Genomic DNA, 55217 nt, shown 5'->3' with positions numbered 1-55217 from the left:
GATGAAACCCGGCCGCTGCTGCAGGGTGGCCGTCTGACCGCTTGGGAACTGGGCGAGTTGGGCATCCCTTATCGACTGATTTGCGACTCCATGGCCGCCAGCCTGATGGCTCAGGGCCAGGTCGACGCCGTATGGGTGGGTGCCGACCGCATCGCCGCCAACGGTGACGTCGCCAACAAGATTGGCACATACAGCCTGGCGGTGTTGGCGCATTACCACCGCATTCCATTTTACGTCGCCGCACCACACACCACGCATGATCCACACTGTCCGAACGGCGCAGCCATCCCTATAGAGCAGCGCGCGGCCACTGAAGTGACCGGTGTGTCCGGCAGTTTTGGCTCATGCCAATGGGCGCCAAACGATGCGCAGGTTTACAACCCGGCATTTGACGTCACGCCGGCAAAACTTATCAGCGGTTGGGTGTTTGACAGCGGCGTGATCACGCCACAGCAGGTCGATGAAGGGATTTTTAAGCGGGCGCTAGGTTAACGCCCGCGCAGCATCAGTCGAGACGCGGATAAGCATCGGCGATTTTATCGCCGGTGAAATGCGCCACCCAACCTTCCGGGTTATCGAACACGCGGATCGCCGTGAAATTCGGCGCCGACCCCATATCGAACCAATGGCGGGTGTCTGCCGGTACGGAAATCAGATCGTTCTTCTCGCACAGGATCTGGTAGATCTTGCCGTTCAGGTGCAGGCAGAACAGCCCCGCCCCTTCGACAAAGAACCGCACTTCATCTTCGCCGTGGGTGTGTTCGGAAAGAAACTTGTCGCGCAGCACTTCGCGCTGGGCGTTGTCTGGACGCATGCTGATCACGTCCCAACTCTGGTACCCCTTTTCCGCGACCAAGCGGTCAATCTCATGTTGGTAAGCGGCGATCACGGCCGCCGGTTCCGGGTTGTCACCCAGATCGCGATCGGCCTGCCAACGTTCAAAACGCACGCCGATTTGTGCCAGTTGCTGTTGAATGGCTTCGGCATCGCGGCTCTGCCACAGCGGCTGCTGCGGCTCTTTATCGCTGAAAATGGTCAATCCACTCATGAGGCAAACTCCCCTAAATCGATGTGATCAAAACGGTTAACCTGCGGATGCAGGCTCTGTGGATCGGCGTCGTCACGGATCAACTGACAGGTGTGCCAGCCAGCGGCGCGAGCGGCATCCAGCTCCTGATGAATATCGGAGAGGAACAATAACTCGTCGGCAGAAATGCCGATTTCTGCGGCGATATTGCGGTACGAGGCCGTTTCACGCTTGGCGCCGACGTGCGTATCGAAATACCCGCTGAACAGCGGCTGCAGATCGCCGGCATCGCTGTAGCCGAACAGCAGTTTTTGCGCTTCCACCGAGCCGGAAGAATAGACGTACAGCTTCAGCCCCTGCTGCTGCCAGGCGGCTAACTGCCTGGCGACCTCGGGATATAAATGCCCGCGAAAATCGCCGTTCTGGTAGCCGCTGCGCCAGATGATGCCTTGCAGTGCCTTTAGCGCCGTAGATTTGCGATCTTCATCCATAAAACGGTACAGCGCGGCAATCAGTTGCTCAATGTCTGCCTGCGGTTGATCAAGCTCGTGGCGCAAAGCAGTCAGCGGCGCGGCCACTTCAGCATCGGCCTCGTGCTGTCGGAGAAACGTCGCCAAACGTTCGCGGGCATAGGGGAACAGCACCTGATGAACGAAACGGATATCGCTGGTAGTGCCTTCAATGTCGGTGACGATGGCGCGGATCATTTTGCCTCCAGTAATCGGCGTTGCAGTTCACACTGGAACAGGAATTCCAGCCCTTCAAGGTGACGACGAGCCTCCGCGACCTGACGACCCCAGCAATACAGGCCGTGGCCCCGCACCAGAAAACCGTACTGCAGCGGCGTCACTTCGGCAAAGGCTGCCACGCGTGCGGCTAATCGCGGAATGTCCTGATCGTTGTCGAAAATGGGGATGACCACGCTATCCAAATGAGAGCTCTGCCCGGCGAGCGATTTTTGCATCTCATACCCTTGCAACACCAGGCCCTCGCTGCGTTCAACGCGCGACAGCACGGTCGCATTCACCGAATGCGTATGCAGCACCGCCCCAATCTGCGGGTACAACCGGTAAAGCAAGGTATGCAAGCCGGTTTCCGCCGACGGCGTGCGACCACTTGGCACATGGTTGGTGGCGGTTTCTACCAACAGGAAGTCCGTTTCGGTCAGGCTGCCTTTATCCTTGCCGGATTCGGTCACCAGACAGTGCTGATCGTCGAGGCGCAGCGACATGTTACCGCCGGTCGCCGGGCACCAGCCCTTTTCGCCAATCCAGTGGCAGGCAGACAATAGCGCTGTAAGTTGCGGATTTTCGGTCATTATCGTTTCCCGGTCTGTAAGGTCGTTTGGCAGGTGAAGCTTAGAAGGGTTTAACTCATCGTTAGATTTTTTCTTCATTTAGCCATCTAAGCGTCTTGATTGCCAAATACTAACATCGTGTTATATTGACAGCAACATAAGCGCCAGGAGTATTAGCCTGCTATGAGCACTTCAGCATTGATTCCCGAAAGCAAACTGCCCGCTCTGGGCACCACCATTTTCACCCAGATGAGCGCACTGGCGGCGCAGCATCAGGCGATCAACCTGTCGCAGGGCTTCCCCGATTTCGATGGTCCGGATTACCTGAAAGAGCGTCTGGCCTGGCATGTCAGCCAGGGCGCCAACCAATATGCTCCGATGACCGGCGTCGCGCCACTGCGTGAGGCCATCGCCGACAAAACGGCGGCCCTGTACGGTTGGCTGCCGGATGCCACCAGCGAAGTCACCGTTACGGCGGGCGCCACCGAAGCCCTGTTCGCCGCCATCAGCGCGCTGGTACGTCCCGGCGACGAAGTCATTTGCTTTGATCCCAGCTATGACAGCTATGCGCCGGCGGTCGCCTTGTCCGGCGGTACGTTGAAACGCATTGCGCTGCAGCCTCCAACCTTCAGCGTCGACTGGCGACAGTTCGAAGCACTGCTGTCGCCGCGCACCCGTCTGGTGATCCTCAATACGCCACACAATCCTTCCGCCACCGCCTGGCAGGCGGAGGATATGCAGCAACTGTGGCACACCATTAGCGAGCGTGAAATCTATGTGCTGAGCGATGAAGTCTACGAGCACATTTGCTTCGCCAAAGGCGGCCACACCAGCGTGCTGGCCCATCCGCAACTGCGTCAACGCGCTATCGCGGTGTCGTCTTTCGGCAAAACCTTCCATATGACCGGCTGGAAAGTGGGTTATTGCGTCGCCCCGGCAGCTCTGAGTGCGGAAGTGCGCAAGGTGCACCAATACCTGACCTTCTCGGTCAACACCCCGGCGCAGTTGGCGCTGGCGGATATGCTGCGCAGCGAACCGGAACACTGGCAGCAATTATCGGCGTTTTACCGCGCCAAACGCGATCGTTTCGTGCAGGCGCTGTCCAACAGCCGACTGGAAATTTTGCCCTGTGAAGGCACATACTTCTTACTGGCAGATTACAGCGCCGTCTCCGATCTGGACGACGTGGCGTTCTGCCATTGGTTAACCGAGCACGTTGGCGTGGCGGCGATCCCGCTGTCGGTCTTCTGTGCCGATCCTTTCCCTCATAAATTGATCCGGCTGTGCTTCGCTAAACAGGATGCCACGCTGGATGCGGCTGCGGAGCGGTTATGTCGACTTTAAAAATTACCCTGTTGCAGCAACCGCTGGTTTGGCGTGATGGCGAAGCCAATCTGCATCATTTTGACGCACTGTTGGCGTCGTTGAGCGGCCGCGATCTGATCGTGTTGCCGGAGATGTTCACAACCGGCTTTGCCATGGATGCTGGGGAAAGCGCGCTACCGGAACAGCAGGTGATCGACTGGCTGCACGGCTGGGCGAATAAAAGCAACGCCCTGGTTGGCGGCAGCGTGGCGTTAAAAACCGCCGAGGGGGCGGTTAACCGCTTCCTGCTGGTGGAGCCCAACGGCCGGGTACATGCCTACGATAAGCGCCACCTGTTCCGCATGGCGGGCGAACACCTGCATTATCAGGCGGGCAAACGGCGTGAAATTTTCGAATGGCGCGGCTGGCGCATCCTGCCGCAAATCTGTTACGACCTGCGCTTCCCGGTCTGGTCCCGCTATCAGCAGGATTACGATCTGGCGCTGTACGTCGCCAACTGGCCGGCACCGCGCAGCAAACACTGGCAAACGCTGTTGGCGGCACGTGCCATTGAGAACCAGGTGTACGTGGCCGGTTGCAACCGCGTTGGCGAAGACGGCAACGGTCTGAACTACAGCGGTGACAGCCTGATCCTCAGTCCGCAGGGCGAAACGCTGGCACAGGTTGAACCCGGCCTCGCGGCACGGCTGGACGCTGAACTGTCGCTGGAAACCCTGCAAAGCTATCGCAGTGCCTTCCCGGCCTGGCGCGATGCCGACAGTTTCCTGCGCCACGATTAATCATTTCGGGCGCGGTCCGCTGCGCCCGTTGCTTCAGGAAAGCTCCTCCTTCCCCGCTTTTTCTGCCGCCCCCTCAATGCGGTTAAACAACAGGTTCAGCAGCAATGCCACCAGGCACGAGGCGCTGATGCCGGAATGCAGCAAAGTGCGCACCCAGTTCGGGAATTGATCGTAGAAAGTCGGCATCACGATAGGGATCATGCCAAAAGCAATCGCCGTCGCCACCACCACCAGATTCATATTGTCCTTATACTCGACCTTTGCCAGGGTGCGAATGCCGCTGGCGGCTACCGAGCCGAACAGCACCACGCCCGCGCCCCCCAGCACCGGCAGCGGAATGCAGGCCACCCACCGCCCCAAGACCGGCAGCAGCCCCAGTAACACCAAAATCGCCCCGCCGGCGCTGACCACAAAGCGGCTTTTTACACCGGTGATCGCCACCAGCCCGATATTCTGGGCAAACGAGCTTTGCGGAAACGAGTTGAAGACCGGCGATAGCGCGCTGGACAGCATATCGGCACGCAGCCCATTGGCAATGCGGCGTGCATCCACCGACGAACCGACAATCTCACCGACGGCCATCAACCCTGCGGTGGTTTCCGTCAGCAATACCAGCACGATCAACAGCATGGACAAGATCGCGCTCAGTTCGAAGGTCGGCCAGCCGTAAGCGAAAGGCTCGGGAAATGCCAGCCAGGGTCCGTGACCCACCGCGGTAAAGCTCACCTTCCCCACCAGCGCCGCCACCACACAGCCGACGGCCATCGCCAGCAGCACCGACAGCCGTTTTAACGCCGGGGAGCCGACCTTATTCAGCAATAGAATTACCGCCAGCGTGAAAGCCGCCAGACCAATATTGCCGGTCGATCCCCAATCCGCCGCACTGGCATTGCCGCCCATAGCCCAGCGCACCGCGACCGGCATCAGCGACAGCCCAATCACCGTCACTACGGTGCCGGTCACCACCGGCGGGAAGAAGCGGATAATCTGCGAGAAAAACGGCGCGATCAGCAGCCCGACCAACGAAGCGGCCATCACCGCGCCAAACACCGCAGGCAAACCGCCGTCACCGGTAACGATGGTCACCATCGTCGCCACGCCGGCAAAGGAAACCCCCTGAACCAACGGCAAACGAGAACCGAAACCCGGTACGCCAAGGGTCTGCAACAGCGTCGCCAGCCCGCTGACAAACAGCGCCGCCGTCACCAGCATACCAATCTGCGGCGTGCCCAATCCCGCAGCAGAACCGATGATCAGCGGCGGCGCGATGATCCCACCGTACATGGTCAGAATATGTTGCAGGCCGTAGGCAAAGGTTTTTGCCAGCGGCAGTTTTTCATCTTCCGGGCAGCACGAAGCCGCGCCCTTATCCTGAGACAGAGCCATAGGTACCTCGTCAATGCGGGTTAACCGCTAAGGGCGTTTAGCTGCCCCGGTAGGTTGAATAGGAATACGGGCTGATAAGCAGCGGTAAATGGTAATGCTGCGCCGTTTCCTTGATGACAAAATCGATGATCGCCGTGGCATACAGCGTTTCTCGCTGGTCGGCCTTAAAGTAACCGCCCACGTCGGCATGCAGGCGGTAGTGCCCGGCGGGCAGCTCCTCCGGCGTTAGCTCACGGGCGCGGCCATCGGCATCGGTGGCGCTTTCGCCTACCGCCAGCCACTGTCCCTGATGCTCTCGCTCCAGCCAGACCCGCACCTTTGCCGCCGGTTTGCCCAGAGAGGTATCCAAAATATGGGTGCTGATATTACTCATCGTTCAGTAACTCCTTAAAACGCAGCATCACGATTTCACGCAGCTGTTCGGCGGTTTCCTGCCGTTCCTGCTCCGCCCCGTTGTTCAAGCGTCGTTCCAGCTCACTCAGAATGGCGCGCCCATCTCGACCGGCGGCACGGATCAAAAACACCTGACCAAATTGCTGTTCATAACGTCGGTTTCCTGCCAGCAGCGCCTCGGCCAATTCGAGATCCTGAGCATTGACCGCCGCCTGTTCGCGCGCGGAAAATTGCGCCTCTTGCCCCTGGCCTTTGGCTCGTTCGCCGATGCGCGGATGCTGCGCCAATGCCTGACTGATCTCTTCAGGTTGCCAGCGCTGCGCCGCCTGCCAGGCCACGGCTAACGCGGTGTCGCGGCAGCTGAAGGGCCGTGCCGCCACCACCGCGGCGATCCAGGCCGCGATGTCCACACAGGGCTGCAGCAACCGTTCGGCTTCCGCCACGGATAATTGATTAAACTGTTGCAGATTCATCAGAGCGCACCCCAACTGGCTACCGTCTGGCAGTAAGCCTGGATGGCCAGCGCCACGTCAGCCTGGCTTACGGCTTCGGCCGGATGGTGACTGATGCCACGCTCACAACGAACAAACAGCATGCCCACCGGCCAGCAAGCCGCCACGGCAATCGCGTCATGCCCGGCACCGCTGGGTAAAGCCATGCTGCGCTCTTGCACCGCATTCACGCCCCGCTGCCAACGTTGCTGCAAATCTGCATCACATTCCGTTGCATTTATGCGATAAAACTCCTCGCTGGCAAACCCTAACCCACGACGATCGCAGATCGCCTGCGCCCGTTCCAACAACTGCGAGAGTAACGCCGCCAGCGGGCCGTCTTGCGGACCGCGCACGTCGAGCGACAGCGTGACCTCACCGGGGATCACGTTGACCGCCCCCGGCAGGCTTGCAATCCGCCCAACGGTCGCCACCAAATGCCCATCGCCGGCGCAGGTTATCGCCTCAACCGCCACCATCCATTCCGCCGCGGCCGCCAAGGCGTCTTTGCGTTGCCCCATCGGCACGGTACCGGCATGGCCCGCTTCGCCGCGAAAAGTGCAGTTCAGTCGACGCGCGCCGTTAATCGCCGTCACCACGCCCAAAGCCAGATCGGCAGCCTCCAGGCAAGGGCCTTGCTCGATATGCAATTCCAGATAGGCGCAGATATCACTTTGCGCCCGCCGCGCCTCACCGACTGCCGCCGGATCCAGGCCAAACTCGCTCAGCGCCTGCGCCACGCTGATACCGTCGGCATCGGTGCGTTCCAGCCAGTCGGCCGGCCACTGACCGGTAATGCCCCGGCTGCCCAGCAGGGCAACGCTAAAGCGTGTGCCTTCTTCATCGGCAAAGCCAATCACCTCAACGGCCACCGGCAAACGCCGCTGCTGCTGATGCAAATGCGCCACCACTTCCAACGCCGTCAATACGCCGAGCATGCCGTCATAACGCCCGGCGTTGCGCACCGTATCCAAGTGCGAACCGAGCAGCAACGCGGGCGCACCTGGCGTTTGGCCTTCGTAACGGCCGCAAACGTTGCCGACAGCGTCCTGCCAGACCGTCATACCGACAGTACGCATCCAGTCGCCCACCAACAGATTGGCACGCCGATGCTCCGGTGACAGATAAACCCGCGTCAGTTGGCCCGGCGTGGCGCTGATCGCCGCCAGCGCATCGCAACGCGCCATCACCCGTGCCGCCGCCTGCTCCGCCTCCTGGGCGGTTAACAGCGCCGTCATCAGCGGCCTCCGTCGTCATAGGTGTTCCAGGCCGCCTGCAGCGCTTCGCCCTGCTTGCTGGTAAAGCCCAGCCGGTTCAGCACCGCTTCCAGCGCGGCCAGGGTCTGCAGTACGCAATCTTTACGCGCGTTGTATCCCATGGTGCCAATGCGCCAAATCTTGCCCTGTAATGGACCGAACGAGGTGCCAATCTCAATGGCGAAATCGTTAAGCATCATCTGGCGCACCTGTTCGCCATGCACCTGCGGCGGGATCACCACGCCCAGCACGTTGTTCATGCGGTTGTCGAGATCGCCGAACACCTCAAGCCCCATGCCCTGAATACCGGCCAGCATGGCCGCGCCGTGCCGCTGGTGGCGGGCGATGGTGTTATCCAGCCCTTCCTCCAGGATCACCCGGGCGCATTCGCGCGCAGCGAACAGCATGCTGGTGGCTTCGGTATGGTGATTCAACCGCTCTGGGCCCCAGTAATCCATGATCATGCCGAGATCGAAATAGTTGGAGTAGATCATTTCGTCGTCACCGTCGGCGTGATCGGCGGTGCGGATCCCCTGCTCCACGCACTTACGGCGACGAATAATCTCTTCGAACTGCGGGCTTAGAGTGACCGGCGAACTGCCGGACGGGCCGCCCAGGCATTTCTGCAGACCGGCGGACACCGCGTCCAGTCCCCAGGCATCGGTTTCCAACGGGTTGCCGGCAAAGGACGCAGTCGCATCGGTATAGAACAATACGCCGTGGCGGCGGCAGATATCCCCCAGTTGCTCCAGCGGTTGCAGCATGGTGGTTGAAGTATCGCCCTGCACCGTCAACAGCAGGCGCGGACGCACCTTTTTGATCGCGTCTTCAATCTGATCGGCGCTGAACACTTCCCCCCACGGCACCTCAATGGTGTGCACTTCGGCACGGCAGCGGCGGGCAATTTCACACAATAAATGGCCAAAGCGGCCAAACACCGGCACCAGCACTTTGTCGCCGGGGCGGATGGATGAAACCAGCATCGCTTCGATACCGGAGCGGGAGGTGCCGTCGATCAGCATCGTCCAGCGGTTTTCGGTGCGAAACAGCGCGCGGTACAGCTCCATCACCTGATTCATGTAGCCGGTCATCGCCGGATCATACTGCCCGATCAACTGGCTAGACATGGCGCGCAGCACGCGCGGGTCGGCGTTGATCGGCCCTGGCCCCATCAGCAAACGGGCGGGCGGGTTAATTTGATCGAACTGGGTAATATCCAACATGTTCATTCCTTACCAGCTTAATAACTCAATAAATTCAGTGCAGCAGGCCTGGCGTATCAGTGCTCTGACAGGCCCCGCACTGAAGCAATAAACTGTTTTAATTCCTGCGTTTGTGGGTTGGCAAACAGCGTGCGGCTGTCGCCCTGTTCCCACACTTTGCCCTGGTGCATAAACACCACCCGGTCACCGACTTCGCGGGCAAAGTTCATTTCATGGGTGACCAGAATCAGCGTCATGCCCTCTTTGGCCAGCTGCTCCAGCACCTTCAGCACCTCGCCCACCAACTCCGGATCCAGCGCCGACGTGATTTCGTCGCACAGCAACACTTTCGGGTTCATCGCCAGCGCCCGGGCAATCGCCACCCGCTGCTGCTGCCCACCGGAAAGGTTAGCCGGGGAATAGTGCATCCGCTCGCCCAGCCCGACCTTGTTCAGCATCTCTTCCGCCAGCTCGCGGCATTCCGCCGGGCTTTTCTTCAACACCCGGCGTGGCGCCAACATCACGTTTTCCAGCGCGGTCATGTGCGGGAACAAATTGAAGTTCTGGAACACCATGCCAATGGAGCGACTGATTTCACGCGCCTGCGAATCACGATCGGTGATTGTCATGCCGCCCAGTTTGATGCTGCCTTCCTGATAGCCTTCCAGCCCGTTAATGCAGCGTAACAACGTGCTTTTGCCGGAGCCGCTACGGCCGATAATCGAAATCACCTGGCCCATGTCGATATCCAGATCCACGCCCTTTAGCACATGGTTCTGACCGTAGTATTTTTGAACCTGATTAATGGTGATGAGCGGCATGGAACTTCTTCTCCAGATAATGGCTGTAACGCGACAGCGGGTAACACATCAGGAAATAGCCCAGCGCAACCAGGCCGAAAACTTTAAAGGGTTGATAAGTCACATTGTTCAGCATGGTGCCCGCCTTGGTCAGTTCGACAAAACCAATGATCGACGCCAGTGCGGTGCCCTTGATCACCTGAACCGAAAAACCGACGGTGGGCGCAATGGCGATGCGCACCGCCTGTGGCACCACCACCCGCATCAGGGTCTGACCAAAGCTCAGCCCAAGGCAACGCGACGCTTCCCACTGGCCTTTAGGCAACGCCGCGATGCTGCCGGACCAGATATCCACCAGAAAGGCGCTGGTAAACAACGTCAACGCCAGCGCGGCAGCGGTCCAGGGGCTGACATCAATGCCGAACAGCGCCAGGCCAAAGAACGCCAGGAACAACTGCATCAGTAGCGGCGTACCTTGAAACAGCTCGGAATAACAACGCACAAAACGCAGCGCCCACTGACGCTTGCTCAGGCGCAACAATAACAAGGGCAGCGTCACCAGCGTGCCGCCCAAGAACGCCGTCAGCGACAATAACAGCGTCCAGCGCGCTGCCAGCAGCAGGTTGCGCACAATGTCCCAGTCGGTAAAAGTCAGCATCAGTTCGGGCTCCCTAAAAAGCGGCGGCCGGCGGCCAGCAACAGCTGGCGCATCAGGATCGACAGCAGCAGGTAGAACAGCGCCGTCACTAAATACACTTCAAAACTGAGGAAGGTGCGCGACTGGATCAGGTTGGCGGCAAAGGTCAATTCTTCGAACGACACCTGCGATACCACCGATGAGCCCAGCATGACGATAATGCACTGGCTGACCAACGCCGGATAAATACGCTGCAGCGAAGGCGGTAACACGATGCGCAAAAATGTCTGGCTGCGGCTAAAACCCAGCACCCGCCCGGCTTCCCACTGCCCTTTCGGAGTCACCTGAATGCCGGCGCGAATAATTTCGGTACTGTAGGCGCCCAAATTAATCACCATCGCCAGCAGCGCCGCCTGCCCTGCGGTCAGTTTCCAACCGAGGCTCGGCAGACCGAAGACTATGAAGAACAGCTGCACCACAAACGGCGTGTTGCGCACCACTTCTACGTAAATTCCCCACAGGCGGCTAAGCATGTTGGTTTTGCCGCTGCGGATCGCCGCGCCACAAATCCCCAGCGCAACGCCCATCAGGGTGGCCAGCGCCGTCAACTCAATGGTGGTCAGCAAACCGGCCAGCAACTCAGGCAGGTAGGGCCACAGAGCGGGAAAATTTAGCTGATAGGTCATCAGGCGCTCCCGTTATGCACCAAGATTGGCGGGCAGCGGCGCTTTCAGCCATTTTTCCGACAGCCCGTTCAGGGTGTTGTCTTTCAGCGCTTGTTCAATCAACTGATCCACTTTGGCTTTCAGCGCCGGTTCGCCCAGACGCAGGCCGACGAAGCACGGCGAGTCTTTCAACATAAATTTGGCGACCGGCGCTTTGGTCGGGTTCTGCCGCGCCAGGGCGCTCACCACCAGATTACCAGTGGCGATGTATTGCACCTGTCCGGATAGGTAAGCCGACAGCGTGGTGTTGTTGTCTTCGTAGCGTTTGATCTGCGCCCCCTTCGGCGCAGTATCGCTCAGCACCATGTCTTCCACCGCGCCACGCGTCACGCCCACGGTTTTGCCGTCCAACTGAGCAGCCTCGCCCAACGCCGTGTCTTTCGGGCCAAACACCCCAAGGAAGAACGGCGCATAGGCACGGCTGAAGGCGATGGCCTTTTCACGCTCAGGGTTTTTGCCCAGGCTGGAAATCACCAGATCCACTTTATTGGTCTGCAGATAGGGCACGCGGTTGGCGCTGGTGACCGGCACCAACTGCAACTTAAGTTTCATCTTGTCAGCCAAATACTGCGCCATATCGATGTCATAACCCTGCGGCTGCAGATCGGTGCCGACCGAGCCAAACGGCGGGAAGTCTTGAGGTACCGCCACCCGCAACACGCCGCGTTGCTGGATTTCTTGCAGCTGATCGGCCATCGCCGAAGTGGCCTGCGCCATCAACAACACCGCACCTAACGCCGCTACCCCGATTTTCTTGAAGTTCATAGATTATCCCCGATGGTGAAATGATGAAACAAAAGATTCTTTGATTATCACTCTGCAACTAATGTGCCAATCGAGAGCGAGAACAGCGTTCGGCTTTACTGCCCGTGAGTTAGGGCGTTAGGGAGGAAATTCCCCCGCCATGGCGGGGGCGGGGTGAAGAGATAAAACGGGGAAACAAGCGCACCATGAAAGTGCAAAAGCACCAAAATAGCGCCGGGCTCAGCGCTGCTCCAACTCATCCAGATCGCCATACAGGTCAGCAATCTGATGGATCCGTTGACGCCCTTGCGCCAGCGTCTCATGCAGTAACGCATTGCTCAGCAGGTTGGCCAGACTCATGGCGGCGGAATAGCTGTCAAAGGCGGAAACGCTGTCGAGCGGCGCCGCCAGATGCCAGTTCGCCAGTGGGATCAGCGCCTGCGCCTGCGGTTCACATACCAACAACGTCGGCACCTGCTGAACCTGCAACTGCGTCAACAGCGCCCGCAATTGGCGCGGTCGGCGGCGAAAGGCCACCACCACCGCCACGTCCCGGTGATCCAGATCGACCAGTTCTTCCGCCAGCGTCTGCCCCGGTTGCGGCATCAACAACACCTGTTCACGCACCTGCATCAACTGCTGGCGCAGGTGCATCGCGACCGGATAGCTGTTGCGAAACCCCATCAGCACCACCCGCCGCGCCTGCACCAGGGCCGCGATCACCGCATTGAACTGCCCGGCGTCAATATGGTTCACCCACTGGGTGAGATTGGCCATTTCCTGCTTGTAATGCCGTGCCAACAGGGTGTTGCCCTGCACCGCATCTCGGTTATCGGTCAGTGGCATGCCGCTCTGACGCAGGGTTCGCAGCTCGTCGCGCATCGCGCGGTAACTGGAGTAACCCAAACGTTTGAACAGGCGGCTGACGGTGGCTTTGGACACCCCGCTCAGGCGCGCCAGCTCTGCGCTGTTGTAGCTGATCAGGTCATCAAAGTGATCGAAAATAAAATCGGCCACCCGCTGCTCCTGCGGTGTGAGCTGCGGATATTCCCCGCGCAGGCGTTCATCGATCTGCTTCATTGCTGCTCCTGCTTGTAACCTTTGTTTCAGCGGAACATAGCACGGCCAATCCACCCGCTGGCAAGCGATTATTGCCGATGAAGAAAACATGGAACGCCTCTTGCTTGTGTTTGAGGCAGACGCTGACCTCAAACAAGGGCCAATAAATGATTAACAGCAACACCGCGCCATTGGGCATGGCCGTCACGCCACACCACCTCGCCAGCGAAAGCGCACTGGCGGTTCTGCGCGAGGGGGGGAACGCCATCGAAGCCATGGTCGCCGCCGCCGCCACTATCGCCGTGGTCTATCCGCACATGAATGGCCTGGGCGGTGACGGCTTTTGGCTGATTGTTCCTCCCCAGGGCGATCCAGTGGCGATCGACGCCAGCGGTGCCGCCGGATCTTTGGCCACGCTGGATTTTTACGCAGGTGAAAGCCATATTCCGCACCGCGGGCCAAAGGCGGCGCTGACCGTTGCCGGCACCGTGGGCGGCTGGCGCGAAGCGCTGGACTATTCCCTCGAGCTTGGCGGCGAACAACTGCCGCTGCCGCGCCTGCTGGCCGATGCCATTCGCTATGCCGCAGACGGCATTCCGGTCACCGCCTCGCAGGAGGCCGCCACGCGCAGCAAGTATCACGAACTGGCGGCGTTCGACCATTTTGCCCGCACCTACCTGCCGCACGGAGAAATTCCGCATGCCGGGCAGCGTTTCTGCCAACCCCAGTTGGCGGAGACCCTGATTACCCTGGCGGAAGCGGGATTGGACAGCTTTTATCGCGGCCCCCTGGCGCAAAGTATGGCGACCGATATGGCTCGATTGGGCATGCCGCTCACCGCGCAGGATTTGGCGGAGTATCGACCTCGTCGCCGCACCCCATTGCGGCTGGAACACCAGAAAGGCGAAGTCTTCAACCTGACGCCGCCGACTCAGGGCCTGGTGTCGTTAGCTATCCTCGGCTTGACCGATCGCCTGCCGCTGGCCAGCCGAAGCGAAGGTGCGGTGGTGCATGACATCGTCGAGGCCACCAAGCTGGCTTTCGGTCTGCGTGACCAGTTCATCACCGACCCGCGCCAAATGACCCAGGATCCGCAGGCGCTGCTGACGGCCGAGCACCTGGATGCCCTGGCCAAACGCATCGATACTGAACAGGCTGCCGCCTGGGGCAAAGGTAAGGGACCGGGCGATACCGTCTGGATGGGCGTGATGGACAGCAGCGGCCTGGCGGTGTCCTTTATCCAAAGTATTTATCATGAGTTCGGCAGCGGCGTGGTGCTGCCACAAAGTGGCGTGCTGTGGCAAAACCGCGGTGCGTCCTTCAGCCTCGATGCCGCCCATCTGCTGGCACTGGCGCCGGGCAAGCAACCTTTCCACACCCTGAACCCGGCCGCCGCCCGCCTGTACGACGGACGAACCCTGGTGTACGGCTCCATGGGGGGCGACGGTCAGCCGCAAACCCAGGCCGCGGTGTTTGTCCGCCATGTGGTGCAGGGCCTGCCGCTGCAGCAGGCGATCAGCGCACCGCGCTGGCTACTCGGCCGCACCTGGGGCGAAAGCTCGGACTCACTGAAACTGGAAGGTCGTTTCAGCGCGGAAACCGTTGAATACCTGCGCCAACGAGGGCACGACGTGGAGATGCTGGCGGATTTCAGCGAAGCGGTCGGTCACGCCGGTGCCATTGTTCGCCATACTAACGGCATGCTTGAAGGGGCTTTTGACCCGCGCAGCAACGGCAGTGCCGCTGGCTTCTAGCCGCCATTTTTTGTTGGGGGAAATAAAATGAATCATCAACCGACCGTCGACTGGACGGCCTATATCAGCCAAATGGAAGCCCTACTGGCGTTGGAAATGGACGACCAGCGTCGTCAGGAATTGCTGACCCAGTTCAATCGCATCGCCTCACTGGCGGAACCGTTAATGGCCTTTCCGCTCGATCCACGCCTGGAGATAGCAGGAGTGTACCGCGCATGAATCCGTTAAGTGCCCTATCGATCGCCGAGATCCGCGCGGCCCTCAAGCAAGGTGCGATTTCCGCTCGTGAAATCGCCCAGCAAACTTTAGAGAATATCGACAGGCTGAACCCGGCTCTTAATGCCTATACCCACATCACCCGTGAACGCATGCTGAGTGAAGCCGATCACCTCGACCGCGCGCGAGCCAAGGGGCAAACGCTGCCGAGTCTGGCGGCGATCCCCTATGCCGTTAAAAACCTGTTCGACGTGACCGGTGAAACCACCCTGGCGGGCGCCAGCCTGTTCAGCGATAACCCGCCTGCGAAACAAGACGCCTGGGCGATTGGTAAACTGGCCGGGCAAGGCGCGCTGCTCTCCGGCATGCTGAATATGGACGCCTACGCCTACGGCTTCACCACCGAAAACAGCCACTACGGCGCGACACACAACCCACACGACACCACGCGTATTGCCGGAGGATCTTCCGGGGGCTCGGCGGCGGCAGTCGCAGCCGGATTGGTGACGTTTTCCCTCGGCAGCGACACCAATGGGTCGATCCGCGTACCCGCGTCGCTGTGTGGCATCTTCGGGTTGAAACCGACCTTTGGCCGCCTGTCGCGCAGCGGCAGCCAGCCCTTCGTCGCCAGCCTGGATCACGTTGGCCCCTTTGCCCGCCGGGTGCGCGACCTGGCAACGGTGTACGACGTGATGCAGGGGACCGATATTGAAGACCGTTTCCAGGCGGATAAACCGGTCACGCAAACCGAATCACTGTTGCCTCGCGGCCAACAAGGTCTGCGCTGCGCGGTGCTGGGAGGCTATTTTCAGCAGTGGTGCAGCGATGAGGCTAAAACCGCAGTACAGCAGGTCGCTCAGGCACTCGAAGCCTGTGCGGAAGTCGAATTTCCGCAGGCTGAATTGGCCCGTTCTGCCGCGTTTATTCTCAGTGCCGCCGAGGGGGGCAACCAGTATCTGCCCCTGTTGCGTAGCCAGCCGGCACGTTTTGAGCCGTTGTCGCGCGAACGCCTGTTGGCCGGCGCCATGTTGCCCGCAGCCTGGTATGTGCAGGCTCAGCGTTTTCGTACCCATTTCCAACAGCAGGTGCTGCCGCTGTTCGAACACTGGGACATTCTCATCGCGCCGGCGACGCCTTGCAGCGCCACGCCGCTCGGCCAGGAAACCATGCGCATCAACGGTGCCGATCTGCCGATCCGCGCCAGTATGGGCATGCTGACACAACCTGTCTCTTTCCTTGGTCTGCCGGTGGTGACGGTGCCGCTGAAAACCGCCTCGGGCCTGCCGATTGGCCTGCAACTGATCGCTCCGCCGTGGCGTGAGGATCTGGCGCTTCGCGCCGCCTATGCGCTGGAGCAACGGGGTGTGGCGGTATGTGCTTTACCGGAAAACAGGATTAACGAATGAAAAGTGAGTATATCGACCGCCCAGCGGTACTGGCTGAGGTAAACGCCGCCTTTTATCGTTACGAGCAGGCGCTGATTGGCAACGACATTGAAGTGCTGGATGAGCTGTTTTGGCACGATGGGCGTACCGTTCGTTACGGTGCGACGGAGAATTTATACGGCATCGATCAGATCCGCGACTTCCGCCAACAACGTCCCTCAAAAGGGCTGGATCGCGTATTGGAAAACACCGTCATCACCACCTACGGCGATGATATGGCCGTCGCCAGCACCGAATTTCGCCGACCGGGCAGCGAAAGTATCGGCCGCCAGATGCAAACCTGGGTCAAGTTGCCCTGCGGCTGGCGCATCGTGGCCGCGCATGTGAGTTTGATGGCGAGTTAAAGCGCAGCGCACAAAAATTGGACAGCATGGCATTCTGGTCTTATAGTCGCCAAAGGTATTACCTTTCGCTAACTGAGGCTACTTATGACTACGGCGACATCGATAAAAATTGATGATGAGCTAAAACAACGGGTGCAGCAAATCGCAGCCGCGCATCAGCGTAGTGCGCACTGGATTATGCGTGAGGCGATCCGTGAATACGTCGAGCGAGAAGAAAAGCGCGAAGCGCTACGCAAAGATGCATTGCAGGCATGGGAAACGTATCAGACCAATGGTAAACACCTAAGTCAAGACGAGGCTGACCGTTGGCTCGCAGACCTGGAAAAAGGTGACGATACGGAGATACCGGAGTGCCACAACTGATATGGACGCCCGCAGCACTGCTCGATATTCAGCGATTGTACCGATTTTTGGCGGCAAAAGATCGCCACGCTGCCCAGCGGGCCGTGGCAACCATCCGTAGCAACGTCAATATTCTGGCCCATCACCCGCAGGCAGGTCGGCCGGTTGAACAGATGGAGATTGAATTCAGGGAATGGCCGATCGATTTCGGCAACAGCGGTTATCTTGCTCTGTATCATTTTGATGGTCGCACCGCGGTACTGCTGGCGGTACGCCACCAAAGTGAAGCCGGCTATTAATGGGTTAACTCAGCACCAGTACGCCATAAAGTTAACGGTGGAGCGGTCCAGATCGCGTTCGCCAATCAGGTAACGGCGCAACGCCTTCACCGCTGAGGACTCTGCCGCAACCCAGGCGTAAAAGCTTTTCGCCCCTTCTGCACGTTCCCACAGCAAGTCACCGCCCAGGCTGTTTTCCGCCAACGACTGCGCTTGCGTCCGCGCCGACTCAGGAATATTCACCCGCTGGCGTACCGACTCCACCAACAGTGTGCCGTGCATCTGCTGATGCCCGACATCACGCGGCAACCAATACACTTCGGCAAACGGGAAACGCTCCATGTTCAGGCAGTCGCCTGCCACCGGAACCTCGAAGAATGCCTGCACCCGCGGCGGATTAGCCCGCTGTGCCAACTGTTCCAGAATGCCCACCGCCGCCGGGACCGCTGTCTCATCGGCGATCAGCAGGGCCTGTTGCAACTCGCTTGGCGGCACCCATTCATAACCGCCGCTGTCGCCGTCAAAGTCGGCATTGGGTGCGACGGTCTGGATGACATCTCCCGGTTTGGCATGCGTCGCCCAGGCGGAAGCCGGTCCGTTCACACCATGCAGGACAAACTCGACGTCCATCTGGTTCTGTTCGCGGCGTAGCGCGCGCAACGTATAGGTGCGCATTACCGGGCGCTGTTCTTTCGGTATCGCCATGTAGTCACGATACCAATCGTCGCTGTTTTCCAGCCTCAGGAACTCTCCTTCTTCGGCCGGGAACAACAGTTTGATGCGCTGATCCGGCGCCTCCAGCTTCATGCGATGGACATCCGGTCCCTCGAAAACGCAGCGCAGTAAGGAGGGCGATACGTTTTCTTTTATTTTCAGGGTGATATCAAAAATTCTGTAGCTTGATGCGCCGGACATATTTGTTACTCTCCCGCAGGATCGACACTGATGCGGTGCTGGCGCCACAGCCAGCCGCTGATACCGCCCAGCAGAACCGCCATCGTCAGAGCCGCCGCGATCAGCTGCGACTCACCATAAAACTTCGCCACCACCGGCACCATCAGCGCACTCAGGCCGTAACCCAGCGTATGGCTGGTGGCAATCGCTCCCGATCCTTTGCCGGTGGACAATTTATCGTTCAGCATCAGCTGATAACCCGGTGTCGCCATGGCTGCACCGAAAGAGGCCAGCGCACAACCGACATAGAACAGCGCCAAGGGTTGGGCACACATCAGGCCCAACCCTGCCACCATCAACACCGCCGCCAGCAGCAACAGTTGCGGCGCGCTAAAGCGCTGTGGGCGAACCACCAGGAACTGTGCCAACAGCGTGCAGGCCGCCGCAACGCTCAACAACACCGCCACATGATGACTGACGGTCGTGGCCGAATGGCTGAACAAACGGGCCAAATGCGGTGCCAGCCCCAGTTGCATCAAACTGACCGACGCGGCCAACAGCAGCGCGCACAATAGATAAGGTGCCATATTGAGACGGAGCCGGTTTTGCTGATGCGCGACCGGCGGCAGCGGCGGATCATTGTGCTGGCGGCATACCACCAGCAAGGCGATCAAGGGGGCAATAGCCATCAACCACAGCGGTGCCATCGGGTGAATCGACAGTGCCAGCGCGGCGCACAGCGGCCCCAGCAATCGCCCGCAGCTCAGCCCTGAGCTGATGGTTGCCAGAGCCGACATGCGCTGTTCATAACCGGCACGCTGTAAGGCCCAGGTCTGGCTGGCAGGTACCATACCTGACACCGTCAGCCCATAGATAATGCGCGCCACGATCAGGCCGCCCAACCCCAGCGTGGGTGAAAGCCAACCCGCCGCCAACCCCCACACCGCCAGTGCCAGTAAAGCAAAACTGAACAAATACCCTGTTAACGCCAGGGTTACCACGAACTTGCAGCCGCGAATTTCAGACTGCCGGCCCCACCACGGAGAGCCAACCAGAAACAGCATCGAACCGAGCGTCAATAGCCCGGCCCAGACCGAAAGCGACAGTTGGGTCATGCTGACCAGCACCGGCAACGCCACCAGCAGGCCATTTTGCCCGATGCCCAACAACCCGGCGCACAAGGCGAGCGGCCAGTTTGAAGGAGACGTATTCCCAATTGTCGGTGATTTAGGGGGGGAAGAAATATGCATCAAACGTAAATTTACCGTTAATAAAATTATAAGGTTATGTTCAATTCATTGAAAAATTGTATCATACGATGATTGATAACAATAAATATTATTGATATAAGAATCATTCTCAATTGATTCGACAGTGAAATGGGATCATGACAATCCAGTTTGAAACCGCGACGACCGACGTGGCTGCGCAATGTTTTCTCAACGCATTGATGCGTGAAACCCGGGACTGGCAAATCGTTCCGGCGGGCAACAACCAACAGCATCCGCAGCTCCATATTCCCCTTTCGCCTTCTCAGGCTATCCGCATCGCTTTACGTCATACCTCGCCCACCCAACATCATCAATATCTGTTCCCCGCCCGCTTGCATCAGCAAGACGACGGTGCAGGCGTTGCGTTGAGTGTGGAACAGCTTATCTCCTTGATGTTGGAAAAACCGGCGGTGAAAGGTGAACTGTCGGATGAAGTCGTCGCCCGGTTCCGCCAGCGAGTGCTGGAGAGTCATGATAATACCCAACAGGCGATCGATATTCGTCTGGACTGGCCTGCCCTGCGCGACAAGCCACTGAACTTCGCCCAGGCAGAACAGGGGTTGTTGGTGGGTCACGCCTTCCACCCGGCGCCAAAATCCCATGAACCCTTCGACGAACAGCAGGCGCGTCGCTACCTGCCGGACTTTGGCGCTCGCTTCCCGCTGCGCTGGTTTGCCGTCGATAAACGCCACCTGTGCGGCGACAGCCTGAACCTGACGTTGCAGCAACGCCTGCAGCGTTTTGCCGCTGAAAGCGCCCCACACCTGCTGGCGCACTTTACCGATGACGTTTGGCTGCTGCCGATGCACCCGTGGCAGGCCGACCATTTACTGACACAGGCCTGGTGCCGGGAGCTGGTGACCCAAGGGTTGTTGAGCGATCTGGGCGAAGCCGGTGAACGCTGGCTGCCAACCAGTTCTTCCCGCTCGCTGTACAGCGCCAGCAACCGCGACATGATCAAATTCTCCCTCAGCGTGCGCCTGACCAATTCCGTGCGCACCCTGTCGGTCAAAGAAGTGAAGCGCGGCATCCGCCTGGCCCGTCTGGCGCAAACACCACGCTGGCAGCAACTGCAGGCCCGCTACCCCACCTTCCGCGTGATGCAGGAGGACGGCTGGGCCGGTCTGCGCTCTGCGGACGGAACGATTCAGGAAGAAAGCCTGATGGCACTGCGCGATAACCTGCTGTTCGATCAGCCGGAAAGCCAGACCAACGTGCTGGTGACCCTGACCCAGGCCGCACCGGACGGCGGCGACAGCCTGCTGGCTGCGGCAGTGCGCCGTTTGGCCGCCCGCCTGAACCTGCCGTTGCAACAGGCCGCTCACACCTGGCTGGACGCTTATTGCCAACAGGTGTTGCTGCCGCTGTTCAGCACCGAAGCCGATTACGGGCTGGTGCTGCTGGCCCACCAGCAAAATATTCTGGTGGAGATGCAGCAAGATCTGCCGATTGGCATGCTGTACCGCGACTGTCAGGGCAGCGGCTTTACCCGCGACGCCGGGCCATGGCTGGAAGAAATTGGCGAGGCCGATGCCGAAAACCGCTTCAGCGAACAGCAGTTGCTGCGTTACTTCCCTTATTACCTGCTGGTGAACTCCAGCCTGGCCGTCACGGCGGCATTGGCCGCGGCCGGTTTCGACAGTGAAGAGCGGTTGATGGCCCGGGTGCGCGATGCGCTAAACGGCCTGCGTGCCAGCGCCAAAAACACGCTGTGTCTGGACTACGTGCTCGACAGCAGTCACTGGAACTGCAAAGGCAACTTCTTCTGTTACCTGCACGACCATAACGAAAACACCATCGTCGATCCGGCGGTGATTTACTTCGACTTCGTCAACCCGCTGCGCCAGGGAGCCGCTCAATGATGCCGCACGCCAAGCTGATGCATGCCGGCAGCGGCTTTTGCTGTGAGCGGCTGGGGCAGGAGCTGCAACTCGGTTTGGGTCTGGACGGCAGTGCCGTTCTGCACAATCCGGGGCCGCTGCCGCAGGACTGGCTGGTGCAAGCGCTCGATCAGCTGTTGGCGGCCGCACCGCAGCTCAGCGGTGTCACCCTGCCCTATGCGCAATGGTGTGAAGAGCCACAGGCGCAGGCGCTGTTCGCATTGGCCAGCAGCGACTATCTGGCGCGCGAAACCTTCTACCAATTGCCACTGTGGCTCGGTGCCGGACGCCACCCTGCGTCCGGAAAAATGCAGTATGACGCCGAGCGCAGCCTGTGGTTCCCGCAGCGCCCGGCCCGCCCCAGCGGCGAGGTCTATCGCCGTTACGATCCGCAGCTCAAGCGAACCCTGAGTTTCCGCCTGCCGGAAGTGGAACGCGATGCCGAACAGTTCACCCGCTGGATGAATTCACCGCGCGTGGACGCCTTCTGGGAAATGAGCGGCCCGCTCGAAACCCAGGCCGCCTACCTGCAGCGCCAACTGGACTCCAGCTATTGTTATCCGCTACTGGGTTGTTTTGACGATCGCCCGTTCGGCTATTTCGAAGTCTATTGGGCCCCCGAAGACCGCATCGGTCGCCATTACCGCTGGCAACCGTTCGACCGTGGGCTGCATATGCTGGTCGGTGAAGAAGACTGCCGCGGCGCACAGTTCATCCGCAGTTGGCTGCGCGGCCTGACGCATTACCTGTATCTGGATGAGCCGCGTACCACGCGCGTGGTCGCCGAACCGCGCGCGGATAACCAGCGGCTGTTCCGTCACCTGGCGACCGCCGGCTACCACACAGTCAAAGAGTTCGATTTCCCGCATAAGCGCTCGCGTTTGATAGTGAATCAACGTGATGAATTCTTCCGGGGGGCCTCAGTATGAACACCGTAGATTACGCCGACTGGCAACGGGTAAACCGCCAGATGATCGCCAAGATCCTCGCCGAACTGGAATATGAACGCACGCTGCATGCCGAACCACACAACGGCCAGTGGCGCATTCTGCTGGGCGACGCTCAGTATAGCTTCAGTGCCGAACGCGGTATCTGGGGCTGGCTGCACATCGATCCGGCTACGCTGACCTGCGAGCAATCGCCGTTAGCCGCCGATCAAACGCTGCGCCAGTTGGCGCAGGTGCTGAAAATGGACGATGCGCAGGTCGCCGAGCATCTGGAAGATTTGTACGCCACACTGCGCGGCGATATGCAACTGCTGTCCGCCCGCCACGGCATGAGCGCACAGGATTTGATTGCGCTGGACGCCGACGCGCTGCAGTGCCTGCTGGCCGGACACCCCAAGTTTATCTTCAACAAAGGCCGTCGTGGTTGGGGACTGACCGCGCTGCAGCAGTATGCGCCTGAATACCAGGGGCAGTTCCAACTGCACTGGGTAGCGGCCAAACGCGGCAGTTTCGTCTGGTGTGCCGACGAAGAATATTCGCTGGAAAACCTGCTTAACAGCGCGATGGACAAGGCCGAACGCCAACGCTTTGACCGCCGCTGGCGCGAGCTGAAACTGACCCATGACTGGATCCCGGTGCCGCTGCATCCGTGGCAGTGGCAGCAAAAAATCGCGCTGCATTTCTTGCCGCAACTGGCCGAAGGAGAACTGGTGGAACTGGGCGAATTCGGCGACAGCTATCTGGCACAGCAATCGCTGCGTACCCTGACCAACATCAGCCGCCGTTCCGCGTTCGACATCAAGCTGCCGCTGACCATTTACAACACTTCGTGCTATCGCGGTATTCCGGGCAAGTACATCAGCGCCGGGCCGGCCGCTTCCCGCTGGCTGCAGCAAATTTTTGCCGAAGACGGCACGCTGCGCGCCAGCGGTGCCGAGATCCTTGGCGAACCGGCGGCGGGTTATATGACCCACCCAACCTATGCCTCGCTAACCAAAGCGCCTTACCGCTATCAGGAAATGCTGGGGGTGATCTGGCGTGAGAATCCTTCTTGCTACCTGCAGGAGGGCGAGCAGGCCATTTTGATGGCGACACTGATGGAAACCGACAATCAGGGCCAGCCCTTGATCGCCGCCTACATTGCCCGTTCAGGTCTGAGCGCCGAAGCCTGGTTGCAGCAGATGTTCAGCGTGGTAGTGCTGCCGATGTACCACCTGATGTGCCGCTACGGCGTGGCGCTGATCGCCCACGGCCAGAACATCACGCTGGTGATGAAAGATCACGTACCGCAGCGCGTGTTGCTCAAAGACTTCCAGGGCGATATGCGCCTGGTGGACCAGGACTTCCCCGAAGCGGCGTCGCTGCCGAAAGTGGTGAAAGACGTCACCGTACGCCTGTCCGCCGACTATTTGATCCATGATTTGCAAACCGGACATTTCGTCACCGTGCTGCGCTTTATCTCGCCGCTGATGCAGACCTGCGGCGTCAGCGAAACCCGTTTCTATCAACTGCTGGCGAAGGTGTTGAAAGGCTATATGGCGCAACACCCGGACATGGCGGAACGCTTTGCCCTGTTTGATCTGTTCAAACCACAAATTATTCGCGTGGTGCTCAACCCGGTAAAACTCACCTACTCGGAACAGGATGGCGGCAGCCGCATGTTGCCAAACTATCTGCAGGATCTGGATAACCCTCTTTACTTGGTCACCAAGGAGTCTGCCCAATGAATCAGCCCCTGGATTTCATCGGCATAGGCATAGGTCCGTTCAACCTCAGCATTGCCGCACTCGGCAGCGAAGTTGCCGGTTTTAACACTAAGTTCCTCGAGCGCAAACCGCACTTTTCCTGGCACCCCGGCATGATGGTGCCGGATTGCCACATGCAGACCAGCTTCCTGAAAGATCTGGTCAGCGCGGTATCGCCGACCAACCCGTACAGCTTTCTGAACTATCTGGTGAAAAGGAAGAAATTCTACCGATTCCTGACCACCGAACTGCGAACCGTGTCGCGCGAAGAGTTCGCCGACTACCTCGACTGGGCCGCTAACGGGCTCAAGTCGCTAGAGTTCAGTCAGGATATTCAGAGCGTGGATTTTGACGACCGGCAACGCCAATTCGTCGTCACCACCCAGCGTGCGACCTACCGGGCACGCCACGTCTGCCTGGGGATCGGCAAACGCATCAAACTGCCGGACTGCGTCACCGAGCAAAACGACCGCTGCTTCCACGCCAGCGAGATGACGATGCGCAACCCGGACCTGACCGGCAAGCGCGTCACGATCGTCGGTGGCGGCCAGAGCGGTGCGGACCTGTTCCTGAACATCTTCCGCGCCGAATGGGGCCAGCCTGCGCAGTTGAACTGGATCTCGCGTCGCAACAACTATAACGCGTTGGATGAAGCCGCCTTCGCCAATGAATACTTCACGCCGGACTACGTTGACAGTTTCTATGGTCTGAACGACGGCGCCAAACAGCGCATGCTGACCGAGCAGAAGATGACCTCCGACGGCATCACCAGCGACTCGCTGTTGGCTATCTATCGTGCGATGTATCACCAGTTTGAAGTGCTGCGCGAAAAGCCCTGGGCGCACCTGCTGCCAAGCCGTTCTCTGGCGGCAATCCAGGCCACGGGCAACGGCTGGCAGTTGGTCACCCATCACCATCTCGATCAGGGCAAAGAAACCTTCGATACCGACGTGGTGATCTTCGCCACCGGCTATCAGCAGGATCGCCCGGCCTTCCTCGAACCGCTGGCGGACCGTCTGCTGACCACCGCCGATGACCAGTTCCGCGTGGCCCCCGACTTCAGCCTGGAGTGGGAAGGCCCCAGGGAAAACTGCCTGTTTGCCGTTAATGCCGGCATGCACAGCCACGGTATCGCCGAACCCCAGCTCAGCCTGATGGCCTGGCGTTCGGCCCGTATTCTCAACCGGGTTTTAGGACGCGACCAGTTCGATTTAACGTCCACCCCGGCTGTGATCCAATGGCGTAGTCGGCAACCGGGCACCCCAGCCCGTGCCGAACACGTCATGCTCAATTACACCGAGTTTTAACGACACACCAATACGGGAAACACAGGTCAATAACGATGAAACGCAAACACCTCTGGGTATTAAATCCTTGCCTGCTGGCGATGCTCGCACCGGCAGCCTGGGCAGAAGAACAAAAAAGCGAAGAGCAGATGGTGGTATCCGCCAGCCGCGCACACCGCACCGTGGCAGAAATGGCGCAGACCACCTGGGTGATTGAGAGCCAGGAAATTGAGCAGCAAGTACAGGGCGGCAAAGAGATCAAGGACATGCTGGCGCAGCTGATCCCGGGCATGGACGTCAGCGGTCAGGGCCGTACCAACTACGGCATGAACCTGCGCGGCCGTTCGATGATGGTGATGATCGACGGTGTGCGTTTGAACTCTTCGCGCAGCGACAGCCGCCAGTTGGACTCGATCGATCCTTTTAATATCGATCACATTGAAGTGATTTCCGGCGCCACCTCGCTGTACGGCGGCGGCAGCACCGGTGGCCTGATCAATATCGTCACCAAAAAAGGCCAGAAAGAGCCGCAGGTTGAACTGCAGATCGGCGGCAAAACCGGCTTTGGCGGCCATAACGACCACGACGAGAACGTGGCGGCAGCGGTCAGCGGCGGCAACGACAACGCTTCGGGCCGCTTGTCGGTCTCCTACCAGCGTTACGGCGGCTGGTACGACGGCAAGGGTAACGAAGTTCTGATTGATAATACCCAGACGGGCCTGCAGTATTCCGATCGCCTCGACGTGATGGGTTCCGGCACCATCAATATCGATGACCACCAGCAGCTGCAACTGACCACTCAGTATTACAAAAGCCAGTCCGATGGCGACCACGGTCTGTTCCTCGGGGAAAATTTCGCCGCGGTGACCGGCAACGCCAAGGCGTACAACAGCGGCAACCTCAATTCGGATCGTATTCCGGGAACCGAGCGCCATCTGATCAACCTGCAGTACTCCAACACCGACTTCCTCGGTCAGGATCTGGTGGCGCAGGTTTATTATCGCGATGAGTCGCTGACCTTTTACCCGTTCCCAACGCTGGCGGGTAAAGCCCCGGATTATTACGTCAGCAGCATCGGCGCCTCACAGCAGAAGACCGACTTTTACGGCGGTAAGCTGACACTGAACAGCAAACCGATCGATGCCCTGACGTTGACCTACGGCATCGACGCCGAGCATGAAACGTTCAATTCCAACCAGCAGTTCTTCGATCTGGCGAAAGCGCAGCAGTCCGGCGGCATGGATCTGCAAAACGCGTATAACACCGGGCGTTACCCTGGCTATACCACGACCAACCTGGCCTCCTTCCTGCAGGCCAGTTACGACATCAACCCAATCTTTACCCTGAGCGGCGGCGTGCGTTACCAGTACACCGAAAACAAGATTGATGACTTCGTCGGTTATAACCAGCAGCAAGCTATCGCCACCGGGGCTGCCACCTCAGCGGATGCTATCCCAGGCGGGAAAACCGATTACAACAACGCCCTGTTCAACGCCGGCCTGTTGGCACACCTGACCGAACGCCAGCAGACCTGGATCAACTTCTCGCAGGGTTACGAGATCCCGGATCCGGGCAAGTATTACGGTAACGGTACCTATGCGCTGAACAACGGCCATTATCAGTTGAACAAAAGCGTTAACGTCGGCGACTCCAAGCTGGAAGGCATCAAGGTTAACTCTTACGAGCTGGGCTGGCGCTATACCGGCGATAACCTGCGTACGCAGATCGCCGGCTACTATTCCCTGTCCGATAAGAGTATTTCGATCAACAAAACCGACATGACCATTAACGTCAATTCGGACAAGCGCCGCATCTACGGGATGGAAGGCGCGGTCGATTACTTCTTCGAAGACAGCGACTGGAGCGCGGGCACCAACTTCAACTTCATCCGCTCCGAGACCAAGGTCAACGGCGAGTGGAAAAAGTTGCTGGTGGATACTGCCAGCCCATCGAAAGTCACCGCCTATGTCGGCTGGGCACCGGGCGACTGGAACCTGCGTCTGCAATCACAGCAGACCTTCGACGTGTCGGATGACGGCGATTACACCAAGGCGGGTTCTACTCAGGGACGTAAAATCGATGGCTACAACACCATCGACTTCCTCGGTAGCTACGCGTTGCCGGTAGGTAAACTCAGTTTCAGCGTGGAAAACCTGCTGGACAAGGAATACACCACCGTTTGGGGTCAGCGCGCCCCCATCCTTTATAGCCCAACCTATGGCTCACCAGAGCTTTACAGCTATAAAGGCCGCGGCCGTACCTTTGGTCTGAACTACTCCGTACTGTTCTGATCCTTACCTGAGCACGCCATTGCATTCACACAAAACGAAAAGGGCCAAATTGGCCCTTTTTTATTTCTTAAATGGATGCTGTGCCACCCAGTGGTCGGCAATATCCTGACGTCGACACACCCAAACCCGGTCATATTGTTCGATATAGTCCAGAAAACGCTGTAGCGCGCGGAACTTGCCCGGCCGCCCCAGTAAGCGGCAATGCATGCCGATCGACAGCATCTTCGGCGACTCCGCCCCTTCGGCATACAGCACGTCAAAACTGTCTTTCAGATAGGTAAAGAACTGCTCGCCGGTGTTAAAGCCCTGTGGCGAGGCGAAGCGCATATCATTGGCCTCCAGGGTATAGGGTATGATCAGGTGCGGTTTTGTTTCACCGTTGGCGCACTGCACTTCAGTCCAGAACGGCAAATCGTCACCGTAATAGTCGCTGTCGTACTGTAAGCCACCGTGTTCCACCACCAACCGGCGGGTATTCGGGCTGTCACGGCCGGTATACCAACCGAGCGGCGCCTTGCCGAACAAATCGCGCAATACCGTCATCGCCTGCTGCATATGCTGCCGTTCGGTCACTTCATCCATGTGCTGGTAGTGGATCCAACGCCAGCCGTGGCTGACCACGTCGTAGTCGGCATTTTTAATCGCTTCGACCACCAGCGGGTTACGCGCCAACGCCATCGCCACGCCAAACACCGTCAATGGCAAGCCACGGCGCTGGAACTCGTCATGGATCCGCCAAAAACCGGCGCGTGAACCATATTCGTAAAGGGAATCCATCGACATATGCCGCTCAGGGTAGCTGGCCGCGCCGATAATATCGGAAAGAAACTGTTCAGATCCGGCGTCGCCGTGCAGCACGTTATTTTCCGCCCCCTCCTCGTAATTGAGGACAAATTGCACCGCGATGCGTGCCTGACCAGGCCAACCCGCCTGCGGCGGACGGCCACCGTAGCCGATCAAATCACGGGGGTAATCTTTATTGAACTCGAAATCACTCATCGTTGTTTCCCTTTACTGATCACCCGTTAAAATGGTCAAACATACCGGACAAGGCTTTTGCCTGCGGAAAGTCCAGATCGCCGTGCTTGCTGGTGCTCAGACCGAGCGCATTGAGCGACTCGATCATTTTCACCGCAGCGCTGACACCGTCGATCACCGGGATCCCCAATTCCAGCGTCAGCTCTCGCGCCAAATCGGCCATGCCGCCGCAGCCGAGAACAATCGCACCGCTGCCGTCCTGTTGCTTTGCCCGGAGGCATTGTTCACGCACTTTTTGCTGAGCCAGGCCGCTGCCATCCTCCAGTGCCAACACCGGCAGATCAATCGCGTGCAGTGCGGCACAGTGCCGCTCAAAACCGTATTGATGCAGCAAATGCCTCGCAATCACCAGCGTGCGCGGCAGCGTGGTGACAATGGAGAAACGCGTCGCCACCAGCGTCGCCATATGCATTGCCGCCTCGGCAATACCGACCACGGGCCTGTCTGCCAATTCACGCGCCGCCAGCAGACCCGGGTCGCCAAAACAGGCGATGACGTGCCCGCTCACCCCCGCCTCTCGCCCTAATTTCACCTGCTGCAATACGCCAATGGCGGCGATGGCTTCGTCAAAATGCCCCTCTATCGATGGCGCCCCTTCTTGCGGACAGACCGCCAGGATTTCGGTACCCGGCGCAGCCACCGCACGTGCTGCATCGGCAATGGTTTCGGTCATTGCCAGGCTGGTATTCGGATTGATGACCTGAATAATGCAGCGAGTTGTCATAGCGGCCCCCGCGGTTCGGTTTCAGCAAAAATATGGGCGAAATCCGGCGTTTCATTGGCACCCTGGTTAAACCGCAAATGAGCCACAATATCGTCAAAATGGCGGGACATATGATGCGCCAACGCGGCGCAGTCTTTACCCCGCAGCAAGGTCAGCAAATCGCGGTGATCGTGGCAACGGCACCCCTGCTGCCAGGGCGAACCGTAAACAGCAATCACCAGCGACGATCGCAGCGTGAGCAGGGACACCATTTCGGTTAACACCTGATTGCCGGCGATAGCCTGCAACTGCACGTGAAACGCGGCGGACAGACGGATCGCCGCTGCACCGTCCTGATCGCGGTGCGCCTGCTGCTCCTGTGCCACTATCTGTTCCATCGCCAACAGGTGTTCTTCACGGCAGTGAGCAATCACCTGCGGCAGGTTGGCGCACTCCAACATCTTGCGCGTCTGGAAAACCTGGGTTGCCTCATCCTGCCCCGGCGTAGCCACCTGTGCACCACGCTTGGGCAACTGAGTCACAAGCTGCACTGCCGCAAGGCGCTGCAGCACCCGACGGATTCCGGTCCGGCTAACGCCGAAGGTCTCTGCCAGCGCTTCTTCCGGTAATTTGCTGCCGGGCAGCAAACGATGTTCGACGATGGCTTTCACCAGCGAGTTGTATATATGATCGTCTTTATCTTCAATGAAATAAGTGGCCTGTTGCCCATGCCACGCGGCGTTGGTGCCGATCGTCGTGCCGACCATCTCTCTGCTCCCCGTCCCCTTGGATAATCAAATCGTATACAACAAGCAGATATTTTGTATACAAAAAAGAACAGTCTGGCCTGGATCCTGCAAAAGCCCTCTCAGCAATCTTTGCCAAAAAACAGATAGCAACATCCGGGTGACGTTCTTGAGAGGAGCACGATTTATGCCAAACCCTAATGAAAACTACAGTCCCAAGCTGTGTAACGAAGACCTGGCGCCAACGCGTGACCAGAACTGGAGCTGGTACAACATCTTTTCTTTCTGGATGTCGGATGTACACAGCATGGGAGGCTACGTGGTGGCCGCCAGCTTCTTCGCCCTCGGCCTGTCGAGCTGGCAGGTATTGATTTGCTTGTTAGTGGGGATTTGTATCGTGCAGTTCTGCGCCAACCTGGTGGCTAAACCCAGTCAGCTCGGCGGCGTGCCTTACGCCGTATTAAGCCGTCAGGCGTTTGGCGTGTTTGGCGCCAATATTCCGGCGGTGATCCGCGGCATGATCGCCTTCGCCTGGTACGGTATCCAGACCTATTTGGCTTCCAACGCGCTGATGCTGACGCTGCTGAAATTCTTCCCGTCGCTGGAAACGATGACCCAGCCGCATTTTCTTGGCCTGTCGCAGCTTGGTTGGGTTTGTTACATCACCATGTGGCTGTTGCAAGCGATGGTGTTTTGGCATGGTATGCAGGCGATTAAGCGTTTTATCGATATCGCCGGGCCGGCGGTTTACGTGGTGATGTTCGCGCTGGCCGGTTGGATTGTCTATCGCGTCGGTTTTTCCAATCTCTCGCTTACCCTGTCGAGTAAAAACCTGAGTGCCGGTGAACAAGGCTGGCTGATGCTGACCGCCACTGCGCTGGTGGTGTCTTATTTCTCCGGTCCGCTGCTTAATTTTGGCGACTTTACCCGCTACGGCAAAAGCTTTGCCGAGGTGCAGCGCGGCAACCGCTGGGGTTTGCCGTTCAACTATCTGCTGTTTTCACTGGTGACCGTGGTGATCGTTTCCGGCACCCTGCCGCTGTTCGGGCAACTGATCACCGATCCGATCGAAACCGTCACCCGCCTCGACAGCGATATCGCCGTCGCCCTTGGGCTGCTGACGATGATCGTGGCCACCATCGGCATCAATATCGTCGCCAACTTTGTCTCACCGGCGTTCGATTTTTCCAACTGTTCACCGCAGAAGATCAGCTTCCGTACCGGCGGAATGATAGCCGCCGTCGGCTCGTTCCTGCTGACTCCCTGGAACCTGTTCCAGTCACCCGAGTTGATTCATTACACTCTGGACGTGCTGGCCGCCTTTATCGGCCCGTTGTTCGGCATTCTGTTGGTGGATTTTTACATCATCAAGCGCGGTGAACTGCACGTCGACGATTTGTACAACGCCACGCCAAACGGGCGTTACTGGTATAAAAACGGGTTCAATCCGAATGCGATTTGGGCGCTGGTGCCGTCGGTCATTATCGGGTTGGCGATCAGCTTCACGCCGAGCCTGCATCAGGTGGCTAACTTCAGTTGGTTTATCGGTGCGGCGCTGGGTGGGGGATGCTATCGGATCATTGCTCGCCGGGAATGGGCAGCCAATCAGGCGGTAACCTTCGCCAAAACGCAATTGAGCAAAGATTAAAAACAACGAAGCCCTGAGTTATTGCTAACTCAGGGCTTCTTAATGTTGGCGGAACGGACGGGGCTCGAACCCGCGACCCCCTGCGTGACAGGCAGGTATTCTAACCAACTGAACTACCGCTCCGCGCCGTTCTTCTCTTGCGAGAGGAACGAGGCGCATATTACGGTTGTGCCTCTATGCCGTCAATGCCTTTCTCTTACCAAATGAACCGTTTGCACAGTTTTTCAGCTAACGGAACACAAAGGCGAGACTGCCGTATTTATTTACGCTGAAAATACCGTTATTCCGCTTCCGTGCGCCACAGGCAACTGCCGCCCTTTTTCGCCACCAGATCCAGTCGCGCCTCATGGGCCACCACTTCTTCATCGCTGGCGTAGACCACTTTCATTGCCGTGGCCGGACGCACAATGCGCTGAATGTCCTGCGCTGAATTGTTATTTTGCGTATCGCCTTCCATCTGGAATGCCATCGACGTCTGACCGCCGGTCATCGCCAGATAAACTTCCGCCAGGATCTCGGCATCGAGCAATGCGCCGTGCAGCGTACGCTTGCTGTTGTCTATCTCATAACGGCTACACAGCGCGTCGAGGTTGTTGCGCTTGCCCGGGAACAGGCGGCGCGCCATTAACAGGCTGTCGGTAATGGTGCAGAAGGTATCGGTCTTCGGAATGCCTTGCTGCAGCATGCGGAATTCGTGATCCATAAAGCCGATGTCGAACGCCGCGTTATGGATGACTAACTCACCGCCGCGGATAAAGTCGATAAACTCATCGGCAATTTGGTCGAACGTCGGTTTATCCGCCAGGAACTCATCGCTGATGCCGTGAACCCCATAGGCTTCCGGATCCACCAGCCGGTCCGGCTTGACATAGACGTGGTAGTGACGGCCGGTCGGGCGCCGGTTAATGACCTCTACCGCACCAATTTCAATGATGCGATGGCCTTCGTAATGCACCCCGAGCTTGTTCATACCGGTGGTTTCGGTATCGAGGACAATCTGTCTGGTGGTTGTAGTGCTCATATTGCAGTGCTCACAGCGTTCGTTTATGTCAGACTTGGCTTTTATAAAACTGATAGGAAGAGTCTACCAGAGATGCTTAAACAGGTAGAGATTTTCACCGACGGCTCCTGCCTTGGCAATCCGGGTCCCGGTGGTTATGGCGCCATACTGCGCTATAAGCAGACTGAAAAAACCTTCAGCGCGGGCTTCCGCCTGACCACCAACAATCGCATGGAGATGATGGCGGCGATTGTCGCATTGGAAGCGCTGACCACGCCCTGCGAAGTGGTTCTCAGCACCGACAGCCAATATGTGCGCCAGGGCATTACCAGTTGGATCCATAACTGGAAAAAGCGCGGTTGGAAGACCGCCGACAAAAAGCCGGTCAAGAATGTCGATCTTTGGCAGCGCCTGGATCTGACCATTCAGCGCCATACCGTCAAATGGGAATGGGTCAAGGGCCACGCCGGCCACCCGGAAAACGAACGCTGCGACGTGCTGGCACGCGATGCGGCCGGCAATCCAACGCAGGACGACGTGGGTTATAAACCGGAAAATTAAGGCTGTTTGCGATAACTCTTGGTCGCGCCGACGGCGCGGCTGAGAGAGGGTTTTCTCGCCCCAAACTTCATCGGCGTTGGCGTCAGTGGCAAAGTACGCTTACGCGCCACAATCACGCTCATGCACCCCAGCGCCGGTAAATGGGTGCACAAAAACTTCCCACCTTTACGCTGCCACGGCAGCACGTGAAAGCGCGATTGATGCAACACTTCGTAATTCAACAGGCTCAGCCAATCCAACAGACGCATCTGGGTGAACATCCGGCTGACATAGGGCTGGCGACGACGTAGCCCAGGCACCAATTTTCCTAACCCCAATAAACTGAAAGGATTGAAGCTGCTGATGACTAACCAGCCGTCGTCGATCAACACACGATCGACCTCACGCAGCATCCGGTGCGGATCGTCAGCATAAGACAATGTATGCGCCAGCAGGCAGGCATCTACCGATTTGGCGGCGAATGGCAGTTGGTAAGCATCTGCGACCACCTGCAGGTTGTCGCCTTCCAGACTCACGTTGACCTGGTGAGAGATGGCGCATTTGTCCGTCGCCAGGCTGGCGCTGAGGTTACCGAGCTTCAACAGGTGGAAACCAAACAGCTTCGACCACCAGGGTTGCAACTGCCGCTCGAGCGCCTCACGATAGTATTCCCCCCACGGCAACTCCGCCCAGGACTGTGGGCTGGTGAGCTTTTGTAGAGTATGGGCTGGTTTCATGATTTATTATCTTCTTTCAAGCCGTTGCCAACGAGAGGTCCAACATGAATCTTATCAGCATTCCCGCCTTCCAGGACAATTACATTTGGTTGTTAGATAACCAGCAGGGCCAATGCATTATCGTCGATCCCGGCGAGGCACAGCCGGTGCTTGATGCGCTGGAACGCCTGAATTTGACCCCTGACGCAATTCTGTTGACCCACCATCATCACGATCACGTCGGTGGCGTAGCGCAAATTACGGCGCGCTATCCCGGGCTGAAGGTCTATGGCCCGCAGGAAACGGCCGACAAAGGCGCTAACCACCTCGTTCATGACGGTGAAACCCTCGAAATCAACGGGCGGAAATTCGCCGTGATCGCGGTTCCCGGACATACGCTGGGCCATATTGCATTCTATAGCGCACCTTATCTGTTCTGCGGAGACACTATTTTCTCTGCCGGCTGCGGCAGACTTTTTGAAGGGACTGCCGAGCAAATGTTCGACTCATTTCAACGGCTCGCGCAACTTCCCGATAACACCCTTATTTGTTGCGCGCATGAATATACGCTTTCAAATCTTAAGTTTGCACGGGCTATTCTGCCGGAAGATCGAGAGATTGAAACATATCAGCAACAAGTCGAGGCGTTACGGGCAAAAGGCCTGCCCAGTGTCCCTACCCAGCTACAATTAGAGCGTAAAATTAACTTATTTTTACGTTGCCATGACACTGATTTACAAAGAAAATTAGGCTTTCATACGTCACCCCAACACCTTCATTCGGTTTTTTCCGAATTACGCCTGCGAAAAGATAACTTCTGAGCTTTTAGTTGTGTTATTTGACGAAGCAAAGTATGATTGCTCGTCTTTTAAGCAACTATATTGACACACACATGAAGGCTAAAGCGATATTTCTCGCCTCAGTCTTGCTAGTGGGGTGCCAGTCGTCCAGGCAGGACGCACCGGCTCCAGAACAGCATGCACAGAGTTTGTCTTCGGCAGGTCAAGAAGGTGAAGCAGGAGAGTACACAGCAAATGGTCGAGCGAGCTCGGCGCGGTGGCTAGATAACAATAGTGGTGCCGCGCAACAGAACCTGTGGAACTTCATTAGCGACGAGCTGAAGATGGAGGTTCCGGAAAATTCCCGGATCCGTGATCAAAAAAGAAAGTACCTAAAAAGTAAGAGCTATCTCCACGATGTAACATTACGGGCAGAGCCGTACATGTACTGGATAGTCGGGCAGATTAAGAAACGCAATATGCCGATGGAACTGGTACTGCTACCCATAGTGGAGAGCGCTTTTGACCCACACGCCACGTCAAGTGCCAATGCCGCAGGGCTATGGCAAATCGTGCCGCAAACGGGTCGCAATTATGGTTTGAAAAACAACCAGTGGTATGACGGGCGACGCGATGTCGTGGCCTCGACGACTGCTGCGCTTGATATGATGCAGTATTTGAACCGCATGTTTAAAGGCGACTGGCTACTGACCGTCGCTGCTTATAACAGTGGTGAAGGCCGTGTCATGCAAGCGGTTAAGGCAAATAAACGCCAGGGTAAGCCAACCAATTTCTGGGCATTGTCGCTTCCGCGTGAAACGTCAATTTATGTCCCGAAAATGCTGGCGCTGAGCGACATCATTAAAAACAGCAAGAAGTACGGTATCAATCTTCCGAAGACTGATGACACCCGTGCCCTGGCGCGTATTGATGTTGGACAGCAAATACAGTTAACTCAGGCGGCTGAGATGGCTGGGCTTTCACTTACCAAAATGAAAGCTTATAACCCAGGCTACAAAAAAGGCGTTACGGCACCCAACGGGCCCCATTACATTATGGTTCCCAAAGGTCATGCCGATCAGCTGAAAGACTCGTTGGCCGATGGCCAGATCGCAGTGACTCAGCCAACCACTCAGTTGGCGAAGAACAGCGGTTTGACTGGCGGAAGCTCGTATAAAGTGCGCTCCGGCGACACGGTATCGGGCATTGCCAAGCGGTTGAATATCAAGTCCAGCGATTTGCAGAGTTGGAACAACTTACGTGCCAAGAGCACTTTAAAAGTTGGGCAAACCCTGCAAGTGGCCAGCAACACCGGCAGTAACAGCAGTATCACCTATCAGGTTCGTAAAGGTGATTCGCTGGCCAGTATTGCACGCCGTCACGGCGTCGATATTAACGACGTGATGCGTTGGAACTCAACGCTAGCCAAGGCTAACAATCTGCAACCGGGTCTGAAACTGACCCTGTTTGTCAGTGATAAAACGTCGCCGGATACCTAAATTTTCGGCACAAAAAAAGCACCCTTCGGGGTGCTTTTTTATTGTCTGAAGACTGGGTGGCATCACCAGTGCGGTTTGTCAGCCTCGGGATGAAACTCCACCAGCAACGGATTATGGTCTGACGCGCTGGTCACCAGCACCGAAGCCTCCGCCACGCCCATATTCCGATAAAAAACAAAGTCCAGCGGACGACCAAAGGCCTTACGGCGGTGATCGTCTGTGAAGTTTACCTCACGCAGTGCCATATCACTGGCAAACTGATACAACGCATTGATTCGTTTACGGCTCCAGGCATTAAAATCCCCGGCCATGATCACTGGCCCATAGTGATTGGCAATCTGTTCACCGATCGGCCCCAATTGCTTGCTGTAAACGTCCACGCCCAGGCTGAAATTCACCGCATGGATATTCACCACCATCAATAACTGGCCGTTAAACAACGGATAGACGGTGATCAATGCCGATTTGGCCAACCGCAGCAGCGGTTCACGTTCGCGTAACGGGCAGCAATAGACCGGATGCGCCGCCGCCAGGGTCATTACGCCCGAAGGATGTTGCGGTAACACAAAGGCCGGCACCTGATCGGCAGCCAGATAGTTCGACGTGGCGAAGCTCACCAGTTCAGGCGTGGTTTGCGCTTCTTGCAGCAGTACCAGCTGCGCATCCTTACCATAGCTTTTCAGCACCGAAAGCCAGTCTGCTCGCTGCTGTTTAAAGATATTCCACACCATCACTCGCAACGCGCCGGACGTAGGTAATGCGGCCCCGGGCGGCAGCGGTTGGTTGATGGCGCCAGGGAAAATTCGCTCAACTGGCTGGCCTGCAACATACCTCATTGCATAAGTTCGTTTCGGCACGCTATTCGCCTATTTCCCATTAGGATGAAACTGGCGGTGACATTGCCGCCAACATTGAATCAATTATACGCCTGCCCTCACCTGACGGCATGGCTTTTACGGGGCATATCCTTTCCAGTTATAGGGGCGTGAGGCAGGGATTTCAATCTTCTGACAGTATATGTGTGTAAAGGTTAGCGGCGATCGGTGATAAATGCGAAAAGGCCCGCAAAATGCGGGCCAGAGAAGGGAATGTGTGGCTATCAAGCCAGTTGCTGCTGATACTTCTTATCCAAGCGTCCGCTAATCCCCACCAGCAGCAGAGCCACCAGCACGATCACCGCACCAATCCACGGCGTTTGCGCCAGCCCCAGCGTGGACACCGTCTGACCGCCAATGACCGAGCCGAGCGCGATGCCCACGTTGAAGGCCGCGATGTTCAGGCCGGAAGCGACATCCACCGCATTCGGCGTGTACTGCTCGGCTTTCTGAACCACATACACCTGCAGCCCCGGAACATTACCAAAGGCGAACACCCCCATCACAATCACCGTCATCAACGCAGCCATGCTGTGGCTGGCAGTAAACTGGAACACCAGCAATAAAACGGCCAGCGCGGCAAAAATAAAGCTGAGTGCCCGCACCGCACCATGGCGGTCCGCCAGTTTACCGCCCCAGATATTGCCAATGGCCACTGCAATACCGTAGGCCAGCAGGATCCAACTGACCGCAGGCGCGGAGAAGCCCGCCAGTTCCTGCATCATTGGCGCCAGGAAGGTGAAGGTGGTGAACACGCCGCCGTAACCCAGCGCGGTGATTGCGTAAATCAGCAGCAGGCGCGGATGAGTCAACACTTTAAACTGTTCGCCCATGCTGGCACTGGCCTGATTTTTAATGTTGTTGGGTACCAGAATGACGCTGGCTACCGTGGCGATCACACCAATAAGCGACACCGCCAGGAAGGTTTCACGCCAGCCGAAGTGCTGACCGATAAAGGTCCCCAACGGCACTCCAGTCACCAGTGCCACGGTCAGGCCACCGAACATGATGGCAATCGCCGAGGCGGCCTTCTCTTTCGCAACCAGGCTGGTCGCAATGGTGGAGCCGATGGAGAAGAAGACCCCATGGGCCAGGCCGGTTAACAGGCGAGCCACAACCAGCGACTCATAGCTTGGCGACTGCCAGGCCAGCAGGTTGCCCAGGGTGAACAACACCATCAGGCTGATCAGCAGCAGCTTGCGCGGTACGCGGCCGGTTAACGCCGTCAGTACCGGTGCGCCAATGGCCACGCCGATAGCATAAATGGTGACCAGCAGCCCGGCGGACGGCACGGTCACCCCCAACTGTTCCGCGATAGTCGGGATTAGCCCGACAATCACAAACTCGGTGGTGCCGATAGCAAAGGCACTGATGGTCAATGCAAGTAATGCGAGAGGCATCTTTATTTACTCCAAATAGCGTTCAGGTTGATGACGGCTATTATCGGCCTATGCTTAAATGATAAAAATGCTCAAAATATCAAATGAATTTTGCCAAAGGAGCAACAGTGAAAGCGAATTCCGATGAGCTGATTACCTTCGTTACCGTGGTGGAAAGCGGCAGTTTCAGCCGGGCGGCTGAGCGGCTGGACCAGGCAAATTCCGTGGTGAGCCGTACCGTCAAAAAGCTGGAAACCAAGCTCGGTGTGACACTGCTTAACCGCACCACGCGCCAGATCAGTCTGACGCAGGAAGGGGAAAACTATTTCCGTCAGGTGCAGAAGGTGTTGAGTGACATGGCCGCAGCCGAGAACGCGCTGATGGAAAGCCGTCAGCGTCCACAAGGGTTGTTGCGTGTCGATGCCGCCACGCCAGTCGTGCTGCACGTATTAACGCCGCTGGTGGCGGAATTTAGGGCCTTGTACCCGGAAATGTCGCTGTCACTGGTGTCGTCAGAGAACTTTATCAATCTGATCGAACGCAAGGTGGATATTGCCATCCGCGTCGGTGAGTTGACCGACTCCAGCCTGAAAGCACGCAAATTGATGACCAGCTATCGACGCGTGCTGGCCTCCCCTGCCTATTTGGCACAATACGGCATGCCGCAAAAGGTGGAAGACTTAGCGCAGCACTGCTGCATCGGTTTTAACGATCTGCCTAGTTTGAATCGCTGGCCGCTGGCTTGTGCCGATGGCCGCCAATTGGAAATCACCCCAGGCCTGACCACCAACAGCGGTGAAACCCACCGTCATCTGTGCCTGCATGGCAACGGCATTGCCTGCCTGTCAGATTTTATGATTAGCGCAGACATCGCGCGCGGCGATCTGGTGCCTGTTTTGGTGGAGGAGACGCTGCCGGTCGCCATGCCAATCAATGCGGTGTATTACAGCGACAGTGCCGTCAGCAACCGCCTGCGCAGCTTTATCGATTTTATCAGTAAACATCTGGGCCAATAAAAAAGCGCCCGTCTGGGCGCCCTGATACACATCGGCAGAAAATCAATCCCAGTTCGGTGCCAGGCCTTCCGGACTGACCAAACGGCCGTTGTTTTCCAGCCTGGCAATTTCTGCCATTTCCTCACTGCTTAACGTCAGCTGCTGCGCCAACAGGTTGCTCGCCAGGTTTTCACGTTGGGTCGATGATGGGATCACCGCGTAACCCAGTTGCAGCGCCCAGGCCAGGATAACCTGCGCCGGGGTGGCATTGCGGCGTGCCGCGATCGCCTTGATAGTCTCATCCTTCAGCGCCTGACCATAAGCCAGTGTCATGTAGGAGGTGATGGCGATGCCGTGCTGCTGGGCAAACTCCACCACTTTGCGGTTCTGCAGGTAGGGCGACAGTTCAATCTGGTTTGTGGCGATCTGCTCTGCCCCCACGGCATCAATCGCTTGCTGCATCAGCTCCAGGGTGAAGTTGGAAACGCCAATCTGACGCGTCAGGCCCAATTTTTTGGCTTCCGCCAGCTCGGTCATAAACTCGGCAACAGACACTTCATCATTCGGCGAAGGCCAGTGGATCAAGGTCAGATCAACATAACGGGTTTGCAGCTTGCTCAGGCTCTCTTGCAGGCTCGGGATCAGCTTGCCCTTGGCCAGATTGGCGGTCCAGATCTTGGTGGTGATAAACAGCTCTTCACGGGGGACGCCACTGGCCGCAATCGCCTGGCCCACGGCCGCTTCGTTTTCGTAGATCTGTGCGGTATCGATAGCGCGATACCCCAGTTCCAGTGCGGTGCTGACCGAGTCGATCACCACCTGATCCTGAAGACGGAAGGTACCTAAACCAAATGCAGGGATGCTCATAATTTTATTCTCTCATTAGGATGTTGAAGCGATATGGGAGGATTATGGCAACTGTTTTGTTGATCAAAAACGCCCTATTGTGCATAAGACTTTTGATTAAAGGGCAACAATTGCCGGAGTGAACACCCCGGCAGTGCAAGATTACGCCCAGCGGCGCAGGATCAGTGAGGTATTGATACCGCCGAAAGCAAAGTTATTCGATTGCACAAACTCGGTCTCAACCTGGCGATAGCCGCCCATGATGTAATCCAGATCGCCACAGGCGCTGTCCGGCTCGCTCAGATTAATGGTCGGCGCAAAGCTGCCTTCACGCATCATTTCCAGCGTCATCCAGGCTTCCAGCGCGCCACAGGCACCCAACGTATGGCCAAAATAACTCTTCAGCGAGGAGATCGGCGTACGATTGCCGAAAATTGCCGCCGTTGCCTGACTTTCCGCAATATCGCCCCGATCGGTCGCCGTGCCGTGAGCGCTGATATAACCGATATCGCCGGTCGCCAGTCCGGAGGCCTTTAACGCCTGCTGCATACAGATTTGCATGGTTTCCTGCTGCGGCTGAGTGATGTGCGCCGCATCGCAGTTGGTGGCGAAGCTGATAACCTCGCCGTAAATGGTCGCGCCGCGGGCCTGGGCGTGTTCCAATGACTCCAGGATCAACGTTCCCGCCCCTTCGCCAATCACCAAGCCGTCACGCTGACGATCAAACGGCCGTGGCGAAAGATCGGGGTGATCATTCTGCTGGCTGGTGGCAAACAGCGTGTCGAATACCGCCGCCTCCGAAGGGCACAGCTCTTCGGCTCCGCCCGCTACCATCACCGTCTGATAACCGTGGCGGATACTCTCATAAGCGTAACCAATCGCCTGGCTGCCGGAAGTGCAGGCACTGGACGTCGGGATCACCCGGCCCCGCAGACCAAAGAACAAACCGGCATTCACCGCTGCGGTATGAGGCATCATCTGCACATAGGTGGTGCCGGTAATATTGCCGGTGTGCTTCTCGGTGAGCATGGTGGCGAACTCGCTGACCGGCTTGGTGCTGCCGGTCGAAGACCCATAAGCGATACCGGTCTCGCCGTTGGTCAGCACCGCCTCACCCAGCAACCCGGCCTGCTCGAGCGCCAGCTCCGTCGCCCGGGTCGCCAACAATGAAACGCGGCCCATGGAACGGATACGCTTGCGCGTGTAATGATCCGGCAGCACGAAATTCTCGACCGGCGCGCCAAGGTGGGTGTTCAGCCCCTGATATTCTTCCCATTGCGTCATATAACGCACTGCATTCTTGCCCTGCTTCAACCGGCGGGACACCTCCGCCCAGCTATTGCCGAACGCGGTCACGCCCGCCATGCCGGTGACGACCACTCGTTGCGTCATACCATTCCTCCATTAATGGAAATGACCTGCCGCGTCACGTAGCCGGCGATATCCGACATCAGATAGCTGGCCAGCCCGGCCACCTCTTCCGTCGATCCCATACGCTTGAGCGGGATAGCCCGCATCGCTTCATCCAGCGCCGCCGGCTCCATGTCGATCATACCTGTGTCGATCAGACCCGGGGCAATGCAGTTAACGGTAATCTTGCGTTTCGCCAATTCGATCGCCAACGCCTTACTGGCGCCGATGATGCCGGCCTTGGCCGCACTGTAGTTAACCTGCCCACGGTTGCCCATCACGCCGGACACCGACGACAGCGCGATGATCCGCCCGCCTTTACGCAGGCCAATCATCGGCATGATGCAAGGGTGCAGCACGTTGTAGAAGCTGTCTAGGTTGGTGTGGATCACTCCATCCCAGTCATCTTCGCTCAACGCCGGGAAAGCGCCGTCGCGGGTGATACCGGCATTATTCACTACGCCGTAGTAGGCACCGTGAGTATCAATATCCCGCTCCAACACCTCACGACACTGTGCGCGGTTGCTGATATCAAACTGAAGCAATCGCCCTTGCCCGCCGGCACTGACAATCTGCTGCAGAGTGTGCTCTGCCCCGGTCTTATCGCTGTGGTAGTGAACTACCATCAAAAAGCCATCTGCAGCCAGGCGGCAGGCGATGGCCTGACCGATCCCTTTACTGGCGCCGGTGACTAAAACGGAACGCATCATGCGTCTCCCCTTAAGGTCGTCAATTGAATGATTTCTTGTTGATCAGGCTGATAGGTATTCAGCCTGCCCTGTGCGATCCGCACATTATCGATACTGATTTCACACTCAAAACTGGCCAGCTTTTCGTCTTTCAACAGTTGCTGCACGCTCACCAACAGTTCGCTGCCGGCGGGAAAAGCGGGCAACTCACAGTGAATAGCCCGCCCGCCAAGCAACATACCAAGCTGCGGCGACTGTGCGCTCTGGCGACCGTGCCAGCCGCTCCAAACCCCAATCGCCTGCGCCATCAGCTCAATGCCATACCAGCCCGGCAGCGCGCCCTGCTCATCGAGAAAAGGGGCCAATACGCCGTCGGCGCTGACCCTAACCGCACAGCGCGCATGCTCTTCCCCCACCTCAATCACCTGCTCCAATAGCACCATCGGTGAGGCATGAGGCAAATAGTATTCTGCCGTCTGATAAGCGTTCATGGAGCATCTCCCAGCAGCAAGCAGGCATTGTTGCCGCCGAAGGCAAATGAATTGGAGAGGATGGCGCGCGATCCCAGCGGTTGCGAGTGGCACACCAGGCCAATCGGCGCCAACTCAGCATCGCGCTGCGCCACGCTGAAATCCTGCTGTGGCAGCGGCAATGGATGAGTCAACAACAACCAGCTCAACGCAGCCTCCACCGCCCCGGCAGCCCCCAGCGTGTGACCGGTAAGATGTTTGGTCGAACTGCATGGCGTCTGCGCGCCAAACAGGCGGTTCACTACCTGAGCCTCTACCTGATCGTTCAGCCGCGTGGCTGTGCCGTGCAAATTAATATAACCAATTTGCCCAGCGCTCAAACCGGCCTGCTGCAGCGCCATGGTCATCGCTCGCTCGGCACCTTCACCGGCAGGATGCGGTGCCGACATATGCCAGGCATCGGAGGATTCGCCCACGCCCAACAACGCCACCGGCGCAGGTTCCCGCGTCAACAGCATCAACGCCGCCGCCTCACCGATATTGATACCGCTACGTCCTGTAGCAAAAGGCGTGCAACGTTCTGCGGACAGTGACTCCAGGCTGTGAAAACCGTTGATCGGCATTTGGCACAAGCTGTCGGCGCCGCCCACAATCGCCGCGTCCACCAGCCCGGCATCAATCAGACGTTTACCGCTGATGATGGCCCGTGCGCTGGAGGAACAGGCGGTCGACAGGGTGTAGGCCGGGCCACGGGTCGCGAGAAAAGCACTGAGGAACTGGCCGGGATCGCCCAACTCCTGCTGATGGTAGTCATACCCCTGCGGCCACTGCCCCGCCTGATACTGTTGCAATGCCAGTTCGCCTTCGCGGATCCCCGAGGTGCTGGTGCCCATAATCACCGCAACACGATCGGCACCGTAGCGGGCAATGGCCTCGCGCACCGGCGCTTCGATCTGCGCCAAAGCCGCCAACAGCAGACGATTGTTGCGGGAATTATGCCGCTTGAGTGGTTCGGGGATCATCGGCAACTCGCCCTGCACGTTGCCAAACCAGGATGGCGCGCCGCCCAGCAGCCACTGCGTTTGCCGTTGCATGCCAGGCGAGACGCCACGCGCCAGATTTTCTGCGATCTGCGGCAGATCCTTGCCCAGCGCATTCACCATCCCTACGGCGGAGAAGTAGATCATTATTCGTTCCCCAGAGTTTGAATGGTGATGCGGTAATGGAAGGCAGATTGGGCGATCGACTGCGGTTCTCGCCCTCCGTCTGTCTGCCGGTAACGGATTTCATTGACGATCGCCCCGCGCTCGTCATACAGACGACGTACCAGCGGCTGGTCTTCCAGTCGCCATCCCGCGGGCAGCAAGGGTTGCCAGTCAGCCACCGGCCAGTAACTCAGCATGATGTCCGCCAGTACCTGACTGGCGGGCGGCAATTCTCCCACCTTGATCAACTGTTCGGTGTGGATCCCCTGACGATCGTAGGTCAGGTTAAACAAGCGGATCCCGAGCGGCGACATGCCCACCAGTTGCAAACGCCGGCCGTCGGCATTCAGCAACACCAACATCGAATGCTGCTGCCCTTTCACTTCAGCGGTCAGCAACTGTTGTTGGTTAATCGGCTGAGCCAGCGTTGGGGTCGGTAATGTCACCCGCGTACCGGGTTTGAGCCACGCCTGCGGCAGCGTCGGATCCTGTGAACCGGCGCAGCCGGCCAGCACGGCAACCCACATTAACAACATCATTCGTAAGCCGCGCATCAGGCTTTTCCTCTTTTTCTTTTTGTTGCCAGGGTCAGCGGCGCCAATAAAAAGGCCACGGCAATTCCGCTGCTCAATACGATACCAAAGCTGCTGATAGCCTGAGTATGGCTCAGCACCAGCATGCCGAAGGTCAATTGGGTGGTGAAGACCGCCATAAAAATGGCGAACATCGAGGTGGTCGGCGTCCCCCGGGGGTTGGTAAAGAACAGCGTGTAGTTAATGCCGATCCCCAGCACCAACACCAGCGCCAACAGCGAGAACAAGTTCAGCGTATGACCGCTCAATGCCAATACCGCAATACCGCTGCCCAGTGACAGCAACGTCGGTACCATGCAGCGCAGGCCATGACGCAGACCGAAACGCCACAGATAAATCAGTGCGATCGCCGCAACCGACAGCATCAGCAGATACGAAAGATACAACCGGTACTGGCCAAACAGCTCACTGAACTCGGTTTTCCGATCGATCCAACCGGTACCCGGCACCTGTTCCGCCAAAGCTTGCATCGCCGCACTGTTCTTCACGCCGTTGACGGGCACCAATGCGGCACTGCGTCCATCGGGCAGCGTCAGCCACAGCAGGCGCCAGCCCTCGCTAACCACGCTGCCCAGCCACTGTTCCGGCTTCACCCATTCAGCGGTCAACTCAGGGGATTTCAGGGTCAGGTCCGCCTGCTGTAATTGCGTCATCACCTGCGGTGCCACCCGCTGCAACAGAGCGACGTTCTGCTGCTGGCGCTGCAACGAAGGCAAAGGCAACAGGCGATAATCCGCCAGCACGCCCTGCTGTTTTGCCTGTGCCAGCCTGGGTTGCAGCAGCTCGATGCGCTGCAACAACTGTTCGGCATTGTCGCCGTAGACCACCAGCCATTTCTGATCGTTATGTTGGCCCGTCAGTGCGGCGATGCGCTGCTCTTGCTGCTGCAGCCCTTCAGGTAACGCCTGCAATTGGCCAATATCGTCGTCGACCTTCAACTGGCTAAACCCAACGGCCACCAGCAACAGTACCGCGCCGGGCAACCCATAGCGCAGCAACGGGCGATGGCACCAGGCATGCAGCCAGTTCAGGATCAGCGTTAATCCCGGCGCCGGGCGCACCGGCAGCCGACGCGACAAGCGCGGATACCAGCAAATGACGGTTATGCAGGCGGCGCTCAAACCCGCAGCGGCGAACACCGCCAATTGCTGCAAGCCCGGGAACGGCGCAATCAACAGTGCCAGGTAGGCCACTACAGTGGTTAACAGTGCCATCGACAACGCCGGTAACAGTTTCTGCAGACTGACTAATGGCGTCGACTGCCGACCATGTACCATACGTTCAGTCAGGAAATAGAGCGTGTAATCGGCCGAAATGCCGACGATGCTGATGCTTAACACCAGCGTCATCAAATGAATTTCACCAAACGCCAACAGCGTAGCGACGGTACCCGCCAATGCGCCAATGCCCACCGACAGCGCGCACAACAACAGCGGCAAGGGTGAGCGGAACATTAACAGCACCAGTAAAAACACCCCCACCACCGACGCCAGGCCAATGGTGGAAATGTCCCGCTCAGCCTGTTGGCTGGCGTAGTTGCTGTAAAATAGCGTGCCGCGGTTCAGTACCTCGGCACCCGGCCAGCGCTGTTGCAGCTGTTGTTGCAACGCCGTCAGTTTATCTACCGTCCGGCGGGCGCTGCTGATGTCATAAGACGACGCACTCAACTCGGCGTGTAACAAATACCAACTGCGGCCCTGTGCATCTCGCGCCACCAGCCAGCCATTGGACAGGCTGAGTAAGCCGCCGTTCTGTTGCTGCGCCAACTGCGAGGCGCGCACCAGCATCAGCGGGTCATTAGCCAGTTCTTTACCGCTGACGCCGGCGAAAGCGGAATAGAGCTGACCGAGGATCCACTGGCTCTGTGCGTCCGCCCCCTGCTGCAAGCGATGCCGGGTGGCGTCATCCAGCAGTACGTTACGATGCTGATAGAAAAAACGCCCCCATTGCTGCTGACGTTGCGCATCCATGGGCCCGCCAACCTGCTGTAGCTCAGGCAGTTGGCGCAACTGCTGCCACCACCAGTTCACCGCGGCACTGTCCGCCCCTGGCGGCGGGCTGACCAACCACATCAGTTGACGATCCAGCCGGCGGCTGAAGCCGTCGGCCAATTCATCCGGCACACCCGCCAGTTGCTGTTTAGGCAATAATGCCAGGACGCTGCTGTTGATCTGGCTGCGCGGCAGCAACCAGCACAGGGCTGCAAGCAACAGCAAGCAAATCGCCAGCCAGCCAAACGCCAGCCGCCGATGCAGTTCAGGACGCAAAGCGCTGTTGCTCCTCATCAGTCAGCACCTGCGGCGCCGTACGTTGGTTAAAGAAGCGAATATGGGTGGCGTCACTTTGCATATCATCAATATCAATGGTTTCCAGGAACTGTTCGCCGTTGAGGGTGATACGCTTGAACAACTTATCGAGCGGTGTGGTTTTCGGCGTCAACACCAGTCGCCATTGGTTATGCCCCAAATCAGTGAACTGCAACGCAAAGTTTTGCTCCAGCGCCTGGCTGTCGGCATGGAACAGTGCAGTCAGCAGGTGATTGAATTGGAACATCTGCGGATTGTTGTCTGCCGTTACCACCTGTGGCGGCTGGCCTGCCAGGGTTTGCACCATGCGCTTATCATCCAGCAGCAGGGTTAGCGGGAAAGGCTTCCGTTGTGCCCACCACAATCCTTTCTGCTGGGAGATCAGCAACTCACCGCTGGATTTCAAAGGTTTCGTCATGCCACTGATGCTGCGCTGTTGCTCAAATTCGGCGCGCAGCACTGGCTGTTGGCTAAACCGATGCTGCAGCTCCGGCAGCGTTACCGCCTGCACGCTCAGACTGAGAAAGGTCAGAGTAATCAATATCCAACGTTTCATTGCGCCCCCTTGATGTTGTCCAACAGCACCTGTGGCGAGACAAAGCACATTTCTTTGCTGTCGATGTCCACCGCAACCTGAATGGTATGACCGCGGGTGGTGGTTTTACCGCTATCTGCATCGAGGATCCGATAACCAATGCGCAGACGGTTTTCATACTCTTCCAGCTCCGCGCAGACAATGATGCGCTGCTCAAACAATACCGGCGCAATGTATTTCACTCGCGTATCGACGATCGGCCAGACATAGCCCGACGCCTGCATCTGCCGGTAGCCGTAATTAAACTGTTTGAGCAGGGCCTCACGGGCCACCTCGAAATAGCGGAAGTAGTTGCCGTGCCAGACCACGCCCATCGCATCGGTATCGTGGAAAGGGATAGCGATCTCAATTCTGACGGAAAATCGCGGGTTGTCTTTTAGCTTCATGTCTCAGGCCCCTGTTGCGTTGGCGACGACTGTGCCGCCAACTGCCAGAAATCGAAAAAATTAAACCAGTCGAGCGGTGCCAGCAGGCAATAATGCTCCAGCCGCGCGGCATAGTTGTCGACCGTATCCTGCAATGCCTGTTGGCGCTGCTGGCGGGGTAATAGCAGCGGGTCGGCAAAGGCTTCAAAATACACATTAAGATGCCCCTGTTGCTTGAGGCCGAACATCAGAAACACCGGACAACGCAGGGCCGCGGCCAGAACAAACGGCCCCTGCGGGAACGGCGCCGGTTGGCCGAGGAAGCGGCTCCACACCACCCGCGGCTGTTCACCGCGCTGATGTTTTCCGGCAGATGTGCGATCGCCGACGATAGCCACCCACTCACCGGCATCAAGTTTGTCCTGCAGGCGCATGGCGGTTTCCGGCCCCAACGACGTCACCGGGATCAGGTTCAGATTGGCGCGAGGATTCACTTCTTTCATCACCTGGTTGAAGCGCTCGGCATGCTCGGTAAACACCAGAGCATTCACCTTGACGCCAGAATCCAACTCGCCCAAAGCGCGGCAGGACTCAATATCCCCCAGGTGTGAAGCCAGGATCAGCGTGCCTTTTCCGGAGGCAATTTGCCGTTCGCAAGCCTCGCGATCCACCAGCCGAATATCACTTAACTCCCCCCGCCAGCTCGCCAGCTTGTCGAGCATCGCATCGCCAAAACGCATGAAGTGACGAAAGCTGTTGAGCGACGCGGGCAGAGGCTGCTGCCGACGTTGTGCAAACTCCCGCAGGCGTTGCAGATAACCGCGTGACGCCTCTCGTTGCGCACGCCCGGTCAGCCAGAAATAGCCGATCACCGGATACAGCAGCCATTGAAATGCCCGGCGGCCAAACAGCCGGTAAACTTGCAGCATGAGCCGGATCCCCCACAGGCCATGTCGCTCCTGAGTGGCCGACCAATGTTGCGGATTTTTCGCCTGTTGGCGCTGGCGCAGTAAGCGTGGAATGCGAGGCAACATGCCGAAAAACAACCGGGTATGCATCCAGGATATGCGCAAGTTATCGCGCAATGCGTCGAAGTGAGAAACACCGTCGAGCGGGTAAGTGACACGCGTTGGCAAAAAGCGGCTTTGCACCCCCTGCCAATACAACCTGACCATCACTTCGGTATCGAAATCCATGCGTTTGCCGAGCGGTTGGCATGCCGTCAACGCCAGCGTCGGCGCTACCGGGTAGACGCGAAAGCCGCACATGCTGTCCTTTAATGACAGAGACAGGGTTTCGATCCACACCCAGACATGGGTGACGTAGCGGCCATACAGGCGCGCTTTGGGTACCGAACTGTCATAGACTGGCCGGCCGGAAATCAGACAATCCGGGTGAGCGCGCGCTTCGGCCATCATTGCCGGAATATCACTCAGTTGATGCTGACCGTCGGCATCCACCTGTAAAGCGTGGCTGTAACCCTGTTGTTGTGCCAATTGCAGGCCGGCAATGACCGCAGCCCCTTTCCCCTGATTTTCCTCCAGGCGCAGCAGGGTGACCCAGGGCAATTCGGCAGCTAACCGCTGCAGTTCTTCGGCGGTGGTTGTGGTGCTGCCGTCGTCCACCACCAGGCAGGGCAGACCATAACCGGCCAACGATGCCAGCACCGCAGCCATCATCTGCCCATGATTGAAACAGGGAATAAGAATACAGGGGGAGAAAGATGCACTCACTGGCATAACGAGATCTTGCCACTGCTGGCAGTCGCTTCACCTACGCGGTAGCTGAACAACAGCTTCTGCCGCGCCGGCTGCCATTCGAGCAGCAGCCATACCCTCTGCCCCGGCAGCAAAGGTTGCTGAAACTTTACCACCTCGATCCCTTTGAACCCGGCCTCGATAGCCAGCAACTGATGGGCATACTGTATGGCCCAATTCACCTGCGTGACCCCCGGCAGGATCGGATGTTGCGGAAAGTGGCCGCGAAACCAAAACAGCTCAGCGGGCAAATGCAGCTGCAGACTGGCATGGTTGGCGTCGATCACCTGCTGTTGCAGCACCTCAGGTTGCATCATAAAAACAGCTCCTGTAGCTCAGCATAGGCGCGCTTGCCCTGCGGATTAAGCGGGATGGCGTCGATAATACGCCAGTTGCGCGGCAGGGCTACCGGCTCCAGCCAGCCCCGCAACGCCTGATGCAGTTCGCGGGTAAACGCCCCTTCGGACAAAGCTTGCCGACGGAGCTCACCAGACGGAGACAACACGATAACCGCTACCAGTAGGGTTCGCCCTCTTTGATGCTGCGTTAATACCGCAGCATCGGCGATCTCCGGCAAAGAAGTCAGGCGACGTTCCACTTCGGTTAACGACAACCGTTTCTCTTCCAGTTTGATAATGCGATCGGCACGGCCATTTAACTGGAACTGCCGACCATCCGGTGCCAATTCGATAATATCACTCAGCGCCGTTTCGCCGGTGTCGGGTATCAGCGGCGACACAACGTTAACGCTGTTATCTGGATTAACCCCCAGCGTTACGCCAGTAAACGGCTGCCATAGTGCGACCGCCCGATGCTGCCTGCGCCAGGCCAGCGAACCGGTTTCCGTGGTGCCGTAGATCTCCAGTGGCAACACCCCCAGCATTCGCCGGGCAAGCTGCGCTTCCGTGGCAGATAACGGGCCACCGGCGGAAAACACTTCAACGCACTCGGCGAGCGTCAGACGATCATCCAGCCGTTTAAGCCACGCAGGGCTGCTGATAAAAAGCAAACGTCGCCCCTGATGCCGGGCAATCAATTGCTCTTGGTATTGCGTCAACTGCGCATCAAACGGCAGGCCAAAAGCCAGCGGCAAGAATAGCCGGAAGCTCAAGCCATACATATGTTGATGAGATACCGATGCAACGACGCAGCAGTCCCGGAAGTCATTTCCCCAGGCGGCGGCCAACAGTTCACATTCGCGGTCCATGCAAGCAACAGATTTGCATACCGCCTGCGGTTGGCCGGTCGAACCGGAAGTATAAAGGATGAAACGCGGGTCCTGGGGCCAGACGGGCAGCGCAATATTCTCGCTGGTCTCCTCCGGGACCGCCAAAACAGGGACGCCAGGATCGAGGGGCAAGTCGGTCAGCAGCGCATCGTAATCCGCCCGCTGCTCTTTGAGGATAGCTTCTCGTTGGTGGCCAAAAATCACTGGCAGCCGGGAGGCATACAGCGATGCCAACAATGCGACGGCAAAACGATAGCTATCATCAAAACACAGCGCCCAGCGGCGCTCTTCCCTGTCCGCCAGTTTCGCGGCCAATGCAGCGACATCACGGCGAAATTGACCGAGACAGAATGTCTGATCGCCACGCCAGGCGATCAACACCGCATCATCACGCTGAGTGCTGAGCCACTGGCTCATCGGCAAACTCAGGCGTGCCGGATCCTTTTCCTGACTATCCATTCAATACCCATTAATGCCCCCATCAGCAGATAGCTGATGCCGCCGTTATACAGCGTCCAGAGTGTGATATCGCCGGACAGGCAGGTTGCCAGCGCTATCGCACCGTTAACAATAAAGAACCCGCACCAGACCTGAGTCACCCGGCGAGTATAGGCAATGCCGGCAGCATCCAGCTGCGGTTCCGTCATTCGGGCCAATCGCTCAACCACCGTGGGCGGAGCAAACAGCGAGTACGCAAACAGCAGCAGCAGTATGGCGTTGACAAGCACTGGGTAATACAACAGCCAGTGACTCTGTTTCAGCGCCCAACTGGCGAGTGCCAGCAGGATGCCCACAACAGCCAACGCTTTACCCAGCCACATCTGTTGACGCAGCTTTCCCCGTAACATCAGCAGGCGTAAGGTAAAGACCGTCACCAACAACGGCGCCAGGATAGTGGTTCCCCAACGCGTCAGGCCAACCCAGACCGCCAGCGGGTACAACAACAGCACCAGCCAGGTCACGGCCTGCAGTAACCGCAACGCCGGATTCAACCAACGGGAGGGAGCCACCTTAGCGCCGTGGCCTTAGCCGTCTGATTTCAGCAACTCATCGATAGCATCAACCACGTCTTGCACGGTTCGCACCGACTTGAACATTTCCGGTTTGATCTTTTTGCCGGTCGTTTTCTGCAGATGCACGACCAGATCCACCGCATCGATACTGTCGAGTTCCAGCTCTTCGTACAAACGAGATTCTGGCTTGATGTCATCGGCGTCCAGTTCGAACAGTTTGACCAAAAGCGCCTGAATTTGCAGGTAAATTTCTTGCTTATCCATGAAAACCCCTTATTGGCTACGCTGTGCAGAAACAAACTTCGCCAGCGTTTCCACGGAATAAAAATGCTGGCGCATATCTTGGCTTTCAGCCGATAGCACCACGCCATAACGATTCTTTAAAGCCAGCCCCAGCTCCAATGCATCAATGGAGTCCAGACCCAGTCCATCACCAAACAGTGGCGCCTCAGCGTCAATCTCCTCTGGTGTCATCCCTTCAAGATTGAGTGTATCAATGATCAATTGCTTGATTTCGGTACTCAATAAATTCATTCCGCTATTTCTCATTATTTATAGGATCTGACTGTAAAGCGTCAGTTAAATGCTGGGTTAATCTTCTTGCCGCAAGGGCGGGCGAAACATCATTTGCATGAATGAATGCGCGGGCGTCGATCTTATCCTGAACGGTGATTCTAAACTGCGGTTTTATCGCCGGGATTTTATACCATTTGCCCTGTTTCGTCAGCATAGGGGGCTGGCAGTGGATATGCACTATACGAATGTCACATTCCCCACGCAGCGCTATATTGGCTGCCCCTCGCTGCAAAGTCAGCGCCTTGCCGGGCGTAGTGCGCGTGCCTTCAGGGAAAATTAAAATGGTCCCGCCGCTGGCCAGACGTTGCCGACACTGCTCCAACAAGATATCCGACTGCGCATTGGCCAAATATCCGGCCGCTTTGATCACCCCGCTGACAAACACATTGCTCAGCAGGGCCTCTTTCACGATGCAGTCACAACGTGGCATCTGCGAGGCCAATAACACATAATCCAATAGGCTGGGATGGTTGGCGATCACCAAACAGCCGCGATCCTCGCGAAAACGTTCCACGTTGTCGAAACGGTAATCCAGCACACCGAAAAAACGCGTCGTTGCCAGGAAGAAACGGAAACTGTGGCGGATAGAGCTTTGTGTCAACCGGCTACGACGTGCGGGATCACGAACGACCAGACGCATGAGATTAAACCAGACGCCTGACAACAGCAGCCCACCCAGACCAAACAACGAGAAGCAAAAGCCGGTGGCCACAACTCGCCAACAGCGGTTAAACCATGAGGATTGTTCGGCGGTACTTTCCGCAGGAGTCGCCGTCCCCATCAACGCCCCCACACCCAAGCGTGCCGTTGGCCGGAAACAGTAAATGCGTCCTTATCGCCAAGCCAACCGCGTAAAAAGGAGAGGCTTTGTGGTTCCTGATGGCGGGTCAGCTCAGGTTCTGCAATCTTGCAGTGCAGTGAGCCACCGCTTTCAAGCAGCAGGGCAACGGCATAAGGAAATGAATTTTCCGGAGCGAAAGGCCGGTAGACATCCGGTACGATGCCATCGAAATCGATTAACAGCACCCGCTCTGCACTGCCGGTGGCCAAGGCAGCCTGGGCCTCTATCATACCCTGCTGAAAGCTGTCCTCTCCGGCCGCCAGGGAGGTGGTCGGCAAGGTATTCTTCGCCATAATAGTTAACCAGCCTGCCGCCGTGTTATGCACCGACATGGCAAAATCCGTTGGCGATAGCGGCTGTTCCTGATGCAGGTGCTGAAGAATTTTGTGCGTCCGCTCAAGTTCGCCATGGCGGCTGGTAAATATCGCCATATCCGCCTGGTAATCATTTAATAAGATCAGCCCGCTCTCTACCGCCAGACGCGTCCCGGCACTCATCCGACGCAGTGACATCATGGGGATATGAGAACAGGCAGGCAACGAACCCTGATATTCAGTGGCGAGAAAATCATCTGATGCCCATTGGCGCCATGCTTCACGCGTTCCACGATCGGGAGCCATTGCCCACCAACTGAGTATATTCATGTCGCCCGCCATTAATGGTATTACCGGTCAGAAAAATTCCGTGGCTAAATTTATTATATTTAATCGCAGATTGCATTCCCAAAATTCCTATTTTTAGACGGAATACTCGATTAAACGATTAGGATTACTTATAGACATAACGTCGTGAGGCTTGAGCAGAAAGCGATTTATCGCAATGAAAAGCAGCAATATTTGTCGAAAATGCCCCAGAAGAGTATCTTAATGAGGGATATTCATACATAGCATCTCATGTATGAATATTATACATCTTAATAACGTTCACTCATGGAAAAGAGTATGAAACCATTAAAACTCATTTTAACTGGCGTCTTCGCAGCGATTTTGGTCAGTGGTTGCGCGGGCACCGCGCCGGTAAAAAACGTCAGCCAAAACGTTGCAGGCAGCCACAGTAATGCGCAGGTACGCCAGGCCATTCTCTCTGCCGGCTTGAACCGTGGTTGGGTCATGAACCCCGTCAGTGACGGCGTGATCGATGGCAAGATCCTATTGCGTGGCCACAGTGCCGACATACGTATCACTTACAATACAAATAGTTATCAGATTAAGTATATCGCTAGCGATAATATGGATGCCAAAGACGGAAATATTCACCCAAATTATAACCGCTGGGTGGCCAATCTGGATAAGGATATTCAGCTGGAAATGGCTCGTCAAAATATTAAATAACAAAGCTGAGAGAGATTACCCGGCAAGAATAATACTGCCGGGTATATTGTTCTTTATATTGGCATTCAATTCAGATAAATATTTATCAAAACAGTCTTTCACCGAATAAATCACGCTGCAATCTAGGGTTTCGTTGAATTTTGCACATGAAAAAGCCCTGAGTCAGAGACTCAGGGCTTATCAAATAAGTGGCGGAACGGACGGGGCTCGAACCCGCGACCCCCTGCGTGACAGGCAGGTATTCTAACCAACTGAACTA

General features: G+C 57.6%; 58 protein-coding genes, 1 tRNA gene and 1 pseudogene (1 of these 60 running past the window's edge). 20 read left to right on the top strand and 40 right to left on the bottom strand.

Translation table 11 applies throughout. From position 1 onward, the window contains the following. Nucleotides 1-492, top strand: the 3' portion of a protein-coding gene (gene mtnA, locus ACGS9J_RS24660) for an S-methyl-5-thioribose-1-phosphate isomerase (protein ID WP_442233257.1). Its footprint begins 537 nt before the window's first position; 492 of the gene's 1029 nt are visible here — the last part of the coding sequence; its start codon lies beyond the left edge, outside the window; its stop codon occupies nt 490-492. Between the two features lie 13 nt (nt 493-505). Here mtnA and ACGS9J_RS24655 read toward each other — a convergent pair whose 3' ends face one another. The 3 genes from ACGS9J_RS24655 to ACGS9J_RS24645 are packed head-to-tail and all read right to left on the bottom strand — an operon-like array spanning nt 506 to nt 2345. Beyond that, the gene (locus ACGS9J_RS24655) at nt 506-1048 is read right to left on the bottom strand and encodes a 1,2-dihydroxy-3-keto-5-methylthiopentene dioxygenase (RefSeq protein ID WP_442233256.1); all 543 of its coding nucleotides are present in this window, start codon (nt 1046-1048) and stop codon (nt 506-508) included. Further along, entirely contained in the window at nt 1045-1734 is a 690-nt protein-coding gene (gene mtnC, locus ACGS9J_RS24650) for an acireductone synthase (RefSeq protein ID WP_442233255.1), read from the bottom strand. The genes ACGS9J_RS24655 and mtnC overlap by 4 nt, the downstream gene beginning before the upstream one ends. Next, a complete protein-coding gene (locus ACGS9J_RS24645; RefSeq protein WP_442233254.1) occupies nt 1731-2345 on the bottom strand; it encodes a methylthioribulose 1-phosphate dehydratase in 615 nt (204 codons plus the stop codon). Before ACGS9J_RS24645 ends, mtnC begins: the two co-directional genes overlap by 4 nt. Nucleotides 2346-2507: 162 nt before the next feature. Here ACGS9J_RS24645 and ACGS9J_RS24640 point away from each other — a divergent pair, with 162 nt between their 5' ends. Next, nucleotides 2508-3668, top strand: coding sequence for a pyridoxal phosphate-dependent aminotransferase (locus tag ACGS9J_RS24640; RefSeq protein ID WP_442233253.1), 1161 nt, complete (start codon nt 2508-2510; stop codon nt 3666-3668). Then, entirely contained in the window at nt 3656-4429 is a 774-nt protein-coding gene (locus ACGS9J_RS24635) for an amidohydrolase (RefSeq protein WP_442233252.1), read from the top strand. The genes ACGS9J_RS24640 and ACGS9J_RS24635 overlap by 13 nt, the downstream gene beginning before the upstream one ends. Nucleotides 4430-4462: 33 nt before the next feature. On the opposite strand, the gene ACGS9J_RS24630 is transcribed toward ACGS9J_RS24635, so the two are convergent. The 10 genes from ACGS9J_RS24630 to ACGS9J_RS24585 all read right to left on the bottom strand — a co-directional run bounded on the left by ACGS9J_RS24630 (nt 4463) and on the right by ACGS9J_RS24585 (nt 13143). Next, on the bottom strand, nt 4463-5815 hold the full coding sequence (locus ACGS9J_RS24630) for a nucleobase:cation symporter-2 family protein (RefSeq protein WP_442233251.1): 1353 nt from the start codon (nt 5813-5815) through the stop codon (nt 4463-4465). A 37-nt stretch (nt 5816-5852) separates the two neighbouring features. Further along, nucleotides 5853-6188: a hydroxyisourate hydrolase gene (gene uraH, locus ACGS9J_RS24625; protein WP_442233250.1), complete on the bottom strand. Its 336-nt coding sequence runs from the start codon at nt 6186-6188 to the stop codon at nt 5853-5855. Then, nucleotides 6181-6681: a 2-oxo-4-hydroxy-4-carboxy-5-ureidoimidazoline decarboxylase gene (gene uraD / locus ACGS9J_RS24620; RefSeq protein ID WP_442233249.1), complete on the bottom strand. Its 501-nt coding sequence runs from the start codon at nt 6679-6681 to the stop codon at nt 6181-6183. The genes uraH and uraD overlap by 8 nt, the downstream gene beginning before the upstream one ends. After that, nucleotides 6681-7937 carry an allantoate amidohydrolase gene (gene hpxK / locus ACGS9J_RS24615; protein WP_442233248.1) on the bottom strand — a complete coding sequence of 419 codons (1257 nt, stop codon included), beginning with the start codon at nt 7935-7937 and terminating at the stop codon, nt 6681-6683. The genes uraD and hpxK overlap by 1 nt, the downstream gene beginning before the upstream one ends. Next, the gene (locus ACGS9J_RS24610; protein ID WP_442233247.1) at nt 7937-9178 is read right to left on the bottom strand and encodes a pyridoxal-phosphate-dependent aminotransferase family protein; all 1242 of its coding nucleotides are present in this window, start codon (nt 9176-9178) and stop codon (nt 7937-7939) included. The genes hpxK and ACGS9J_RS24610 overlap by 1 nt, the downstream gene beginning before the upstream one ends. A 56-nt stretch (nt 9179-9234) precedes the next feature. Next, nucleotides 9235-9978, bottom strand: coding sequence for an amino acid ABC transporter ATP-binding protein (locus ACGS9J_RS24605; protein WP_442233246.1), 744 nt, complete (start codon nt 9976-9978; stop codon nt 9235-9237). Further along, complete coding sequence (locus tag ACGS9J_RS24600) at nt 9959-10615, bottom strand: amino acid ABC transporter permease (RefSeq protein WP_442233245.1); 657 nt, start codon at nt 10613-10615, stop codon at nt 9959-9961. Before ACGS9J_RS24600 ends, ACGS9J_RS24605 begins: the two co-directional genes overlap by 20 nt. Then, nucleotides 10615-11280: an amino acid ABC transporter permease gene (locus tag ACGS9J_RS24595; RefSeq protein WP_442233244.1), complete on the bottom strand. Its 666-nt coding sequence runs from the start codon at nt 11278-11280 to the stop codon at nt 10615-10617. The genes ACGS9J_RS24600 and ACGS9J_RS24595 overlap by 1 nt, the downstream gene beginning before the upstream one ends. Before the next feature lie 12 nt (nt 11281-11292). Then, complete coding sequence (locus ACGS9J_RS24590) at nt 11293-12084, bottom strand: transporter substrate-binding domain-containing protein (RefSeq protein WP_442233243.1); 792 nt, start codon at nt 12082-12084, stop codon at nt 11293-11295. Between the two features lie 219 nt (nt 12085-12303). After that, nucleotides 12304-13143 carry a MurR/RpiR family transcriptional regulator gene (locus ACGS9J_RS24585; protein ID WP_442233242.1) on the bottom strand — a complete coding sequence of 280 codons (840 nt, stop codon included), beginning with the start codon at nt 13141-13143 and terminating at the stop codon, nt 12304-12306. A gap of 146 nt (nt 13144-13289) precedes the next feature. Here ACGS9J_RS24585 and ACGS9J_RS24580 point away from each other — a divergent pair, with 146 nt between their 5' ends. The 6 genes from ACGS9J_RS24580 (at nt 13290) to ACGS9J_RS24555 (ending at nt 17522) form a co-directional block, all read left to right on the top strand. After that, complete coding sequence (locus ACGS9J_RS24580; RefSeq protein ID WP_442233241.1) at nt 13290-14876, top strand: gamma-glutamyltransferase family protein; 1587 nt, start codon at nt 13290-13292, stop codon at nt 14874-14876. A gap of 27 nt (nt 14877-14903) precedes the next feature. After that, the gene (gene hpxX, locus ACGS9J_RS24575; RefSeq protein WP_442233240.1) at nt 14904-15095 is read left to right on the top strand and encodes an oxalurate catabolism protein HpxX; all 192 of its coding nucleotides are present in this window, start codon (nt 14904-14906) and stop codon (nt 15093-15095) included. Further along, nucleotides 15092-16498, top strand: a complete 1407-nt coding sequence (locus ACGS9J_RS24570; RefSeq protein WP_442233239.1) for an AtzE family amidohydrolase — start codon at nt 15092-15094, stop codon at nt 16496-16498. The genes hpxX and ACGS9J_RS24570 overlap by 4 nt, the downstream gene beginning before the upstream one ends. Beyond that, complete coding sequence (hpxZ, locus tag ACGS9J_RS24565) at nt 16495-16881, top strand: oxalurate catabolism protein HpxZ (protein ID WP_442233238.1); 387 nt, start codon at nt 16495-16497, stop codon at nt 16879-16881. Before ACGS9J_RS24570 ends, hpxZ begins: the two co-directional genes overlap by 4 nt. Before the next feature lie 84 nt (nt 16882-16965). Continuing rightward, nucleotides 16966-17244, top strand: a complete 279-nt coding sequence (locus tag ACGS9J_RS24560) for a CopG family ribbon-helix-helix protein (protein ID WP_442233237.1) — start codon at nt 16966-16968, stop codon at nt 17242-17244. Further along, a complete protein-coding gene (locus tag ACGS9J_RS24555) occupies nt 17232-17522 on the top strand; it encodes a type II toxin-antitoxin system RelE/ParE family toxin (protein ID WP_442233236.1) in 291 nt (96 codons plus the stop codon). The genes ACGS9J_RS24560 and ACGS9J_RS24555 overlap by 13 nt, the downstream gene beginning before the upstream one ends. A 9-nt stretch (nt 17523-17531) precedes the next feature. Here the strand turns inward: ACGS9J_RS24555 and ACGS9J_RS24550 are convergent, their stop codons facing one another. After that, nucleotides 17532-18416, bottom strand: a complete 885-nt coding sequence (locus ACGS9J_RS24550) for a siderophore-interacting protein (RefSeq protein WP_442233235.1) — start codon at nt 18414-18416, stop codon at nt 17532-17534. A 5-nt stretch (nt 18417-18421) separates the two neighbouring features. Continuing rightward, nucleotides 18422-19645: an MFS transporter gene (locus ACGS9J_RS24545; protein WP_442233234.1), complete on the bottom strand. Its 1224-nt coding sequence runs from the start codon at nt 19643-19645 to the stop codon at nt 18422-18424. A gap of 137 nt (nt 19646-19782) precedes the next feature. On the opposite strand from ACGS9J_RS24545, the gene ACGS9J_RS24540 reads away from it, so the two are divergent. The 5 genes from ACGS9J_RS24540 to ACGS9J_RS24520 are packed head-to-tail and all read left to right on the top strand — an operon-like array spanning nt 19783 to nt 27815. Next, nucleotides 19783-21528, top strand: a complete 1746-nt coding sequence (locus tag ACGS9J_RS24540) for an IucA/IucC family protein (protein ID WP_442233233.1) — start codon at nt 19783-19785, stop codon at nt 21526-21528. Continuing rightward, nucleotides 21525-22475 (top strand): GNAT family N-acetyltransferase, encoded by a 951-nt coding sequence (locus ACGS9J_RS24535; protein WP_442233232.1) that lies wholly within the window; start codon nt 21525-21527, stop codon nt 22473-22475. The genes ACGS9J_RS24540 and ACGS9J_RS24535 overlap by 4 nt, the downstream gene beginning before the upstream one ends. Beyond that, on the top strand, nt 22472-24220 hold the full coding sequence (iucC, locus tag ACGS9J_RS24530) for an aerobactin synthase IucC (RefSeq protein ID WP_442233231.1): 1749 nt from the start codon (nt 22472-22474) through the stop codon (nt 24218-24220). Before ACGS9J_RS24535 ends, iucC begins: the two co-directional genes overlap by 4 nt. After that, on the top strand, nt 24217-25545 hold the full coding sequence (locus tag ACGS9J_RS24525) for a lysine N(6)-hydroxylase/L-ornithine N(5)-oxygenase family protein (RefSeq protein ID WP_442233230.1): 1329 nt from the start codon (nt 24217-24219) through the stop codon (nt 25543-25545). Before iucC ends, ACGS9J_RS24525 begins: the two co-directional genes overlap by 4 nt. A gap of 35 nt (nt 25546-25580) precedes the next feature. Continuing rightward, nucleotides 25581-27815: a TonB-dependent siderophore receptor gene (locus ACGS9J_RS24520; RefSeq protein ID WP_442233229.1), complete on the top strand. Its 2235-nt coding sequence runs from the start codon at nt 25581-25583 to the stop codon at nt 27813-27815. Between the two features lie 60 nt (nt 27816-27875). Here the strand turns inward: ACGS9J_RS24520 and puuE are convergent, their stop codons facing one another. Genes puuE through ACGS9J_RS24505 form a run of 3 tightly spaced genes read right to left on the bottom strand, consistent with a single transcriptional unit; the run spans nt 27876 to nt 30323 of the window. Continuing rightward, complete coding sequence (puuE, locus tag ACGS9J_RS24515) at nt 27876-28814, bottom strand: allantoinase PuuE (protein WP_442233228.1); 939 nt, start codon at nt 28812-28814, stop codon at nt 27876-27878. A 19-nt stretch (nt 28815-28833) separates the two neighbouring features. After that, the gene (gene hpxA, locus ACGS9J_RS24510) at nt 28834-29577 is read right to left on the bottom strand and encodes an allantoin racemase (protein WP_442233227.1); all 744 of its coding nucleotides are present in this window, start codon (nt 29575-29577) and stop codon (nt 28834-28836) included. Beyond that, nucleotides 29574-30323 (bottom strand): GntR family transcriptional regulator, encoded by a 750-nt coding sequence (locus ACGS9J_RS24505; RefSeq protein WP_442233226.1) that lies wholly within the window; start codon nt 30321-30323, stop codon nt 29574-29576. The genes hpxA and ACGS9J_RS24505 overlap by 4 nt, the downstream gene beginning before the upstream one ends. Before the next feature lie 166 nt (nt 30324-30489). Between ACGS9J_RS24505 and ACGS9J_RS24500 the strand changes: the two genes are divergently transcribed. Further along, nucleotides 30490-31950 carry an NCS1 family nucleobase:cation symporter-1 gene (locus ACGS9J_RS24500; RefSeq protein WP_442233225.1) on the top strand — a complete coding sequence of 487 codons (1461 nt, stop codon included), beginning with the start codon at nt 30490-30492 and terminating at the stop codon, nt 31948-31950. 46 nt (nt 31951-31996) lie between these two features. Here the strand turns inward: ACGS9J_RS24500 and ACGS9J_RS24495 are convergent. Together ACGS9J_RS24495 and dnaQ are read right to left on the bottom strand one after the other, a co-directional pair. After that, nucleotides 31997-32073: transfer RNA gene (locus tag ACGS9J_RS24495), tRNA-Asp, on the bottom strand. Nucleotides 32074-32230: 157 nt separating this feature from the next. Next, the gene (dnaQ, locus tag ACGS9J_RS24490) at nt 32231-32920 is read right to left on the bottom strand and encodes a DNA polymerase III subunit epsilon (protein ID WP_442233224.1); all 690 of its coding nucleotides are present in this window, start codon (nt 32918-32920) and stop codon (nt 32231-32233) included. Between the two features lie 4 nt (nt 32921-32924). Here dnaQ and rnhA point away from each other — a divergent pair. Further along, nucleotides 32925-33511, top strand: a pseudogene (gene rnhA / locus ACGS9J_RS24485) (ribonuclease HI). Here rnhA and ACGS9J_RS24480 read toward each other — a convergent pair. Next, nucleotides 33508-34227 carry a class I SAM-dependent methyltransferase gene (locus ACGS9J_RS24480; RefSeq protein ID WP_442233223.1) on the bottom strand — a complete coding sequence of 240 codons (720 nt, stop codon included), beginning with the start codon at nt 34225-34227 and terminating at the stop codon, nt 33508-33510. The pseudogene rnhA and the gene ACGS9J_RS24480 overlap by 4 nt on opposite strands. A gap of 44 nt (nt 34228-34271) precedes the next feature. Between ACGS9J_RS24480 and gloB the strand changes: the two genes are divergently transcribed. Next, nucleotides 34272-35027, top strand: coding sequence for a hydroxyacylglutathione hydrolase (gene gloB / locus ACGS9J_RS24475; RefSeq protein WP_442233222.1), 756 nt, complete (start codon nt 34272-34274; stop codon nt 35025-35027). Between the two features lie 71 nt (nt 35028-35098). Beyond that, nucleotides 35099-36484, top strand: a complete 1386-nt coding sequence (gene mltD, locus ACGS9J_RS24470) for a murein transglycosylase D (protein ID WP_442233260.1) — start codon at nt 35099-35101, stop codon at nt 36482-36484. A 62-nt stretch (nt 36485-36546) separates the two neighbouring features. Here mltD and ACGS9J_RS24465 read toward each other — a convergent pair whose 3' ends face one another. Continuing rightward, nucleotides 36547-37341 (bottom strand): endonuclease/exonuclease/phosphatase family protein, encoded by a 795-nt coding sequence (locus tag ACGS9J_RS24465; RefSeq protein WP_442233221.1) that lies wholly within the window; start codon nt 37339-37341, stop codon nt 36547-36549. 242 nt (nt 37342-37583) lie between these two features. Beyond that, nucleotides 37584-38759 (bottom strand): MFS transporter, encoded by a 1176-nt coding sequence (locus ACGS9J_RS24460; protein WP_442233220.1) that lies wholly within the window; start codon nt 38757-38759, stop codon nt 37584-37586. 107 nt (nt 38760-38866) lie between these two features. On the opposite strand from ACGS9J_RS24460, the gene yafC reads away from it, so the two are divergent. Then, on the top strand, nt 38867-39754 hold the full coding sequence (yafC, locus tag ACGS9J_RS24455; RefSeq protein ID WP_442233219.1) for a DNA-binding transcriptional regulator YafC: 888 nt from the start codon (nt 38867-38869) through the stop codon (nt 39752-39754). A gap of 42 nt (nt 39755-39796) precedes the next feature. On the opposite strand, the gene dkgB is transcribed toward yafC, so the two are convergent. From dkgB to ACGS9J_RS24370, 17 genes are all read right to left on the bottom strand, one after another. After that, the gene (dkgB, locus tag ACGS9J_RS24450) at nt 39797-40600 is read right to left on the bottom strand and encodes a 2,5-didehydrogluconate reductase DkgB (protein WP_442233218.1); all 804 of its coding nucleotides are present in this window, start codon (nt 40598-40600) and stop codon (nt 39797-39799) included. Between the two features lie 141 nt (nt 40601-40741). Further along, a complete protein-coding gene (locus ACGS9J_RS24445) occupies nt 40742-41971 on the bottom strand; it encodes a beta-ketoacyl-ACP synthase (RefSeq protein ID WP_442233217.1) in 1230 nt (409 codons plus the stop codon). Then, nucleotides 41968-42699 carry a 3-ketoacyl-ACP reductase FabG2 gene (locus ACGS9J_RS24440; protein ID WP_442233216.1) on the bottom strand — a complete coding sequence of 244 codons (732 nt, stop codon included), beginning with the start codon at nt 42697-42699 and terminating at the stop codon, nt 41968-41970. The genes ACGS9J_RS24445 and ACGS9J_RS24440 overlap by 4 nt, the downstream gene beginning before the upstream one ends. Then, entirely contained in the window at nt 42696-43169 is a 474-nt protein-coding gene (locus tag ACGS9J_RS24435; protein ID WP_442233215.1) for an ApeP family dehydratase, read from the bottom strand. Before ACGS9J_RS24435 ends, ACGS9J_RS24440 begins: the two co-directional genes overlap by 4 nt. After that, nucleotides 43166-44335, bottom strand: a complete 1170-nt coding sequence (locus tag ACGS9J_RS24430) for a beta-ketoacyl-[acyl-carrier-protein] synthase family protein (RefSeq protein ID WP_442233214.1) — start codon at nt 44333-44335, stop codon at nt 43166-43168. Before ACGS9J_RS24430 ends, ACGS9J_RS24435 begins: the two co-directional genes overlap by 4 nt. Then, a complete protein-coding gene (locus ACGS9J_RS24425; protein WP_442233213.1) occupies nt 44335-44907 on the bottom strand; it encodes a DUF3261 domain-containing protein in 573 nt (190 codons plus the stop codon). Before ACGS9J_RS24425 ends, ACGS9J_RS24430 begins: the two co-directional genes overlap by 1 nt. Then, nucleotides 44907-47231: an MMPL family transporter gene (locus ACGS9J_RS24420; RefSeq protein ID WP_442233212.1), complete on the bottom strand. Its 2325-nt coding sequence runs from the start codon at nt 47229-47231 to the stop codon at nt 44907-44909. Before ACGS9J_RS24420 ends, ACGS9J_RS24425 begins: the two co-directional genes overlap by 1 nt. After that, on the bottom strand, nt 47203-47808 hold the full coding sequence (locus ACGS9J_RS24415; protein WP_442233211.1) for a LolA family protein: 606 nt from the start codon (nt 47806-47808) through the stop codon (nt 47203-47205). The genes ACGS9J_RS24420 and ACGS9J_RS24415 overlap by 29 nt, the downstream gene beginning before the upstream one ends. Continuing rightward, nucleotides 47805-48233, bottom strand: a complete 429-nt coding sequence (locus tag ACGS9J_RS24410; RefSeq protein WP_442233210.1) for an acyl-CoA thioesterase — start codon at nt 48231-48233, stop codon at nt 47805-47807. Before ACGS9J_RS24410 ends, ACGS9J_RS24415 begins: the two co-directional genes overlap by 4 nt. Further along, on the bottom strand, nt 48230-49951 hold the full coding sequence (locus tag ACGS9J_RS24405; RefSeq protein ID WP_442233209.1) for a glycosyltransferase family 2 protein: 1722 nt from the start codon (nt 49949-49951) through the stop codon (nt 48230-48232). The genes ACGS9J_RS24410 and ACGS9J_RS24405 overlap by 4 nt, the downstream gene beginning before the upstream one ends. Further along, the gene (locus ACGS9J_RS24400; RefSeq protein WP_442233208.1) at nt 49942-50286 is read right to left on the bottom strand and encodes a 3-hydroxyacyl-ACP dehydratase FabZ family protein; all 345 of its coding nucleotides are present in this window, start codon (nt 50284-50286) and stop codon (nt 49942-49944) included. The genes ACGS9J_RS24405 and ACGS9J_RS24400 overlap by 10 nt, the downstream gene beginning before the upstream one ends. Then, entirely contained in the window at nt 50283-51656 is a 1374-nt protein-coding gene (locus tag ACGS9J_RS24395; RefSeq protein ID WP_442233207.1) for an AMP-binding protein, read from the bottom strand. Before ACGS9J_RS24395 ends, ACGS9J_RS24400 begins: the two co-directional genes overlap by 4 nt. Continuing rightward, a complete protein-coding gene (locus ACGS9J_RS24390) occupies nt 51623-52207 on the bottom strand; it encodes a hypothetical protein (protein WP_442233206.1) in 585 nt (194 codons plus the stop codon). The genes ACGS9J_RS24395 and ACGS9J_RS24390 overlap by 34 nt, the downstream gene beginning before the upstream one ends. A gap of 15 nt (nt 52208-52222) precedes the next feature. Next, a complete protein-coding gene (locus ACGS9J_RS24385; protein ID WP_259190518.1) occupies nt 52223-52474 on the bottom strand; it encodes an acyl carrier protein in 252 nt (83 codons plus the stop codon). Nucleotides 52475-52483: 9 nt separating this feature from the next. Beyond that, complete coding sequence (locus ACGS9J_RS24380) at nt 52484-52744, bottom strand: phosphopantetheine-binding protein (RefSeq protein WP_044548404.1); 261 nt, start codon at nt 52742-52744, stop codon at nt 52484-52486. A 4-nt stretch (nt 52745-52748) separates the two neighbouring features. After that, on the bottom strand, nt 52749-53567 hold the full coding sequence (locus ACGS9J_RS24375; RefSeq protein ID WP_442233205.1) for a lysophospholipid acyltransferase family protein: 819 nt from the start codon (nt 53565-53567) through the stop codon (nt 52749-52751). Continuing rightward, on the bottom strand, nt 53567-54283 hold the full coding sequence (locus ACGS9J_RS24370) for a beta-ketoacyl synthase chain length factor (RefSeq protein WP_442233204.1): 717 nt from the start codon (nt 54281-54283) through the stop codon (nt 53567-53569). The genes ACGS9J_RS24375 and ACGS9J_RS24370 overlap by 1 nt, the downstream gene beginning before the upstream one ends. 285 nt (nt 54284-54568) lie before the next feature. Here ACGS9J_RS24370 and ACGS9J_RS24365 point away from each other — a divergent pair, with 285 nt between their 5' ends. Continuing rightward, complete coding sequence (locus ACGS9J_RS24365; protein ID WP_442233203.1) at nt 54569-54958, top strand: hypothetical protein; 390 nt, start codon at nt 54569-54571, stop codon at nt 54956-54958. The last annotated feature ends 259 nt before the right edge of the window (nt 54959-55217 follow it).

Source organism: Serratia quinivorans (assembly GCF_052113645.1).
Lineage (GTDB): Bacteria > Pseudomonadota > Gammaproteobacteria > Enterobacterales > Enterobacteriaceae > Serratia > Serratia quinivorans_B.
This window is presented reverse-complemented; position numbering and strand designations above follow the sequence as displayed.

What these genes read in the sequence shown, in the direction of transcription:
- ACGS9J_RS24655 (WP_442233256.1), bottom strand. Translation starts at nt 1,048, where the DNA reads ATGAGTGGATTGACCATTTTCAGCGATAAAGAGCCGCAGCAGCCGCTG.
- mtnC (WP_442233255.1), bottom strand. Translation starts at nt 1,734, where the DNA reads ATGATCCGCGCCATCGTCACCGACATTGAAGGCACTACCAGCGATATC.
- ACGS9J_RS24645 (WP_442233254.1), bottom strand. Translation starts at nt 2,345, where the DNA reads ATGACCGAAAATCCGCAACTTACAGCGCTATTGTCTGCCTGCCACTGG.
- ACGS9J_RS24640 (WP_442233253.1), top strand. Translation starts at nt 2,508, where the DNA reads ATGAGCACTTCAGCATTGATTCCCGAAAGCAAACTGCCCGCTCTGGGC.
- ACGS9J_RS24635 (WP_442233252.1), top strand. Translation starts at nt 3,656, where the DNA reads ATGTCGACTTTAAAAATTACCCTGTTGCAGCAACCGCTGGTTTGGCGT.
- ACGS9J_RS24630 (WP_442233251.1), bottom strand. Translation starts at nt 5,815, where the DNA reads ATGGCTCTGTCTCAGGATAAGGGCGCGGCTTCGTGCTGCCCGGAAGAT.
- uraH (WP_442233250.1), bottom strand. Translation starts at nt 6,188, where the DNA reads ATGAGTAATATCAGCACCCATATTTTGGATACCTCTCTGGGCAAACCG.
- uraD (WP_442233249.1), bottom strand. Translation starts at nt 6,681, where the DNA reads ATGAATCTGCAACAGTTTAATCAATTATCCGTGGCGGAAGCCGAACGG.
- hpxK (WP_442233248.1), bottom strand. Translation starts at nt 7,937, where the DNA reads ATGACGGCGCTGTTAACCGCCCAGGAGGCGGAGCAGGCGGCGGCACGG.
- ACGS9J_RS24610 (WP_442233247.1), bottom strand. Translation starts at nt 9,178, where the DNA reads ATGTTGGATATTACCCAGTTCGATCAAATTAACCCGCCCGCCCGTTTG.
- ACGS9J_RS24605 (WP_442233246.1), bottom strand. Translation starts at nt 9,978, where the DNA reads ATGCCGCTCATCACCATTAATCAGGTTCAAAAATACTACGGTCAGAAC.
- ACGS9J_RS24600 (WP_442233245.1), bottom strand. Translation starts at nt 10,615, where the DNA reads ATGCTGACTTTTACCGACTGGGACATTGTGCGCAACCTGCTGCTGGCA.
- ACGS9J_RS24595 (WP_442233244.1), bottom strand. Translation starts at nt 11,280, where the DNA reads ATGACCTATCAGCTAAATTTTCCCGCTCTGTGGCCCTACCTGCCTGAG.
- ACGS9J_RS24590 (WP_442233243.1), bottom strand. Translation starts at nt 12,084, where the DNA reads ATGAACTTCAAGAAAATCGGGGTAGCGGCGTTAGGTGCGGTGTTGTTG.
- ACGS9J_RS24585 (WP_442233242.1), bottom strand. Translation starts at nt 13,143, where the DNA reads ATGAAGCAGATCGATGAACGCCTGCGCGGGGAATATCCGCAGCTCACA.
- ACGS9J_RS24580 (WP_442233241.1), top strand. Translation starts at nt 13,290, where the DNA reads ATGATTAACAGCAACACCGCGCCATTGGGCATGGCCGTCACGCCACAC.
- hpxX (WP_442233240.1), top strand. Translation starts at nt 14,904, where the DNA reads ATGAATCATCAACCGACCGTCGACTGGACGGCCTATATCAGCCAAATG.
- ACGS9J_RS24570 (WP_442233239.1), top strand. Translation starts at nt 15,092, where the DNA reads ATGAATCCGTTAAGTGCCCTATCGATCGCCGAGATCCGCGCGGCCCTC.
- hpxZ (WP_442233238.1), top strand. Translation starts at nt 16,495, where the DNA reads ATGAAAAGTGAGTATATCGACCGCCCAGCGGTACTGGCTGAGGTAAAC.
- ACGS9J_RS24560 (WP_442233237.1), top strand. Translation starts at nt 16,966, where the DNA reads ATGACTACGGCGACATCGATAAAAATTGATGATGAGCTAAAACAACGG.
- ACGS9J_RS24550 (WP_442233235.1), bottom strand. Translation starts at nt 18,416, where the DNA reads ATGTCCGGCGCATCAAGCTACAGAATTTTTGATATCACCCTGAAAATA.
- ACGS9J_RS24545 (WP_442233234.1), bottom strand. Translation starts at nt 19,645, where the DNA reads ATGCATATTTCTTCCCCCCCTAAATCACCGACAATTGGGAATACGTCT.
- ACGS9J_RS24540 (WP_442233233.1), top strand. Translation starts at nt 19,783, where the DNA reads ATGACAATCCAGTTTGAAACCGCGACGACCGACGTGGCTGCGCAATGT.
- ACGS9J_RS24535 (WP_442233232.1), top strand. Translation starts at nt 21,525, where the DNA reads ATGATGCCGCACGCCAAGCTGATGCATGCCGGCAGCGGCTTTTGCTGT.
- iucC (WP_442233231.1), top strand. Translation starts at nt 22,472, where the DNA reads ATGAACACCGTAGATTACGCCGACTGGCAACGGGTAAACCGCCAGATG.
- ACGS9J_RS24525 (WP_442233230.1), top strand. Translation starts at nt 24,217, where the DNA reads ATGAATCAGCCCCTGGATTTCATCGGCATAGGCATAGGTCCGTTCAAC.
- ACGS9J_RS24520 (WP_442233229.1), top strand. Translation starts at nt 25,581, where the DNA reads ATGAAACGCAAACACCTCTGGGTATTAAATCCTTGCCTGCTGGCGATG.
- puuE (WP_442233228.1), bottom strand. Translation starts at nt 28,814, where the DNA reads ATGAGTGATTTCGAGTTCAATAAAGATTACCCCCGTGATTTGATCGGC.
- hpxA (WP_442233227.1), bottom strand. Translation starts at nt 29,577, where the DNA reads ATGACAACTCGCTGCATTATTCAGGTCATCAATCCGAATACCAGCCTG.
- ACGS9J_RS24505 (WP_442233226.1), bottom strand. Translation starts at nt 30,323, where the DNA reads ATGGTCGGCACGACGATCGGCACCAACGCCGCGTGGCATGGGCAACAG.
- ACGS9J_RS24500 (WP_442233225.1), top strand. Translation starts at nt 30,490, where the DNA reads ATGCCAAACCCTAATGAAAACTACAGTCCCAAGCTGTGTAACGAAGAC.
- dnaQ (WP_442233224.1), bottom strand. Translation starts at nt 32,920, where the DNA reads ATGAACAAGCTCGGGGTGCATTACGAAGGCCATCGCATCATTGAAATT.
- ACGS9J_RS24480 (WP_442233223.1), bottom strand. Translation starts at nt 34,227, where the DNA reads ATGAAACCAGCCCATACTCTACAAAAGCTCACCAGCCCACAGTCCTGG.
- gloB (WP_442233222.1), top strand. Translation starts at nt 34,272, where the DNA reads ATGAATCTTATCAGCATTCCCGCCTTCCAGGACAATTACATTTGGTTG.
- mltD (WP_442233260.1), top strand. Translation starts at nt 35,099, where the DNA reads ATGAAGGCTAAAGCGATATTTCTCGCCTCAGTCTTGCTAGTGGGGTGC.
- ACGS9J_RS24460 (WP_442233220.1), bottom strand. Translation starts at nt 38,759, where the DNA reads ATGCCTCTCGCATTACTTGCATTGACCATCAGTGCCTTTGCTATCGGC.
- dkgB (WP_442233218.1), bottom strand. Translation starts at nt 40,600, where the DNA reads ATGAGCATCCCTGCATTTGGTTTAGGTACCTTCCGTCTTCAGGATCAG.
- ACGS9J_RS24445 (WP_442233217.1), bottom strand. Translation starts at nt 41,971, where the DNA reads ATGACGCAACGAGTGGTCGTCACCGGCATGGCGGGCGTGACCGCGTTC.
- ACGS9J_RS24440 (WP_442233216.1), bottom strand. Translation starts at nt 42,699, where the DNA reads ATGATGCGTTCCGTTTTAGTCACCGGCGCCAGTAAAGGGATCGGTCAG.
- ACGS9J_RS24435 (WP_442233215.1), bottom strand. Translation starts at nt 43,169, where the DNA reads ATGAACGCTTATCAGACGGCAGAATACTATTTGCCTCATGCCTCACCG.
- ACGS9J_RS24430 (WP_442233214.1), bottom strand. Translation starts at nt 44,335, where the DNA reads ATGATCTACTTCTCCGCCGTAGGGATGGTGAATGCGCTGGGCAAGGAT.
- ACGS9J_RS24425 (WP_442233213.1), bottom strand. Translation starts at nt 44,907, where the DNA reads ATGCGCGGCTTACGAATGATGTTGTTAATGTGGGTTGCCGTGCTGGCC.
- ACGS9J_RS24420 (WP_442233212.1), bottom strand. Translation starts at nt 47,231, where the DNA reads ATGAGGAGCAACAGCGCTTTGCGTCCTGAACTGCATCGGCGGCTGGCG.
- ACGS9J_RS24415 (WP_442233211.1), bottom strand. Translation starts at nt 47,808, where the DNA reads ATGAAACGTTGGATATTGATTACTCTGACCTTTCTCAGTCTGAGCGTG.
- ACGS9J_RS24410 (WP_442233210.1), bottom strand. Translation starts at nt 48,233, where the DNA reads ATGAAGCTAAAAGACAACCCGCGATTTTCCGTCAGAATTGAGATCGCT.
- ACGS9J_RS24405 (WP_442233209.1), bottom strand. Translation starts at nt 49,951, where the DNA reads ATGCCAGTGAGTGCATCTTTCTCCCCCTGTATTCTTATTCCCTGTTTC.
- ACGS9J_RS24400 (WP_442233208.1), bottom strand. Translation starts at nt 50,286, where the DNA reads ATGATGCAACCTGAGGTGCTGCAACAGCAGGTGATCGACGCCAACCAT.
- ACGS9J_RS24395 (WP_442233207.1), bottom strand. Translation starts at nt 51,656, where the DNA reads ATGGATAGTCAGGAAAAGGATCCGGCACGCCTGAGTTTGCCGATGAGC.
- ACGS9J_RS24385 (WP_259190518.1), bottom strand. Translation starts at nt 52,474, where the DNA reads ATGGATAAGCAAGAAATTTACCTGCAAATTCAGGCGCTTTTGGTCAAA.
- ACGS9J_RS24380 (WP_044548404.1), bottom strand. Translation starts at nt 52,744, where the DNA reads ATGAATTTATTGAGTACCGAAATCAAGCAATTGATCATTGATACACTC.
- ACGS9J_RS24375 (WP_442233205.1), bottom strand. Translation starts at nt 53,567, where the DNA reads ATGGGGACGGCGACTCCTGCGGAAAGTACCGCCGAACAATCCTCATGG.
- ACGS9J_RS24370 (WP_442233204.1), bottom strand. Translation starts at nt 54,283, where the DNA reads ATGGCGGGCGACATGAATATACTCAGTTGGTGGGCAATGGCTCCCGAT.
- ACGS9J_RS24365 (WP_442233203.1), top strand. Translation starts at nt 54,569, where the DNA reads ATGAAACCATTAAAACTCATTTTAACTGGCGTCTTCGCAGCGATTTTG.